Genomic DNA, 57,671 nt, shown 5'->3' with positions numbered 1-57,671 from the left:
AAAAACCAAATCACCACCGTTAAAACAGCGATATTCACCATTCTGCATGGTGAGAATATATTTATGCTTTGCGTACGCAATTAAACAAGTTCCATGTAGTGATTGCATCATTAATACACTATAACAGAAACATATTATTGTATTTAATGTAGCACGCCAACACCCTAAGTCAAATCGCGACTTAAACAAAGCTTAAACGAAAAAAAAAAGAGTAGCATCCTAAGTGGTTAGAAGCATTGTTCCGGGTCACTTATTTTTCAATCTGTTAGAGAAAAAAATAAGCAATAATAACGGATATGAATAATAACTGATGCATTCTATTTTAATTTGTACAAGATTTAATTTATATTGCAAATTATTCAATTATATGAATTTCCCAAAAAACAAAAAAATGATCAGAATTAGCATCCTGATCATTACGCCACTGCTCTTATTTATAGGATATATTTCTTTACCGTGAATGAATTACACCCGCATGCTCCTGGCATGCAGGTGACATTCGGTTATCAGGTATGTTTAAAGCTGTTCTGCTGGGCAATGCCCTGCAGTTTCGGGTGATCGCTGAGGTATTTCAGGGAGGCTTTGTAGTCTTCCAGTAACAGTTCAGCGAAGTCCATTTCGAAGCCACGGCGGCACATAATGCGCATTACCACGATGTCGGTGGCTTCACCGCCGAGAGTAAATGCCGGAACCTGCCAGCCGCGCAGACGCAGACGTTCAGAGAGGTCATACAGGGTATATCCTGGATTTTCCCCGTCTTTCAGTTTGAAGCACACCGCCGGGATACCTTCATCCGGGCGACCCGTACAGATGAACTCATACGGCCCCAGTTTGGCGATTTCATCCGCCAGATAAGCAGCAACCTGGTAAGAGGCGTTCTGTACTTTGGTATAACCTTCACGACCGAGGCGCAGGAATTCATAGTACTGGGCAATCACCTGACCTGCCGGACGGGAGAAGTTGATGGCGAAAGTACCAATCTGACCGCCGAGATAGTCAACGTTGAATATCAGTTCTTTCGGCAGCGCTTCTTCATCACGCCAGATAACCCAGCCGCAGCCCAGCGGAGCCAGACCGAATTTATGGCCTGAAGCACTGATCGATTTCACGCGCGGCAGGCGGAAGTCCCAGACAATATCCGGCGCCACGAACGGCGCAAGGAAACCACCGCTGGCGGCGTCGATGTGCATGTCGATGTCGATACCGGTGTCGGCCTGGAATTTATCCAGTGCATCGTGCAGCGGTTGCGGGAACTCATAGTTACCGGTATAGGTCACGCCGAAAGTCGGCACCACGCCGATGGTGTTTTCGTCGCAGGCCTCAATCATGCGTTTCGGATCCATGAATAGCTGACCGGGACGCATAGGGATCTCACGCAGCTCGACATCCCAGTAGCGGGCAAATTTATGCCAGCAGATTTGCACCGGGCCGCAGACCAGGTTTGGTTTATCAGTCGGCTTGCCTGCGGCTTCCATACGCTTGCGCCAACGCCATTTCATCGCCATCCCACCGAGCATACAGGCCTCGGAAGAACCAATGGTGTTGGTGCCAACGGCCTGGCCGTTTTTCGGTGCAGGCGCGTGCCACAGGTCAGCAACCATATTTACACAGCGCAGGTCGATGGCTGCGGATTGCGGATATTCTTCTTTGTCGATCCAGTTTTTGTTGATCGACAGATCCATCAATTTATGGACATTTTCGTCGTCCCAGGTCTGGCAAAATGTTGCCAGGTTCTGACGCGCATTACCGTCGAGAAATAATTCATCATTGATAATTTGAAATGCGACATCATCACGCATTTCATGCAGCGGAAAATGTTTAGATTCCGCGATAGTAGAAATTGCCTTCGCGCCAAAACGCGAGTCGAGTAGTTCTGAGCGGAAATCCGTTAACAGCTTCTGGTCCATTTCGAACTCCTTAAATTTATTTGAAGGCAATAAAAAAGTAGGATTTATCTGGAATGGACGCAAGGGATTACAGGTATAATTTAAATAACAAAATCCTAAGCATGAAATTGATTTATCTATATAATAAGAGAACGCTATTAATATTGACACCAGAAATCACCAAATTAATTTCAAATATATAATTGAGGAATGCCTGTTATTTCTTTAATTACCAAATAGATTTTACTTCCTTCGGCATTCTTACACAGATAACCGCTACTCTTATTTGTAACAACAACGATGTACTTGCTTTTATCATAGAGTGCGTGAATGTTCCGAAAATGAAATTTTGCAAAAAAAACGTTTATCACTCATTTTCTTTGTATATTAAGGAGTTATATTTTTTGACACATTAATAAACGTGATCTTCCGCACACTTCATCCCCCATCGACCGTAGCGAATGACTACTCTTAAAGGAAAGCCCGATAATTAGAGACGAATTTCGGAGGTCGGATCCTTATGCTCAATCAGAAAATTCAAAACCTTAATCCAGATGAACGGATGATCGAAGTCGATCTCTGCTATGAGCTGGATCCGTATGAATTAAAACTGGATGAGATGATTGAGGCAGAGCCAGAACCCGAGATGATTGAGGGGCTACCCGCCTCTGATGCGCTGACCCCTGCCGATCGTTATCTCGAACTGTTCGAGCATGTCCAGTCGGCGAAAATTTTCCCTGACAGCAAAACCTTCCCTGACTGCGCCCCCAAAATGGACCCGCTGGATATCTTAATCCGCTATCGTAAAGTGCGCCGTCATCGCGATTTCGACTTACGCCAGTTTGTTGAAAAGCACTTCTGGCTGCCGGAAGTCTACTCCAGCGAGTATGTATCAGACCCGCAAAATTCCCTGAAAGAGCATATCGACCAGCTGTGGCCGGTGCTAACCCGCGAACCCCAGGATCATATTCCCTGGTCTTCTCTGCTGGCGCTGCCGCAATCGTACATTGTCCCGGGGGGCCGTTTTAGCGAAACCTACTACTGGGATTCCTATTTCACCATGCTGGGGCTGGCAGAGAGCGGGCGTGAGGATTTACTGAAATGCATGGCCGATAACTTCGCCTGGATGATAGAAAACTATGGCCACATCCCCAACGGCAACCGCACCTATTATTTGAGCCGCTCGCAGCCACCGGTTTTTGCGTTAATGGTGGAGCTATTTGAAGAAGATGGTGTGCGCGGTGCACGCCGTTACCTTGATCATCTAAAAATGGAATATGCCTTCTGGATGGACGGCGCAGAATCACTGATTCCGAATCAGGCCTATCGCCATGTGGTGCGGATGCCGGACGGTGCCCTGCTCAACCGTTATTGGGATGACCGCGACACGCCGCGCGATGAATCCTGGCTGGAAGATGTGGAAACCGCGAAACACTCCGGTCGCCCGCCTAACGAGGTGTATCGCGATTTACGCGCAGGTGCCGCTTCTGGCTGGGATTACTCATCACGCTGGCTACGTGACGCGGGCCGTCTGGCAAGCATTCGCACTACCCAATTCATCCCCATCGACCTTAATGCTTTCCTGTTTAAACTGGAGAGCGCCATTGCCAACATCTCGGCGCTGAAAGGTGAGAAAGAGACAGAAACGCTGTTCCGCCAGAAAGCCAGCGCCCGCCGCGATGCAGTTAACCGTTATCTCTGGGATGATGAAAACGGCATCTACCGCGATTACGACTGGCGGCGCGAGCAGTTAGCCCTCTTTTCCGCTGCCGCTATTGTGCCGTTATACGTGGGCATGGCGAATCACGAACAGGCAGACCGCCTGGCAAACGCCGTACGTAGCCGTTTACTGACGCCGGGAGGGATTCTGGCGAGCGAGTATGAAACCGGAGAACAGTGGGATAAACCCAACGGCTGGGCGCCATTGCAGTGGATGGCGATTCAGGGATTTAAAATGTACGGCGATGACTATCTGGGTGATGAAATCGCGCGTAGCTGGCTGAAGACAGTGAACCAGTTTTACCTGGAACACCACAAACTGATCGAGAAATACCATATTGCCGATGGCATTCCCCGTGAGGGCGGCGGGGGCGAATATCCGTTGCAGGATGGATTTGGCTGGACCAACGGTGTGGTACGGCGCCTGATAGGTTTGTACGGCGAACCGTAATAGTTTTACAGCCAGCCACGAACAACCTGCTGGCTATAAAATTACCCTCTTCAGGAGGCGATATTTAACATCATCGCCGCCTGAGTGCGGTTTTTCACTTCCAGGCGGCGGTAAAGCGACTCCAGATGCGCTTTAACCGTTCCGGTACTGATATTTAGCGCCCTGCCGATCTCTTTATTTGATTCACCTGCCGCCAACATAGTTAAAATTTCCCGCTGGCGGGCACTTAGCGATTTGAGATCTTTTGTGTCTTTTTCCGGTGTAGTTCGCCAGTCTCCGGGCAGAAACATCATTCCCATTGCCGCGCTATTTACCGCCAATGCAAACGTCTCGACGGCTGAATCACGCGGTACAATTGCCATCACGTTAAAATGGATAACTTCCTGTAACCATCGTTTGCTGCAATCCGTCGCCGTTATCAACACTTTAACATCAGGAAATTGCACTACGGTTTTTTGCAGTAACCAGTAGCAAAACTCACCATCCTGATCGCCATCAAGCATGACTAAGGCTTCAGGGGAGCTTTCCAGTTTTTGCCACAGTTCATCTGCCTGATCGACGCCCTGAATACTCACTCCTGGAATACGCTGCTGTAAGCTGATTTTCATTCCGTGAATAAATATTGACTGCCTGTCAAACATGATTATATGCATTACTGAATCTCCACCTGGATACGTTAAAACTCTTAAGTAGGGGAAGGGTATTACCCGAGAGGCAAAATAAGAATTCGCCATTTGGCGGTAGCCATTCTACAGATATGCAATGTGGAAAATAGTTACCGATATAAATAGTTACAGCTGACGGCCTGAAATTACATGTCGAGGGCATTATTTAAAACATTTTTGAGGATATCCTTATATCTTCGTCTGACAAGCATTCAAATAAACCGTGATTTTCGCGAGAACTGACTAAATACCTGACCGCAAAACGATTAAATTGCGCACGAATAGCCAATACTACATTTACTATTTTGCAGGAAATTGCTGAAAAGACAGTCTTTCAAGCGTTAATTTTCCTTTTCCATGCAGCTAATCAGACATTTCCTTCTAAAAAATATCTGTATTAATCATTACTACGTTGTGAAACCTTGCATTAAATGCTAGAAAAAACAATAAATAATGCGATATACGCGTTACTGTTTCGCTGTGAACAACAATCGGTCAAAGAAATGGATAAAATTCACGCAATGCAGTTGTTCATTAAGGTCGCAGAGCTGGAAAGTTTTTCCCGCGCAGCGGATTTCTTTGCTCTGCCAAAGGGAAGTGTTTCACGCCAGATACAGGCGCTGGAACATCAGCTTGGCACCCAGTTGCTGCATCGCACTACGCGGCGAGTCAAACTTACCCCCGACGGCATGACCTATTACCAACGAGCGAAAGATGTGTTGAGTAATCTCAACGAACTGGACGGCCTGTTTCAGCAGGATACCACCAGCATCAGCGGCAAATTACGCGTCGATATCCCGCTCGGAATTGCGAAAAACCTGTTGCTACCGCGCCTGCCAGAATTTCTTCATCAGTACCCAGGGATTGAACTGGAATTAAGTAGCAGTGACCGGGCGATTGATATTCTTCGTGATGGCTATGATTGCGTGATGCGCACGGGCTCGTTGCCCGACGAGGGTATTATTACCCGCCCCCTCGGCAAACTGACGATGGTCAACTGTGCCAGCCCGCACTATCTGACGCGTTTTGGTTATCCGCAAAGTGTGGACGATCTGACTTCGCACGCGGTGGTGCATTACACGCCGCATTTGGGCGCGCATCCATTAGGTTTTGAGGTTGCCACCAGTAATGGCGTCCAGTGGTTTAAGTCCGGCGGCATGTTGACGGTAAACAGTAGCGAAACCTATCTCGCCGCCGGCCTGGCGGGTCTGGGTATCATTCAAATCCCCCGCGTCGCCGTACGCGAAGCCCTACGCACCGGGCGGCTTATTGAAGTGTTGCCCAACTACCGCGCCGAGCCGCTATCCATTTCTCTGGTTTATCCCCAGCGTCGGGAGCTTTCCCGCCGTGTAAATCTGTTTATGCAGTGGCTGGCTGGCGTAATAAAAGAGCACCTGGACTGACCGACTATACTTTTAAAGACAGACAACGACAGAAGGACTAAAGAGCGGATGACGCAGGAAAACGAGATCAAACGTCCCCCCCAGGAACTGGAACACGAGCCGATTAAACATCTGGATAATAGCGATAAAGGCAGCAAAGTCAGTCAGGCGTTGGAAACCGTCACCACCACTGCCGAGAAAATCCAACGTCAACCCATCATCGCGCACCTGATACGCGCGACGGAACGCTTTAACGATCGGCTGGGTAACCAGTTTGGTGCGGCTATCACCTATTTCTCGTTTTTATCGATGATCCCGATTTTAATGGTGTCGTTTGCCGCAGGGGGCTTTGTGCTGGCCTCCCATCCGATGCTGCTGCAGGATATCTTCGACAAAATTCTGCAAAACATCAGCGATCCGACGCTGGCGGCCACATTGAAAAATACCATCAACACCGCCGTTCAGCAGCGTACGACCGTAGGGCTTGTCGGCCTGGCGGTGGCGCTTTATTCCGGGATTAACTGGATGGGAAATTTGCGTGAAGCAATTCGCGCTCAATCGCGTGATGTTTGGGAACGTTCACCGCAAGATCAGGAGAAGTTTTGGGTTAAGTATCTGCGTGATTTTATTTCGCTAATTGGTTTATTGATTGCGCTGATTGTCACGCTTTCAATAACCTCGGTTGCCGGTTCGGCGCAGCAAATGATTATTAGCGCCCTGCACCTTAACAGTATTGAGTGGCTGAAACCGACGTGGCGGTTGATTGGCATGGCGATTTCTATCTTCGCCAACTATCTGCTTTTCTTCTGGATCTTCTGGCGTCTTCCGCGTCATCGCCCGCGCAAAAAGGCGCTGATTCGTGGAACATTCATCGCGGCTATTGGTTTTGAAGTCATTAAAATCGTGATGACGTATACCCTGCCGTCGTTGATGAAATCCCCCTCTGGCGCGGCATTTGGTTCCGTGCTGGGGCTGATGGCGTTTTTTTACTTCTTTGCCCGTCTGACGTTGTTTTGCGCGGCGTGGATTGCCACCGCCGAATACAAAGACGACCCGCGAATGCCGGGGAAAACGCAGCATTAAAATAGGTCGGATGCGGCGTAAACGCCTTATTCGGCCTACGAATTTATTCGACCTGGCTCCCCGTAGGCCGGATAAGATGCACCAGCATCGCATCCGGCTATAATGCTTACATAACTACCTGAAACTCTTCCCCTGGACCTCTTCAGCCATCTCTTCGGGAGCCAACAATTTCACACCAACTCATAAACCCAGCATATAAATCCAGTTGGTAACTTTTATTTAACCTGAAACCAGTTTTATCCACCATTTATGAAATTGTGTGAAGCATTTCATAGAAGAAAAATCACTCGTCTAAACATTATCCGCTTTTTGCCTGGTTTTTGACCTTTTCCGCGATTTGTTACACATTGAAATATCACTTTTGCTGTGCGTAATATGGCTATTCGTTCGCCAAAAAATAAGAAAAGATTATGCAAGCAACAGCTACAACACTCGACAACGAGCAAGAATACAAGCCGATAAACTCACGTAATAAAGTCCTTGTCGCCTCCCTCATTGGCACGGCCATTGAGTTCTTCGACTTCTACATTTACGCCACTGCGGCCGTTATTGTGTTCCCGCATATCTTCTTCCCGCAGGGCGATCCCGCCGCGGCGACGCTACAGTCGCTCGCCACCTTCGCCATCGCTTTCGTCGCACGCCCAATCGGTTCTGCCGTATTTGGCCATTTTGGCGATCGCGTTGGGCGTAAAGCGACGCTGGTCGCCTCGTTGCTAACGATGGGGATTTCAACAGTGGTGATTGGTCTGCTGCCGGGCTACGCCACGATTGGTATTTTCGCCCCGCTGCTGCTGGCACTGGCTCGATTTGGTCAGGGTCTGGGATTAGGCGGTGAATGGGGTGGCGCAGCGCTGCTGGCAACCGAGAACGCACCACCGCGTAAACGTGCGCTGTACGGCTCCTTCCCACAGCTGGGCGCACCGATTGGCTTCTTCTTTGCTAACGGCACTTTTCTGCTGCTTTCCTGGTTGCTGACTGATGAGCAGTTTATGAGCTGGGGCTGGCGCGTGCCGTTTATCTTCTCGGCGGTGCTGGTCATTATCGGCCTGTATGTTCGCGTGTCGCTGCATGAGTCACCGGTGTTTGAGAAAGTCGCTAAAGCGAAAAAGCAGGTGAAGATCCCGCTGGGTACTCTGCTGACCAAACACGTACGCGTCACGGTGCTCGGTACCTTCATCATGCTGGCAACCTATACGCTGTTTTACATCATGACCGTCTACTCAATGACCTTCAGTACCGCCGCCGCGCCAATTGGGCTTGGCCTGCCGCGTAATGAAGTGCTGTGGATGCTGATGATGGCAGTTATTGGTTTTGGCGTGATGGTACCAGTAGCCGGATTGCTGGCCGATGCCTTTGGGCGGCGTAAAAGCATGGTGATCATCACGACGCTTATCATCCTGTTCGCGCTGTTCGCCTTTAATCCACTGCTCGGTTCTGGCAATCCGATTCTGGTTTTTGCTTTCCTGCTGCTGGGGTTAAGCCTGATGGGGCTGACCTTCGGGCCGATGGGCGCGCTGTTACCAGAGCTGTTCCCGACAGAAGTGCGTTACACCGGAGCATCATTCTCTTACAACGTATCGTCGATTCTCGGGGCTTCCGTTGCGCCGTATATCGCGGCCTGGTTGCAAACTAACTACGGGTTAGGTGCGGTGGGGTTATATCTGGCGGCAATGGCTGGCTTGACGTTAATCGCCCTGCTGCTGACGCATGAGACGCGACATCAGTCGTTGTAATAAGACTGAAAAGCCTGATGCGCTACGCTGCTTATCGGGCCTGAATTTCCATACAATATATTGAATTTGCAAGGATTTGTAGGACGGATAAGGCGTTCACGCCGCATCCGGCATGAACAAAGCGCACTTTGCCAACAATCTAAATCTGTTTAATTGCCGGATGTCAGACATCCGGCAATTATCATCACTTCTTCATCTGCGACAAAATCGTCCGACACTGATTAGCCTCCCCTTCGGAAGGTGAGATCAGCGCCAGCAAGGCCGCAGCTGGCGTCACCAGCGTTGCCAGTGCCGCCGCAACGGCACCTCGGGCAATCAACGGCCCGGCTTTCACCCCAGCCTGCGGATTTTTAAACGTCCCACGCACATACAGTGGCGAACGCAGCGTGATAATCCGAATCCCTTTACTCTCCGGATCAATAGTCAAATCCAGCTGTTCCGAAGCAAAACTTGCCGTGCCGGTAACATTAATCAACGCGTTCTCAGTATCAAAAGCAAAAATCTGCGGACGCGCCACGCCGTTGGCAATATTCAGATTTGCTGCCGCGCAGTTCACCCGCACCTCATCATCACCGAAAATCGCACCGACAATGTAGTTACCGACATTCAGCCCGACAATCTCCATCAGGTTGCGGCTCACCAGCCCGTCATTCATCAACAGTTTCAGGTTACCGTTACTGTTCCCCAAAAGCGCCGCCACTGAGTTACCGCTACCGCGTAGTTCCGCATCACCGTTCATTTCCCCCAGCGTCTTCTGCATCAATTCCACATCCGGCATCAGTTCTTTCAGTTTCAGTCGACGAGCCTGAATATCTGCCCGCCCTTGCATCGGCTTTTTATCGCCTTCCAGATGAATATTCGCCGAAATGCTGCCGCCCGCCATGCCAAATTTCAGCGGTTGCAGGCGTAGGTCAGCGTTTTTGAGGATGATATGGGTAGAAAGATCGCTAATCGGCAGGCTGCTGCCATGCTCAATACGACGGCCTTTGAATCGAACATCGGCATCCATGACGTCCCATTTATCGGTTTCGAAGCGGTCATACGGCAGCACTTTGCCCGCAGGCTGAACGCTTTTTTCGCCCTTCTTCTGTTCAGACCGTTTCGACTTTTCCGCCCCTTTACCGGAATCAACGCCAATTAACGGCCCTAAATCTGCCAGCCGCAGTTGGCGCGACTCGACGTCACCTTCCAGTTTTGGCCGTGGCTTACCGGTGGTGTAGACCAGAGAACCGTGAATATCGCTATCGCCAATACGCCCGTTAAAGCCTCGATAATCAAAGACCGACGATTTTTCCGTGTCGATTTTCGCTACCAACCGACCATCGGTTTCAAACGGTGGGGTATCAGGCAGCAGAACGCCCGTCAGTTCATAGAGATCGCCCAGCGAATCGCCGGAAAATTTAAGCCGTAAATCGACGCCGCCCATTTTCATTGGGTCATTCACTACGCCATCAAAAGCAACACGGGTGTTACCAGAGCGAAAATCAGCCTGTACCGGAAACGGCGTCCCTTCGCCACGCAGCGCCAGCATGCCGCCGATTTTTCCCGTGCCCGTGAGCGGTTCGCCGTTATAACGTCCCTGCGCCTTCAGGCCAAAAACGTAATCGCCCACCTTTTCTTTCTCGTTCTTACCTTTCGATCCGCTGACTTCACTGAACGGCAACGGCTTGCCTAATGGATCGACAAAAATTTCCAGATCCGCTTTGCTTAGTTTGTCATCAATGGCGATCCGCCCTTGATCGAACAGAATATTATCCAGCCGAAACGACCACGCCGACGGCTTTGCATCCGCGTCTTTGTTGTCATCGCTGGCGAGATTAAACGTCCAGTTGTTGTTCTTTTCTGAGAGGCGAATCAGGCGTGCGTCGGGCTTTTCCAGTTTGATCCACGGTAGCCAGACCGTTTTGGTCAGCAGCGCCAGAGGGGCCAGCGTTGCTTCTACCCGTGGCAGATGCACCATTGTGACTTCGGGAATGTCTGGCGGGTTGCCGAGAATGATGTCTTCCGCGTGTACATGGGGCCACGGCACCCAGCTGCGCCAGCCGGTTTCCTGTTTTTGCCGCTCCCATACCACGCCCAGATCGCCACGAATAGCGAACGGGCGATTCAGCTCCGCAGAGACTTTCTGGTTGATGGTCGGTTTGAGTCGATTCCAGTCAAAAGTCGCAATCAAAATGATCGCCACGACGAGCAACAACAAGAAAGCACCTGAAATCGCGGCGGTTATTTTGCCTGCCTTGCTCATAGTTCGCTTCCTCATATTCTTCCTGGGCCAGTCCTAAAGATAGTCCAGCCAGGCGGAAAATGAGGCGGCTACACCACCAGAGCCACCGTATCCAGCGTTTCTATCGGTGCCGGACGCGAAAGAAACCAGCCTTGTGCGGCGAATGCGGGCGAGTTCTGTACATCGCGCCACTCTTCCGGCGTTTCCACGCCCTCGACAATCACCCCGCGACAATAGCGATTCATTAGATGTAAAAGCTGCGAAAAGAGCGTGCGGCCTTCCGGCGACTGGCGCAGCATCACAAACAGTTCGCGAGCGATTTTAATGTAGTCATAACGGACTTCACTGAGCGCGGAGAAATTTGCCATCCCAGTGCCAAAATCATCAAGCCATAGCGGACCAAATTCGCACATCGAGGCAAAGGTTGAATCTTTTGGCAGGCGGATATGTTCTACCAGTTCAAAACGCAGCCAGGGAAGGCGGTCAATCTGACGCAAAATTTCCGGCTGCTGACGTAGGGCGAGAAGTGTCGGACCATCGATATTAACCGATGCCAGCAGGCCATGCTCAACAAAGAACACGGCTTTTTGCGCCAGCAAATCAATCTGTTCTTTCACCACATCCATACGATGTCTGATGGTGATTTCAGCAAAATAACGATCCGGCGGCAGTCGTTGCGAAGGATCCTCGGGATGGGTAACGACCGTTAATAGCTCTACGGCCATCAACCGACCGGATGTCTGGTAAATCGGTTGCCAGGTGTAAGCACGTTCACACTGCAACCAAAAGCGTCGTTCCTGCAAGCTTTCGATACTTGCTTCAGGATGGCTTATTCGCTGAATAACCTGCCTTATCATCGAAGATGTCCTGTGTTTAAAAGTGATGCTGCCCGGACTCGACAAATGTTATCGGCGCGCAACGCCAGAACTTTACCGCCCGAAGCGGCTAAATTTGCCCGTCCTGCGGCGAAATCTTCCAGGAATACGTTCTGGCTCAAAAAAATAATGGAACAGTGTTTTAATATAGTTGACCAACAAACCACCACAGCGCAAACTAACGCTAATTTTTTTACAGATCAGGTTCACGACTATGTCCAAAAAGATTGCCGTGATTGGCGAATGCATGATTGAGCTTTCCGAGAAAGGCGCAGACGTTAAGCGCGGTTTCGGCGGCGATACCCTGAACACCTCCGTCTACATCGCCCGTCAGGTCGATTCTGCGGCATTAACCGTTCATTACGTGACGGCGCTGGGAACGGACAGTTTTAGTCAGCAGATGTTGGACGCCTGGCACGGCGAGAACGTTGATACTTCCCTGACCCAACGGATGGAAAACCGCCTGCCGGGCCTTTACTACATTGAAACCGATGACACTGGCGAACGTACGTTCTACTACTGGCGTAACGAAGCCGCGGCCAAATTCTGGCTGGAAAGCGAGCAGTCAGCGGCGATTTGCGCAGAGCTGGCGAAATTCGATTATCTCTACCTTAGCGGGATTAGCCTGGCGATTTTAAGCCCAACCAGCCGCGAAAAACTGCTTTCCCTGCTGCGCGAATGCCGCGCCAATGGCGGAAAAGTGATTTTCGACAATAACTACCGTCCGCGCCTGTGGGCCAGCAAAGAAGAGACGCAGCAGGTGTATCAGCAAATGCTGGAATGCACGGATATCGCCTTCCTGACGCTGGACGACGAAGACGCGCTGTGGGGTCAACAACCGGTGGAAGACGTCATTGCGCGCACCCATAACGCAGGCGTGAAAGAAGTGGTGGTGAAACGCGGGGCGGATTCTTGCCTGGTGTCCATTGCAGGTGAAGCGTTAGTTGATGTTCCGGCGGTGAAACTGCCGAAAGAGAAAGTGATCGACACCACTGCTGCGGGTGACTCTTTCAGCGCCGGTTATCTGGCAGTACGTTTGACGGGCGGCAGTGCGGAAGACGCGGCGAAACGCGGGCATTTAACTGCAAGTACCGTTATTCAGTATCGCGGCGCGATTATCCCGCGTGAGGCGATGCCAGCGTAAAAGCAGCATATGCAAGGCTGGATAAAGTGTTACTCCTCTATCCAGCTCTTCCATAAATACCTGATGGTTGTGCTAACTCATCACCATCAGGCATTACTGCGCGGGTGGAATGTCCGAAACTTCAGGATGGACGTCATCCGTGGCAACAGATGTGGCGGCAGCCGCAGTCGATGGGGCCATGATTTGATCCCAGGCCGCCTGCAACGCTTTCATGTTAAATTCCGGCTCGCCTTTCGGCTGCAGCAGTATTAACGCCATATCATTCGACAACTGCTGGCGCAGATCCTGATTTAACATCTCCACCGTCAGGCTGTTAAGGAAATCCTGGCGCAGTTTCTGATATTGCTCCGGTGCGATATCGACAACCTGATTTTGCAACGAACGCATCCGCTGGCCCATCAGAATATCGGTATCAGCTCGCGCATAGGCAGCAAACAATTTCTGCAGCTCCAGTTTCTTTTGCGCAACCAGAGCGTTGAACTCTTCTTCCGGCAGACCTTTGTCACGAACTTTCGCCAGCTCACGCGCCACCAGATTAAGGTTGCTGTTCAGCTTGTCGTTTGGTGACTCGATGTTGATGGCACACTGCGCACGCAGATACAGCACACGGCAGTCAAATCCAAGACCAATGTCTTTACTGTTACTGGCGCTTAATGCTTGCTGAACGTGCCAGAACAGCGCCTCACGGGCCAGGTCCGCACGCCAGTAGCGCAGCAGTGCGGCTGATTCACGAATCGGCTGCCACGGCGTATCCCACATGATGGATAACCGGTCCTGACGTACCGCATCGGTCATAATACTCACCGCTTCCGCACGCAGAGGAGAAAGCGTCGGCACCGGAGCCGGTGTTTCACGTTTGCCTTTCAGTTCGCCAAACGTTTTGTTGATTTGGTCTACAACCGAGCGCGCATCAACGTTCCCCACCACCAGCAGCGTCATTGCATCCGGGGTGTACCATTTCTGGTAGAAGTCTTTAATCTTTTCCGCTTCAACGGGTTGTTTCAGCGGATCAGCAGGATCGTGACCTAACAAGGTTGATCCTTTCAGACGATAGCGCCACCAGCCTTCTTTGGTGTCGGCAGGCCAGGTTGCCACCATGTCCTGACTTTGCAGCGCGTGGTTGATGGTTTCTGGTGTGATGGTCAGTTTGCCACTGGCATTTGCCAGATAAGAGAGCGCCTCTTTCAGCAAGTCGTTGCGGTTATTTGGCAGACTAAGATTAAACAGCGTGGTGTCGTAAGAGACGATCACCGGCGGCATCGGGCGCTTAGGGTCGATCCCCTGTTGCCACAGTGAACGTGCCTGTGCCGCTTCAAGGCCACCGCTTTGCGTCAGCGCGATGCGGGGAATGGCATGACTATAACCGCTCTGTTGGGTACTTTCGGCGAGCGAACCGGTATTAACCAGCAGGCGAATTTCAACACGATCGCTGGGACGCTGGGGCGTGGTCAGCACTTGCCACTGTAAACCGTTGGAGAGCGTCCCCTGTTGCCATGCTGGATCAGGCTGGAGCGCATCTGCCTGCACATAGCCAGCAGTGGCCATCATCAGCAAACCGCCCGCTAAAAGTCGAATTTTTGTGCCCTGCATGTGAACCCCTGATCAACTATCCTGGTAATAAAAAACTGCCCGTTGTCGGCCAGTCTAAATGACATTGAAAACACTTCGTGTTAGACCGCAAGAATATAAAAATGTCACGGAAGAAGTGAAATAAACCTGAACTCACCCAGGTGGTAAGTTCAGGCACAGGGGGCAATTATGCGCAAACACCCGCACTCGGGGAAGGGAGTGCGGGCATAAGTGGTGAGATTAAGAGGATAATTCGTGCGTTTTGCCTTCCGGCGCACGATTATTCAGCACATCGTCCAGTTTTTTGTGGTCCAGTTCTTTAACCCACTTAGCGACCACGATGGTTGCTACACCGTTACCGACCAGGTTAGTCAGCGCACGAGCTTCCGACATGAAGCGGTCAATACCGAGGATCAGCGCCAGACCCGCCACCGGCAAATGGCCTACGGCTGAAAGCGTCGCCGCCAGCACGATAAAGCCACTGCCCGTTACCCCTGCCGCCCCTTTAGAAGAAAGCAGCAACACGATTAACAGCGTGATTTGGTGGACGATATCCATCTGACTGTTAGTGGCCTGGGCAATAAATACCGCCGCCATCGTCAGGTATATCGATGTGCCATCAAGGTTAAACGAGTAGCCTGTCGGGATGACCAACCCCACCACCGATTTCCGGCAGCCGAGTTTTTCCATCTTGTCGAGCATACGTGGCAGCGCCGATTCGGAAGACGATGTTCCCAACACAATCAGCAGTTCTTCACGAATGTAGCGGATAAATTTGAAGATACTGAAACCGGTCGCTTTAGCGATTGAACCCAGTACCAGCACCACAAACAGGATACAGGTGATGTAGAAGCAGATAATCAGCTGCCCCAGCTGCACCAGTGTTCCGACGCCGTATTTACCGATGGTAAATGCCATCGCCCCGAACGCCCCAATCGGTGCCAGGCGCATGATCATATTGATGATGCCGAAGATGACCTGCGAGAAACTTTCGATCACGTTAAAAATCAGTTGGCCTTTGCTGCCCAGACGGTGCAGCGCAAAACCAAACAGTACGGCAAACAGCAGCACCTGCAGGATGTTACCGCTGGCAAACGCGCCAATGACGCTCGCCGGGATGACATCCATAATGAAGGCGACAATGCCCTGGTCTTTCGCCTGCGCGGCGTAAACGGCTACCGCTTTCGCATCCAGACTCGCCGGATCGACGTTCATTCCAGCACCTGGCTGGACAACGTTAACGATAATAAGACCAATAATCAGCGCGATGGTACTGACTATCTCAAAGTAAAGCAGTGCGACTGCGCCGGTACGACCGACCGCCTTCATGCTTTCCATGCCCGCAATGCCAGTGACGACAGTACAAAAGATGACGGGAGCGATGATCATCTTAATGAGCTTAACGAATCCGTCGCCAAGCGGTTTCATTTGCTCGCCTATTTCAGGGTAGAAATGGCCAAGGAGAATACCAATGGCTATCGCTGTCAGGACCTGAAAGTAAAGGCTTTTAAACAGAGAGGTTTTCATAGGGTGTCCTTTAGTAAAACCACAGGTCTTGTAAGGTTATGGGGTACCTGCGGCCTTAAAATAACACCCAGACAACATCACAGAAATGTACCTGGATCATAATTGAAACAAAAATGTTAAAAAGTTTGAGCTGGCTCGCACAAACCAGCACTTTTTAAAGTTTTGTAATCAGTTTGGGGTAGCTATTTTTCTTCCAGGTAACTTTCTTCGAAGATTTCAATGGGAAGTGGACGTGCAAAAAGGAAGCCCTGGGCAATTCCAACGCCCGCCTTTGCCAACCAGTCACGTTGTGCTTCTGTCTCTACGCCTTCAGCAATGATTTGCAGATTCAGGCTTTTCGCCAACATGATAATCGCGGCAATCATGCTGCTATCTTCCGGCAAACCATCAATGAACATTTTGTCGATTTTCAAAACGTCCACCGGGAGAGATTTCATATGCTGCAACTGACGCAACCCTGAATAGCCCATACCGAAATCATCCAGCGCCACCTGTACTCCGGCGTTGCGCAGCGGACGAAGGATTGCCACCGCCGCGTGAGGGTCATCAATGCGTCGGCTTTCTGTCACTTCCAGAATCAGCGTTCCTGGCTGAACACGATAGCGCGTTAGCAGTTCCAGCATATCCGCCACCATATTCGGGTGCATCAGTTGCAGAGCTGAGATGTTCACCGATAATGGCAGCATAATGCCGCGCTCCTGCCAGGCGGCAAGCAGTCGGCATGACTCTTCCAGCACCCAGTGACCGACGGTAACCATCAGTCCACAAGACTCAATACGATCAATTAACCCATCCGGTAGGTCCCAACTCCCATCCGGTTGCTGGATACGCAATAACACTTCCGCGCTGACTAATTTACCGCTGGTCATCTCAACTTGTGGTTGTAACCAAATCGCAAACTGATGATTTTCAAGAGCATTAAGGATATCGCTCTCTTCCGTCAGCCGCTGTTGAGCGGCTTCCATCTGCTGCGGATCATAGAACTGAATCTGATTCTTCCCTTTATGACGAGCAGTAAACGCCGCAGAAATAGCACGACCATAAAGTTGTTCGGCAGTGATATCGCCATAGAACATCGCCACGCCGATGTTACAGTGTGGGCGCAGTTGAATGCGATCAATCGGCAAAGGCTCGCGCATGATAGTGAGTACTTGCTGACCTAACGTAATAGCGTGCCACGGCTCCTGCACACCGTTGGCGATAACAGCGAAGTCATAGCCACTGACCTGCGCGAGAACCATGCGCGGCGACAGCACCGACTTGAGTTTTTCCACCAGCGTAAGTAGCAGGATTTCCCGCTGCGCCTCTTTCAGCACACCGGCGGTGTCGCGCAGGGTTTCGCAGGTGATAATCATCAGCGCAGTCGTCTGTTTACGCGTCACCACCTGTTCCAGCATCTCCATCAGCAGGGCTTTGTTTGGCAAGTCCGACACCGGGAAGCGCATCGCGTTTTCGATCTGCTCTTCATAATGGCGCTGCAACAGTTGCTGGTTAAGGTTATAACTGCGCACCAGCATGCCTATTTCATCGTCCTGATGCAGACGCGGCAGCGCCAGCTGATGGCCGATAATCTCTTGCGGTGGAATGGCGTTCAGCTCACGAGCAATATTGCGTAAAGGATGTAATATCAGTCGGTTAATACACCAGCTAATCGCTACTGTCAGGATGAGCGATAAAAGTAAGTAAATGGTCACTAACGTTGAGAGCGTACTCATCACGAACTTATACATGCGGAAGGAATCCGCCTGTAACACCAGATAGGCAATCGGTTGTGGGTTTGCCGGGCGCTCCAGCGAGTAGACGCCCAGCGAGATTTGCACCGGTAGTTCGAGCAGTCGGGTAACCATTACCGGCACCGGGCGTTCAGGAATAAAACTTTTACGCAGCGCCTGAAACTGGTTAGGCAGCACCACATCTGCGCGGCTGACCACGCCCGCAGGTTTGATGCTGGAGAGAATGGCCTCCGCCTGGGGAATATCCCCTTTGAGGATGGCTGAGGACAAGGGTTCGCGGACAGAACGAGCAATGCTTTCCAGTTGCGTAGCCGTGTTATAGCGATTCTGCTGTACCAGGTGGAACAGCAAAACGGTGCAAAAAACAAAGACAAACACCAGGACAACGGCCGCCACCATTGCCATCTGCTTGATTGTTAACGAACGACTAACGCGCAAATTATCTCTCCCCCGGAAATCCCAGACTGCCGCCCGAGTATACCCGATCGCAGCGGCATTAAGAGAGGCGCTATCTGAAAACTTACCAGTCGGCGTAAGGTATCAGCGGCTGTGGCGGTAAATCCATATCGCCCTGCCATCCGGCGGCAGAATACCGTACGTAGAGCAGGAAATGGCTTGGCGCATAATCTTTCGCCTGTTGGATATCAATCGCCGTGCCGACAAACCAGTTGGATGTGACGCGTCGTTCAAGTAACGCTCGCGCCGTATAGCCAAAGCCCTGGCTGCTACCGCCACCATTGGTCTGGTCAGCGGCGTCGTCTTTCCAGTCATTCGGAATCAGGTTCATCAGCGGATAACGCGGCATGGTTTTAGTGCGCGAGTGCGACCATGAGCCAGACGCGCCCAGCTCCCATGACCAGTTTTCCGTGCGCTCACGCCACATCACCGGTACGGCAAACGACAGATACTCCTGCGGGCTGTAGTAGCCGCCCTGCCCAAGTGAGTACCCACTCAGGTCTTTGTCGTAATGCCAGATCATGTTGTTCAGGCCGATAGTGACGCGACGATTATTCTGGTTGATGACTTTATAGTAATAGCCCGTCATCCAGCGCACGCGCCAGTTATCTTCGACATTTTTGCCGGTTAACTGGTCACCGCTAAGTGATGCCCAGACGCCGTTTGCCTCGCCTTTATCATAGCTCAGACTTAACCCCACACCATCGGCACGTACGCCGCCCCATTTTTTCCCGGTATTGCTCGGAGAGTCTTTCTGTCCGCCGAAGGCAAGTAATGAACTGGAAATAGGTCGGCGATGGGCGTTAACGGTGTAACCAAGCGGCCCGATATCATCGCTGTAACTGACGCCGCCGACTACGTCCACGACGTTGAAGCCCATCGGCGTAGTGCCAATATCCCAACTCCAGACGTCATTTCGCCAGCCGACTGCCACGCTTGCGCCAGAATCCGACTGGCTGCGATTACCACTACAGTCCTGCAACGTACAGGTACCCCAGTTGTTATCCCATTTGCCCTCAGCATCGGCGGAAAAACTGCCGACATTCATATTGACGAAATCGCTGCGGAAGAACATTCGCCCGTCCGCATATGGCGCATCTACCTGCAACATGGTGGTGTGCGCTTTCAGATCGGAGTATCCGCCAGTGCCGCTCGATCCCCAGTAGTCGTGCTCCAGGGTGACGTTAAGATCCTGCTGACGATAGAGGTCCGCCGCATCGCTACGTACGCCGCGTTTCAGCCAGTCATCTTTCTCGTCGTTGCGGGTCAGTCGGGTAAAGGTGTCGTTATCCTGCGGACGCGTCGTGGTCACACCGGATGCGACCATCGCGTCTTTGTAGGTTTCCAGCGCCTGCTTTGGATCGCCCGCCTGTGCTTCAAACTTCGCACCATCGCGCAGTACCATCGCGCTTTCCATCGACGGTGGCTGAGATTTTGCCTGTGGGATCAGCTTGTTAAATGTCTGCTGCGCCGCTGCGGTATCGCCAAGCTGCGCCTGCGCCAGCGCCACGCGCCGCTGAGTGTTCAGAGAGACGTTATCGGTGGCGGGCAGTTTCGCCAGTTGGCTACGTGCCGCCGCGTTGTCACCGGCTGCGATGTCCACTTCCGTCAGACCCAGGATGGCGTCGGCGTTAGTTGGCTCGCGCGTCAAAACGTTCTGATAAGCCGCGCGGGCGGCGGTGTAATCGCGCCGTTGCTGCGCCCAGTCGGCCAGGGTGAGATCAATGCGTGTGGAAGGTGGTTGCTGACGCAGCATCGCTTCCGCTTCGGCTTCTTTGCCGCTTTCACGCAGGCGATTGGCTGTTTCCAGCACCTGATCGCTTTGCAGTCGGTTCACCAGTTCATGAATATTGCTGTTCCACTGCGCGCGCGGCAGGCTGTTGATATGCGCCAGTGCCGCCCGGTCCTGATCATGACCGGAGAGATACAGCCCGTAGGCGTAAACCTGCTCCGGGTCGTTCGGCTTCTGCTGCGCCAGATTGCGCATCAGAGTATCAGCCTGGCTGCGTTGTCCGGCCTGCCAGAGATCCTGCGAAAGTCGGTAAGTAATCCACACACTGCCGGGGTCCAGTGCCAGTCGCTGGCGCTGAAGTGCTGCTGCTTGCGCCCATTTGCCCTGTTTTTCCAGCGCTTCGGCCTGCTGTGACAAACGGTCGTTTTGCAGACTACGTTCAATATCGTCAACGCTGCGCCGCTGGCTGGCAGAGAGCGAGGCAATAAATGCTTCAGCCTTTTCCGGCGATTGCTGGCGATAAAGATTCGCCAGACCGCGCACGGCGTTGGTGTTGCCGCTGTCCATCCGCAGCGTCTGCTGATAATAACGTTCGGCTGCAGGGTAATCTTTGCGCGCCATCGCCACATCACCCAGCCCCAGCACCGCATAGCTGTCAGTATTATCTACATTGCGCGCCTGCTGGAATAACCGTTCCGCTTGATCAGGATTGTTTGCTTTAAGCGCGGCATCGCCCTGTTGGATCGCCAGCCAATAACGGTTCACTTTCAGCAGGCTGTTCCATTTGTCGTTGTTGCTGCTGTGCGGGTCCAGCGCGAGGGCTTTCTCCAGATTCGCCACCGCATTGGCGCGATCGCCTTTCTGGGAATACGCCTGGCCCAGCGCCCCCAGCGCTTCACTGTCTTTCGGGTTAGCACGCACCGCCAGTTGCAACTCGGGGATGGCTTTACCCGCCATACCTGAATCCACCGCCGCTAAACCTTGCGCACGGGCACGGAAAGCAGGATCGGCCAGTTGTTTTTGTTGTTCTGCCAGTTGCGATTGTGCAGCAGCCACGTTGTCGCCATCGCTAAATATTGAGAGATATTTTTTCAGCGCCTGCACGCTGGCATCGCTGACAGGCATGTCTTTAATCTGCCCGTACCAGATTTTAGAGGCACCATCACGACCGGCGTTAGATTTCGCCATCTGCTCCAGCACCGCAAAACCTTCGTCACGGCGATCGCTGCTAAACAGCAATAGCGCCAGATTGTTTTGCAGGCCCGTGTTGCCCGGCGTATCCGCATTGATGCGTTTTAGCTGATTAATCGCTTCGCCACGGCGAGCCGGAATTTTCGCCACGGTACTCCAGTACTCGACGGCAATGTCACCTTCCGGCGGCGCCCCGTTGAACAGTTTGTTGTAACCTGCCACGGCTTCTTCCGCATGCCCGGTGGTGGCCTGCAATCGTGCCTGTTGCAGTGCCTGGCGACCATCCGGCGTGGAAAGTAACATCGTGGTCCGCGACGATTTGTAAGCGTTTGAACTCGGCGCTAATTGCGACAATCGGTCGAGTTGTTTTTGCGCCCCATCAACATCACCCTGCCGTAACAGAGAGCGAAAACGGGCAGCAACGACGTCCGGGTTATTCGGATCAATAAGTTCCAGACGATACAGCGACTGCTGCACCAGGTCTTCGCGGTGAGTCGCTTCGCCAACTCGTACCTGCTCCAGTAACTGTTGCTGGGCGGTTGGCGCCGCCTCGACCATCGGCATCACAGCCAGACCGAGGGAAAGTGTGAGGATGTTTAGTGTGAATTTGCGCATTCCTGGCCCCAGTCAGGCAATAACTCACCTTTTGTCGAGAAGCGGAAACGGTGTTGATCCCAGCCTTGTCCGAACAGGGTCAGCACATAATTGTAATAGGCATCGCTGCCAGGAAAGTTATCTGCCACACGCTGGCGCTGTACAGCCTGCGCGTCACGGTCCTGAAGAAACGGCAACATAGCCGCAGAAAAACCTACCGGCCCTTGCCCCTGCGCTTTACCCGTAGCGACATCAACTTTCTCCGGCGGATAGCCGTTCTTCTCAGTAAATGTCGCCATCGGTTTAAAACGCGCTAACAGCCGTGCTTTTTGCGGATCAGTATCTGGCATCATGCCGACCCACATATAAACGCGAATGGCGTCATAGCTGCTGATCAGCGTTTTTTCAGCTTTCAGCTGCCAGCCTTTATCTTTTTCATAACGCACCCAGTCAGGCGAAAAACCTTTCGGTGCAGTTTCCAGCAGCAAACGTTGATTCGTTTCGCGCAACGTAGTCCAGGGCGCGCCAAAGCGGGTGAAATACTGTGCCAGCGTCGGTGGTAGATAACTCGGGTTCAAACGCCAGGAGTTATTCTCGGCAAAGCCCACTTTGCCTGGTAACAGCATCGACCCCAGCCCCGGCACCGTCACCACTTCCTCTTGCGCAATGCGTTTTAACAATGCGCTGCCGATGTCGGTATAACGTTGTTCTTTCCACAAGCGGCCCGCCTCAAGCAACGACCAGGCCATCCAGATATCACCATCAGAGGCCGAATTGCTGTCCAGCACTTCCCACTTACTGTTCTCTTTTTTGCCCCACAGCCAGGCAGGCAAATGTTCGTTTAAGGCCCCCTGAGCAAGATTGTTCTGGGTCCAGTCAAGTAGGTTGTCAAATGTCGCACGATCATTAGCCGCCAGGGCAAAGAACATGCCGTAGCTTTGCCCTTCAGAGGTGGTAATTTTGCGTGCGTCACTGGGGTCAATGACGCGCCCTTCCTGACTGATGTAATCCTTTTTGAACTGCTCCCAGGCAGGCCAGTTGCAGGCTGCCGGAACACTGAAGGCAGCCAACAGCAGCATCGTCACGATCCCACTACGCAAAACTTTCATCATCGATTACTCATTATCCGGATTAAGACGACGACGGCTGATGATGCGCAGCAGACGCCACAGTACCCAGGCCAGCAGCACCACGCTGATTGCCGCCAGTATCGCCAGCAGAATCGGATGGTTCGCCAGTGCGTACCATAAACGTTCAAACCACGGCAGATGACCGACGTAATAGACGTCGCCAACGCGCAGGCTGTTAACACCGGACTCGCGAATCACCGCTACGGAACCAAACATAGTGGCGCGTTTACCGCTGTCGTTCACCGCATCGTTAAGCATTTCATAACCGCGTGGGCTATCTGCCAGCAGCGCAATCACGCTGCGCTGGTCGTTATACGGTGACTGGAAGCCAATCACCGCCGCCATCGCACCAGAAGAGGTCAGTGTGGACTGAGTTTCTGCTGCGCGGTCGTTTTCGTCTGGCACAATGCCGGGGAACGGAGTCTGGCGCATCGGCGTTTTCACCCAACTTTCGGTAGCCTGAACCAACAGATCGATCTGCTTGTCATCTTTTAATTTGTCCGGGATACCACCGATGATCATGATGTCGGCATCTTTGCCCTGAATGGCGCTGCCATCATCGGTCACCGTCAGGTTGATCGCCGGGAAGCCCGTCTGTGCACCAATAAAGCCCACGGTATTAAGCAGTGTTTCCATCTGTGCTTCGTTTGGTGTTTTTGGCATCACGGTAATGGTTTGCGACAAATCCGCCATCCGGCTGAACGGGAAGCCCGCATTAGCAAACGCGCGCAGATCCGGCATCGGGATGAAGTGGTAATACTTCGAGAAGTCGATGGTAGAGTCGTCACCAATCACGACGTGATTCTGCACCGGCTGGAAGGTAATACAGTTATCCACCGAACCACCCGGCATTGGGTTCATATACTCAAAATCGAAACGCAACTGGTTGGTCGCCCCCAGTTTCAGCGCCGGAATGGAGACATCGGTTTTACCATCCAGCAAACCTTGCAACACCGGGATCCGCAGCAGCAGGCGGTTCGCCTCCTGTTTACTGCTCAGGTTGAAAGATTGCAGGAACTGGTTGTTCAGGCTGATATCCATCCGCGAGCTGTCTTTCACCGGCGGCATGGTGTAGCGATAGTTGATATCCATATCGATACCGGTGCTGCGCATCAGGTAGAGATCTGGCGGCAAGTTCAGCGAGATGTTAATCGCTGCCGGCTCCAGCCCGCTGGACTGTAACTGTTCTTCATAGGTTTTCAGCTCACCAAAGGTGACCGGACGATCGGTTCGCACCCAGTTTGGCGCATCGTACGGTTTACGCGGCAATAGCGGTTTAACATCGTTCACTACTACGCTGTCGCCACGGAACAGAATGTTACCCTGAGCGATACCTTTCGCTGCCTGCAACAGGTCTTTGTCGTCACGACCAAACACCACCAGCAGTTTGACGTAAGGATTCTCCGGATGGTTGATCATCTCAATCACCGGGGCTTTTACTGCCGGATGATCGCGCAGGAAGTCCGGTCGCTTGTCATTGGTCGCAAAGACAATCGCATTGCGGTCAGGAAGCTGATTGTAGAGTACCGGGAAGTTCTGTCCGCGCCAGCCAGAACGGGAGCCAAACCACGACGCAACAATCGCCGAAGCCTGTTGCAGACCAACATCCGGCGCACCAGCAAAAACTATCGGCAACGTATTGGCACGGTTATCCCTCGGGTCGAAAAACGGAATCGGGAAGTGCGACAGATCATTTTTCACATTCAGTGATTGATACGTCAGATCCAGTCCGCTACTGCGTCCAACATCCAGCCAGAGCGTTGTGCTGGCCGGGTTTTCACAGACATCCTGATAATGACCAACAAACTCCAGCCGCACGCGGTTGAAGTCGGTGATAAACAGCGGATTAATCGGCATTTGCGCCAACGTCTTTTTACCCAACTGCTCTTTGGTCACTGGCAGCACGCCCATCAACTCATCGTTCAGATAGACTTTCAACTGCGACTGTATCGGCAGCAGTGATGGCGACGGCGTATATTCAAGGTTAAGCATCGCCTTCGTCACCACTTCATCACTGCGCATACCAAACTCTATGCTGCCGTTCGGGTTAATGCCACGCAGTACCATGCTACCCGGCGGCGGCGCGATTTGCGCAAAGGTCAGCTTCACATCGCGCGAAGGGCCATTCTGCGCCACGATGGGCGCGTCCGCGCCCTGCACGCCTGGCATCACCTGTCCGACCCGCGGATTTTGCTCCGCCTGGGCAGGCACAGTTGGCTCAGCATTGATCAGTGGTTGCGTCGTCGGTGTCGCCTGCGTCATGAAAGAGGGGAACGCACTCATCCCCATAGCCACTGCACAAATCCAGAATAGTTTTCTTTTCATCGCGTTATCATCATTGTTGAGCCAAAGCCTGATCCGATGGTTGTACCGTTTCGCTCCGCTCCGGGCGACGCGGAATGAACGAAACAACCCAGGAAACCAGAGAAGTCAGCACACGGAAAATGCCCTTCACCGAAGAAGGCGCAAACTCCGCCAGGTGGCGGTAGCCACGGAAGCCGAGCTTCAAAATATCCAGCAGACTTTCCAGCGGCTTATCTTCCGGGTAGCTGTCCTGCCAGAGCGCCCATGTATCCGCACGGGCAAACGTACACTGCACAAAATCGATATGTTGCTGGGTAGTGAGCGGCATCAATTGCAGCCCCACTTCGTTACCCATCACGCGCGCAACCTGAGTCGGGAAGGCATACTCTTGCTGACCGCGTTTGAGCAGCAGATTCACTTTCTGTCCTTCCAGAATCTGCGCCTGACCGTTGATCTTGATCCCCAGGCCGCCGTCAGAGAAGTCCTGAACGGTGCAGGAGAAAAGATGCCCATCTTCCCGGGCAATCGCCGCTGGCATGGTCATCTCAACACGGTGTGAACGACGTACCTGCTTGCTTTCTACCGATACCGCTACTGCGCCGCCGAGAATAATCAGGTTGTAGAACACCCAAACCATACTAACGACCACGGTGAGCATTTCGGTCGGCGGGCCATAGAAGTAACGCCAGATGCCGACAGCAACACCGACCAGGTTGAGTAATACGAGGAAGATGTACGGTCGCGAGATCACCCAGTCGACGTACTCTTCCTCCACCAGACCACCTTTGGCGGTGACGTTAAATTTGCCTTTGTGCGGGTTAATCAGCGCCACCAGCGTCGGCGGAGCGATATACCAGGCGAGCACCGTCTCGTAGATTTCGCTCCAGAAGGAGTGGCGATATTTACCCTGAATCTTCGAGTTGGTCAGGCTGGCGTGAATCATATGCGGCAGCACAAACAGGGCTATCATCAACGCAGGCGCATAAATGATGTAGGCGTGCAGCAGCAGAAACGCCAGCGGCGCGGTCAGGAAGATCAGCCGTGGAATCCCCGACAAGAAGTGGAACATAGCGTTGACGTAGCACAGCCGTTGGGCGAATTTCAGCCCTTTACCGGTAAGCGGGTTATCAAGACGGAAGATTTGCACCATCCCGCGCGCCCAACGGATACGCTGCCCAATGTGCGCCGAAAGGCTTTCAGTCGCCAGCCCCGCCGCCTGGGGAATACGCATATAAGCGGAAGTGTAGCCACGACGGTGTAAACGCAGAGAAGTATGCGCATCTTCAGTCACGGTTTCGACCGCGATGCCGCCAATCTCGTCCAACGGCTTACGACGAATCACCGCACAGGAACCGCAGAAGAAAGTGGCATCCCACATGTCATTACCGTCCTGCACCAGACCGTAGAACAGCGTGCCTTCGTTCGGCGTTTTACGAAAACGCCCCAGGTTGCGTTCGAACGGATCTGGTGAGAAGAAGTGGTGAGGCGTCTGCATCATCGCCAACTGCTTTTCTTTCAGGAACCAGCCCATGGTCATTTGCAGGAACGAGCGTGTGGGAACGTGGTCGCAGTCGAAAATCGACACGAACTCGCCTTTGGCATATTTCAGTGCATTATTGATGTTGCCTGCTTTCGCATGTTCATGCGTCGTTCGGGCGATATATTTCACCCCAACGTTTTGCGCAAACTGGCGAAACTCTTCCCTGCCGCCGTCATCAAGGATCCAGATGTTGAGTTTGTCTTTCGGCCAGTCGATACCCAGCGAAGCATAAATGGTGTTTTTCACCACGCTGAGATCTTCGTTGTAGGTCGGTACAAAGATATCCACCGACGGCCATTGCGACATGTCTTTCGGCAGCGGTACTGGCTGACGATTCAGTGGCCATACCACCTGGAAGTAGCCAAGCACCAGCACAATCCACGCATAAGTTTCCGCAAATAGCAGGATTAAGCCACATACCAGGCTGACCGGATCATCCCAGTTCAACGTCGAGGTATATCGCCACCAGATATAGCGACACGAGACAGTCAGCGACAGCACAATCAACATCAACGCCGAGAAGCGCCCTGGCATACGCCGCACCATTAGCGCCACGCCCCACAGCAACATCAGGAAGATAAATTGCGACAACGGGTTAAAAGGCTGAGTGACGCAAATTAGCGCCAGAATCAGCGAGAAAGTCACAATGACGCCAAGAATAAAACGCCGTGCTCCGGTGCTCAGATGGCCCAGTTCTTTTTTCTCATCAAGATGTTGCGTGTTCTGGCTGACACGCTCTGGCAGTTTGTCCATCCATTGATGGTAACGCCCACGGATATTCTGCAAGCCAGAAAATGCCCGCCAGCGTGGTTTTGGCGTCTCTCTGCGTGAAGCGCCGATCAACAACCAGCAAGTCTGAATGACATAGCGGACCGGATCCAACGGGCGCGGACGCGAAGCGTTGATATGTGGGTAAAGATTTTTATGTTCTGCGCGAATACGCTGCCAGCGCGGGTGTTCAAGCGGAATGAACACCCAGGCCAGGATCAGCCAAAAACAGCCAAGCGTCGCGCTGAAAGCCGATGCGCCGTGACGACGATAATCCCGATAACGCCCGATAAGACGCGCGTTGACCGGCGGGATAAGCAACCACCGGGTCAAGATACTCATGACGCGCTCCCGACTGGCTTTTTCAGACCGGAATAGTTCAACAGGCACCAGTTTGCCAGCGTCAGAACTTCCTCCGCCGCCAGCGCATCACTGCGGTATTCACCTAACGGCTGTTTCGCCGCCAGGCATTCAGCCATCGCTTCATCGCGATGAATCAACATTGGCAGTAACCGGCGCTGGCTTTGCAACCACAACTGGTAAATATCTTCCTGAACCTGGCTGCCAATGCGGAAATCATTAATCAATATATGCGCGCCAGCAGGCAGTGCTTGCTGATGCAGCCGAATATGGCAGTTAGCATCCACTTTAACGATTGCCAGCGAGTGATCGCACAGGCTCAGGATTTGATGCGTTATCTGCGAGGCGTCGCGCGGTAAGTCGATCAAAATCCATTGATAACGCCCACTGGCCTGCAGCTGCTGCAGGCCTTCGCAAATTGCACCCAACTGAGTTTGCCAGTGCTGGGGATTCTCTTGCTCTTCAATGGTTAACTGACCAAAAGGCAGCAGATCGAGCTGCGAGGTATAGCGCATCCCGGCATCTCGCCAGTCCTGACCATCCAGCATGGCTCTGGCCCAGCCCTGACGATGGGTAAAATCAACGTTGAACGACAAGCGCAACAAATTGTCCGGGCAGGCATCAACCACCAGGACATTTTCTCCCAACATTTGCAATGCCCAGGCCAACGCGGCGGTGATGGTTGTTGTACCCACACCTCCCCGCACCCCCTGTAATCCCAGTACGGCCATTCACTACTCCCCTACTTCTGTTGCGCAAACTCAGCCAACAATGGCCAGCGTTTTAACGCTGCAGCCAACTGCTCACGCTGAGAAATATCGGCATAATCGATATCAGGCAGTGAAAACGCCTGCTTTAACGCCAAAATATCATTCTGAAAGATATAGCCTATCGCGGGATCAGGCAGAGTATCCTGTTCGTTGTTATTCATTATGCTTAATCTCGATAAAATATACCCGCCACGCATCAGTCAATTCTAATCGACAGAATTTTGCCTGTATAATGCCAGACGGCAATACGTAATCCGTTCATTTTTTAACTTTCATGTACGCAACTAACGAAAGTAAAAAACGAAAAGACTGATATCATAAGGCTTCCAGCCTGCTAAATTGATTCACATGCTAAATCTGATAAGTTTTAATTTCAATGGTAGGTTTATTTCTTAGCTTTCGCTAGTAAACTGATAATCAGACAAAATGGTGACTTGAGGGACGTTGTGGACCCTGTATTCTCTATCGGTATCTCATCTTTGTGGGATGAGTTGCGGCATATGCCAGCAGGCGGCGTCTGGTGGTTTAACGTCGATCGTCAAGAAGATGCTATCAGCCTTGTGAATCAAACGATGGCTTCTCAAGCTGAAACCGCGAAAGTCGCGGTCATTAGCATGGATAACGATCCCGAAAAAACCTTTAAATTAGATGATTCTCACGGACCGGAAAAAATAAAATTATTTTCAATGCTAAATCATGAAAAAGGGCTATACTATTTGCCCCGTGATTTACAATGTTCTATTGATCCCGAAAATTATCTTTTCATTCTTGTTTGTGCCAATAACGCATGGCAAAACATTCCAACTGAGCGGCTTCGTTCATGGCTGGATAAAATGAACAAGTGGAGCAGATTATACCATTGTTCACTGCTGGTAATTAATCCAGGAAATAATAACGATAAACAATTTTCATTGTTGCTGGAAGAGTACCGTTCTCTTTTTGGCCTCGCCAGTTTGCGTTTTCAGGGCGATCAACATCTGCTGGATATCGCCTTCTGGTGCAACGAAAAAGGGGTTAGCGCCCGTCAGCAACTCATCGTTCAGCAGCAAGAGGGTATCTGGACGTTAGTTCAGCGTGAAGAAGCGGAGATCCAACCACGCAGCGATGAAAAACGCATTCTTAGCAATATTGCTGTGCTGGAAGGCGCCCCCCCTTTATCAGAACACTGGCAACTGTTCGACAACAACGAAACTCTGTTCAATGAAGCCCGGACTGCACAGGCTGCAACCGTCGTTTTCTCTTTACAGCAAAATGGGCAAATTGAACCACTGGCCCGCAGCATTCATACCCTGCGTCGCCAGCGTGGTAGTGCGATGAAGATCCTCGTGCGGGAAAATACTGCCAGCCTGCGTGCCACCGATGAACGCCTGTTACTGGCCTGTGGCGCTAACATGGTTATTCCCTGGAACGCCCCGCTCTCCCGCTGTCTGACGATGATTGAAAGCGTGCAAGGGCAGAAGTTCAGCCGCTATGTTCCGGAAGATATCACTACCCTGCTATCCATGACCCAGCCGCTGAAACTACGCGGTTTCCAAAAATGGGATGTGTTCTGTGAGGCGGTCAATAACATGATGAATAACACGTTGTTGCCTGCTCATGGTAAAGGCGTGCTGGTCGCTTTACGCCCAGTACCGGGCATCCGCGTTGAGCAAGCCCTGACGCTGTGCCGTCCAAATCGCACTGGCGACATTATGACCGTTGGTGGAAATCGACTGGTCCTGTTCCTCTCATTCTGCAGGATCAACGATCTGGATACTGCGTTGAATCACATTTTCCCGTTACCTACTGGCGACATTTTCTCTAACCGCATGGTCTGGTTTGAAGATGACCAAATCAGCGCTGAACTGGTGCAAATGCGTTTACTTGCCCCGGAACAATGGGGGGTGCCACTGCCTTTAACTCAGGCCTCCATGCCGGTAATCAATGCCGAGCATGATGGGCGTAACTGGCGACGAATACCGGAACCGCTGCGACTGTTGAGTGATCCTGTGGAGCATTCATCATGATGACCATCAGCGATATCATTGAAATCATTGTCGTTTGTGCGCTTGTTTTTTTCCCGCTGGGCTATCTGGCGCGCCATTCCCTACGGCGCATTCGTGACACCCTGCGTTTGTTATTTGCGAAACCTCGTTATGTAAAACCGGCCGGTACGTTACGCCGTGCAGAAAAAGCCAGGGCTACCAAAAAATGACTCAATTTACCCAAAATACCGCTATGCCTTCTTCACTCTGGCAATACTGGCGCGGCCTTTCTGGCTGGAACTTTTATTTTCTGGTTAAGTTCGGCCTGTTGTGGGCGGGCTACCTTAACTTCCATCCGCTACTCAATCTGGTATTTGCCGCGTTCCTGCTGATGCCGATTCCGCGCTACAGCCTGCATCGCCTGCGCCACTGGATCGCCCTGCCAATCGGCTTTGCCCTCTTCTGGCATGATACCTGGCTACCTGGCCCGGAAAGTATTATGAGCCAGGGGTCACAAGTGGCAGGCTTTAGTCCCGATTATTTAATCGATCTGGTCACGCGCTTTATTAACTGGCAGATGATTGGTGCTGTCTTTGTTTTGTTAGTGGCCTGGTTATTCTTGTCGCAATGGATTCGCATCACCGTTTTTGTGGTCGCCATTCTGGTATGGCTGAACGTACTTACGCTGGCTGGTCCAAGTTTCTCCCTGTGGCCAGCCGGTCAACCGACCACCACGGTAACAACGACGGGCGGTAACGCTGCGGCAACAGTCGCGGCAACCGGCGGCACGCCAGTAGTTGGAGATATGCCAGCGCAAACTGCACCACCGACAACCGCAAACCTCAATGCCTGGCTGAATAATTTCTATAACGCCGAGGCGAAACGTAAATCGACCTTCCCATCCGCGCTGCCAGCGGATGCGCAGCCATTTGAGCTTCTGGTGATTAATATCTGTTCGCTTTCATGGTCGGATATTGAAGCTGCCGGATTAATGTCACATCCGTTGTGGTCGCATTTTGATATTGAGTTCAAGAATTTCAACTCTGCAACCTCATACAGCGGTCCGGCGGCGATTCGTCTGCTGCGCGCCAGTTGCGGTCAGCCATCGCACACCAATCTGTATCAACCAGCAAATAATGACTGCTATCTGTTCGATAACTTGTCAAAACTGGGCTTTACCCAGCACCTGATGATGGGACATAACGGCCAGTTTGGCGGCTTCCTGAAAGAAGTTCGCGAAAACGGCGGTATGCAGACCGAATTGATGGATCAAACAAATCTTCCCGTCATTTTGCTGGGCTTTGATGGTTCGCCGGTTTATGACGATACTGCCGTGCTTAACCGCTGGCTGGACGTTACCGAAAAAGATAAAAACAGCCGTAGCGCCACGTTCTACAACACGCTTCCACTGCATGACGGCAACCATTATCCGGGCGTCAGCAAAACAGCGGATTACAAAGCGCGAGCGCAGAAGTTCTTTGATGAACTGGACGCCTTCTTTACTGAACTGGAGAAATCGGGTCGTAAAGTGATGGTCGTCGTAGTACCGGAACACGGTGGCGCGTTGAAAGGTGACAGAATGCAAGTTTCTGGTTTGCGTGATATCCCCAGCCCGGCAATCACTGATGTACCGGTTGGCGTGAAATTCTTCGGTATGAAAACACCACATCAGGCGCGCCAATTGTCATCGACCAACCAAGCAGCTTCCTGGCAATCTCTGATCTGGTGGTTCGCGTTCTCGATGGCAAGATTTTCACCGAAGACAATGTTGACTGGAAAAAACTCACTAGTGGATTACCACAGACTGCGCCTGTTTCCGAGAACTCGAATGCGGTGGTCATTCAATATCAAAATAAACCGTATGTTCGCCTGAACGGTGGCGACTGGGTGCCTTATCCGCAGTAATTACGAAAAAGGCCGCAGAGTTTCCCCCTGCGGCCTGGACCGGGCGCAAATTGCCATTACGGCAGCCTGACGCCCGCATGACACGTTACTTCCGCTTATTCAGCCAGCTCACGATCAGACTGGCGAGAATGCCAGCAATGACCGGAGCCGCTAAATCATGCCAGAAGGCCATGCTCAACTCTGCGAGCGTCATATAGCCGCCTCTGTTGTAATGACAACATTTCGCGGCTATCCTTGAGTTGTTGATGTTCAAGAATGGCCCCCGTCATATTGTCAGGTGTACACCTGCAACGTGCGGGGGTTTTCTCTTTCCAGCAACCAATGCCGCCGGGGATAAAGCCCCCGCAACATTGCGCCTCACCGGAATCCTTCCGGCTTGCCGCTGATTCTACGATTGTTTTTCTGTTCCGGAATCCGTCACTTCTTCACTCTGTGCTGCGCATTCCGCAGAATATTATCCGCTTGCAACCGTTACATTTTTCTTACGAAAAAGGCCGCAGAGTTCCCCCCTGCGGCCTGGTCCGGGCGCAAATTGCCATTACGGCAGCCTGACGCCCGCATGACATATTACTTCCGCTTATTCAGCCAGCTCACGATCAGGCTGGCGAGAATGCCAGCAATGACCGGAGCCGCTAAATCGTGCCAGAAGGCCATGCCCAACTCTGCGAGCGTCATATAGCCGCCTCTGTTGTAATGACAACGTTTCGCGGCTATCCTTGAGTGGTCTAGGTTCAAGATTAGCCCCCGTGATGTTGTCAGGTGCACACCTGCAACGTGCGGGGGTTTTCTCTCTCCAGCAACCAATGCCACCGGGGATAAAGCCCCCGCAACATTGCGCCTCACCGGAATCCTTCCGGCTTGCCGCTGATTCTACGATTGTTTTTCTGTTCCGGAATCCGTCACTTCTTCACTCTGAGCTACGCATTCCGCAGAATATTATTCGCTTGCAACCGTTACATTTTTCTTACGAAAAAGGCCGCAGGGTTTCACCCCTGCGGCCTGGTCCGGGCGCAAATTGCCATTACGGCAGCCTGACGCCCGCATGACATATTACTTCCGCTTATTCAGCCAGCTCACAATCAGGCTGGCGAGAATGCCAGCAATGACCGGAGCCGCTAAATCGTGCCAGAAGGCCATGCCCAACTCTGCGAGCGTCATATAGCCGCCTCTGTTGTAATGACAACGTTTCGCGGCTATTCTTGAATGGTCTAGATGCAAGAATGGCCCCCGTGATGCTGTCAGGTGCATACCTGCAACGTGCGGGGGTTTTCTCTCTCCAGCAACCAATGCCACCAGGGATAAAGCCCCCGCAACATTGCGCCTCACCGGAATCCTTCCGGCTTGTCGCTGATTCTACGACCGTTTTTGTGCTTCCAAATCCATCAATCTTTCATATTGTGTAGCGCATTCCGCAGAATATTATCCGCTTGCAACCGTTGCATTTTTCTTACGAAAAAGGCCGCAGAGTTTCACCCCTGCGGCCTGGTCCGGGCGCAAATTGCCATTACGGCAGCCTGACGCCCGCGTCGCATATTACTTCCGCTTATTCAGCCAGCTCACGATCAGGCTGGCGAGAATGCCAGCAATGACCGGAGCCGCTAAATCGTGCCAGAAGGCCATGCCCAACTCTGCGAGCGTCATATAGCCGCCTCTGTTGTAATGACAACGTTTCGCGGCTATCCTTGAGTTGTCTACTATCAAGAATGGCCCCCGTGATGTTGCCAGGTGCAGACCTGCAACGTGCGGGGGTTTTCTCTTTCCAGCAACCAATGCCGCCGGGGATAAAGCCCCCGCAACATTGCGCCTCACCGGAATCCTTCCGGCTTGCCGCTGATTCTACGATTGCGTTTTACCGTCAGCATCTGGCAATTTTCCTCATTGCGTGATGCCTTCCAGCTTAATTTCTTTGTTTACAATAGTTGCAGTTCATATCCGAGCTGACTCCAGACTGGTAGTGAAATGCGCAATTTTGTAGAATTGCGCCTCCTCGCAATCTCCCCAGTGAATCTGTTGTCTCATTCGTTACACACTGCGTATTCAACTTCTCTACCAGTTGCGCAAGAGAAGCTGGGGTTATTCATTTTTACGAGGCTGACTTCTTTCTGGACAGGACTTTATGCAGCACAACACACAACCATTACACGATCACAAATTGCCGTTTACGCGCTACGACTTCGGCTGGGTTTTATTATGTATAGGAATGGCGATTGGTGCCGGAACCGTGCTGATGCCGGTACAAATTGGCCTGAAGGGGATTTGGGTATTTATTACCGCTGCAATCATTGCTTATCCGGCAACCTGGATAGTGCAGGACATTTATTTAAAGACACTTTCAGAAAGTGATTCCTGTAATGACTATACAGATATTATCAGTCATTACCTGGGCAAAAACTGGGGAATTTTCCTCGGGGTTATCTACTTTTTGATGATTATCCACGGGATTTTTATCTACTCTCTCTCCGTGGTTTTCGACAGCGCCTCATACCTGAAAACCTTCGGTTTAACCGATGCCGATCTTTCACAATCTCTACTTTATAAAGTCGCTATTTTCGCCGTACTGGTGGCGATTGCGTCTGGTGGTGAAAGGTTGCTGTTTAAGATCTCCGGGCCAATGGTGGTGGTCAAAGTCGGCATTATTGTCGTGTTCGGTTTTGCGATGATCCCGCACTGGAATTTCGCCAATATAACCGCCTTCCCACAAGCCTCCATATTTTTCCGCGACGTCCTGCTCACCATTCCATTTTGTTTCTTCTCTGCGGTATTTATTCAGGTGCTTAACCCGATGAATATTGCCTATCGTAAACGGGAAACAGATAAAGTACTGGCAACTCGGCTCGCGCTGCGTACCCACCGGATTAGCTATATCACGCTCATCGCGGTGATCCTGTTTTTTGCCTTTTCGTTTACCTTCTCAATAAGCCACGAAGAAGCCGTTTCTGCCTTTGAACAAAATATCTCGGCACTGGCACTAGCCGCGCAGGTGATCCCCGGGCATATCATTCATATCACCTCTACGGTGCTGAATATCTTTGCCGTACTGACCGCATTCTTTGGCATTTACCTCGGTTTCCACGAGGCCATTAAAGGCATTATTCTCAATCTGTTAAGCCGAATTATTGATACCCAGAAAATTAACTCGCATATGCTGACTCTGGCAATTTGCGCTTTTATCGTCATTACGTTGACGATTTGGGTTTCGTTTCGTGTATCGGTGCTGGTGTTCTTTCAGTTAGGAAGCCCGTTATATGGCATTGTGTCGTGCCTGATTCCGTTTTTCCTGATCTCTAAAGTTTCACAACTGAAAAAACTACGCGGGCTAAAAACATGGCTTATCCTGTTTTATGGCATTTTGCTGTGCTTTTCGCCGCTGTTGAAGCTGATTGAGTAAAAGTAACGGGGGCTGCTCACAGCAGCCCCAGACGATGTCGATAGCATTTCAGTACAGCCTGGATATGCTCCTGAGTCATAAAGGACTGTTCATACGTTTCCATAACAATGGTATTTTCTTTACGTATATCCTGAAAGAGTTTTTCCAGCAATCTGGGCGCTAACCCCATTGATTCACCCAACAGCAAAAAGTCCTGCCCGATATACTCGCCATAATCACTGTGAAATCCAGGAGCCAGCTCCCGACCGCCTTCTTCTCGCGTCAATAACGGCAGCGCCAGATAGTTTGAGTGAAAATATTCCGGATAGGGAGCGACAGAAACAAAGTCATACACCGGCGCTAACGCTGGCATCAAACCATCGGAGTACACTAAGCCAAAGTTTCGTAAATGCATGTCGTTATTACCCAGCAACCAGGCGTAAACAATGCGACGAAAGAGATCGATTTTAAATGCGATGTTGTCGTTAACATGGGCAATTAAAAATCGGGCCAGCGTTTCATAGCTGACGTATTGCTCGTTATCATTTCCCGTTTTGCCATATTTATCTGTAATCTGCATCGCGCCATCAAGTTGCTCCTGATGCACTGGCTGCCCCTTGTCATCCCGGTCATAGCGCCGGATAACAAACGCGTATTCAAGCTTCTCCTCTGATTGTGGTGCAAAACTCAGCAGGCCATGCACAGGTACGTCAAATCCCAAACGAGACATCAATGTCATTGTTGCGTGTTCATTTTCGGCCAAACCGGGAAAGTCGGCTGGAGAGGGCTTAAGGATAAAATTTCCCTGATGATCTACGACGCGGAACTCTCCTTCATCCAGCACTAATTGCAATTTGGGCTGGTAACCGGAAATACTCATCCCTTTTTGTTGACGCGGAAGTTCCTGCACAAACTGAGTTCGCGTAAACCCCAGCCGAGGATTCAATTTTGCAGTGCCGCTCAGGCGCTTCAACCCCTGTGTCGAATATCCGCGCTGTTCGTCACGTTCATTCAGCGGCGTTAACAGAATGCGACAATTCGCCATTATTCCTCCCAAGGTAAAATCTGGATTGCCCCCAGCAGATTCTTGCCGTTATCAATAAGCATTCCCAGCGGATCGTTTTCGTCACGGTGCTGTATCTGGCTGTAGCGTTGACGCAGCCATCCTTCTGGCGCCAGTGAGGCAAAATAAGGATGCAACGTCTCACTGGGAAACTGACGCTGTGCGACGGGCAGACTGATTGAGATTGCCGGTCCGTGGTAATCCGGGGCGTACTGGAACAAAAAACCACTGTCGTTCTGAGAGAGTTCACCCACTACCTGACCATAGAGCAACACTTTCACTCGTCGATGCATAGTTTCACTCCAAGAACGTTCGCCACCGCAAACACACTGCCGAATTTAACCTGTTCAGGATCCTTAAAAAGTCGCTTTAACGTGGACGTTGAGATCCCTGTTTGTAGTTCAAGGGTGTATAAATCAATGCCCAATTCTTTGCGACGTGCGTTCAGTTGTTCCCCCAAATGACGGGGAGTCTCAATGGTCCGGAGGGGGCGTGGTTGACTAATATTCGGCCCCTGGATAAGTTTCTTCTGTAACTCCTGGAGCTGGTCGCCGATCGCTTTCAACTCTTGAGCCAGATTCTGTGACCCCGTGTAGATCATTAAAGAACCTTTCAATTGATAAAAGACAAAAAAGATCATTTATGGTTAAATGAATTCGTTAAGCATCATAAATGAACCATTTTTTATTAATGGTTATAATTTAGCTCATATATAACACATTGACAACAAAAAATGGTCACAAAAGATCTATAAGTGATAGTTAAAGCACAAGAGGGTCATATTTGACATGAGACCAGCATGAAAACCGGTCTCATCGGGTGGGTTATACAGCTGGCTTCTGCGGATTTTCATCCTGATCAACAGCAAAGCAGGCAACCAGTTGACCGCCGTAGTCTTTTAGCTGCGGCTGCAACTGGGTGCAGGGGCCGAAGCGTCGACGACAGCGGGCGTTGAAGGCGCAGCCCGGCGGTGGATTCAGCGGGCTTGGCAGTTCACCGGTGAGTTTGATGCGCTCGCGGCGATCGTCCGGGTTCAGGCGTGGTGTAGCGGAGAGCAGCGCCTGAGTGTACGGATGGCGCGGGTTATTAAAGATTTGGTCCTTCGTTCCCTTCTCCACGCAGCGGCCCAGGTACATCACCATCACTTCATCAGCAATGTGCTCCACCACCGACAGGTCGTGCGAGATGAAGACATAAGACAGCCCCAACTCCTGCTGCAAATCCATCATCAGGTTGAGCACCTGCGCACGCACCGAGACGTCCAGCGCAGAAACCGGTTCATCGGCAATCACCACATCCGGGTCGAGCATCAGACCACGGGCAATGGCGATACGCTGACGCTGACCGCCGGAAAACATATGCGGATAGCGGTCGTAATGCTCGGTTTTCAGGCCAACTTTTGCCATCATCGACAGGGCTTTTTCCCGACGCTGTTCTTTGCTTAAGCTGGTATTAATCAGCAGCGGCTCTTCAAGAATTTGCCCGACTTTTTTACGCGGATTCAGTGAACCGTAGGGATTCTGGAAGACGATCTGGATTTTCTGCCGACGCAGCTTCTGCGCCTGTGGATCGTGCTTGAGCAGATCCTGCCCCTGGTAATACAGTTCACCGCCGGTAGGTGTTTCAATCATCGTCAGCAACCGACCGAGGGTCGATTTACCGCAGCCAGATTCACCTACTACCGCCAGCGTTTTACCACGTTCAAGGTTAAACGAAACGCCATCCAGCGCCTTCACCAGACGTTCCGGCGCGAACATGCCTTTCTTCACCGGGTAATGTTTTTTCAGGTCGATAGCCTGCAACAGCGGTTGTTGCGAGGTGGCCTCTTGCGTACTCATAGTGTCGGCCTCCCGGCATCATCAAGTGGGTAATGGCATTTGGACTGACGCCCGTCAGCGAGCATATTCAGCGCCGGTTCTTCAGCGCGACATCTGTCAGTGGCATAGGGGCAGCGCGGGTTAAGCAGGCAGCCGTTCGGGCGGTCGTACTTGCCGGGAACGACGCCAGGCAACGATGCCAGACGTTCTTTGTCCTGAGCAAATTCCGGCAGCGCACGCAGCAATGCCTGAGTATACGGATGACGCGGCGCACGGAAGATGGCGTGAGCATCGCCCGTTTCCACCACCTGGCCTGCATACATCACGATGATTTTATGCGCCGCTTCCGCCACCAGCGCCAGATCATGGGTAATTAACACCAGCGCCATGTTCTCTTTTTGCTGCAACTCCAGCAACAGTTCGATGATTTGCGCCTGAATGGTCACGTCCAGTGCGGTGGTCGGTTCATCGGCAATCAGCAGTTTTGGCCGACAGGCAATCGCCATCGCGATCATCACTCGCTGGCTCATGCCGCCGGAAAGCTGATGCGGGTAAACATCCAGACGCGAAGCCGGATCGGGAATACCGACCTGATTAAGCAGATCAATCGCCCGCTGACGGCGGGTACTTTTGTTACCGCCCTGATGCACCTTAATCGCTTCCATAATCTGGAAGCCCACGGTGTAGCACGGGTTAAGACTGGTCATCGGGTCCTGGAAGATCATCGCCACTTCGGCACCCACCAGGTTGCGGCGCTCTTTTTCTGAGATACGCTGCAAATCCTGGCCATTAAACTCCAGCTTTTCCGCCATCACGCGGCCCGGATAATCAATCAACCCCATAATCGCCAGCGAACTGACTGATTTACCGGAACCGGATTCGCCGACAATCCCGACCACTTCGCCCTGTTTTACGCTGTAGCTGATGCGGTCTACGGCGCGGAACGGTGCGCTTTCGTCGCCGAAATGCACCGATAATTTATCTATATTTAATAACGCCATCTCGAACCTCTTACTGCTTCAGTTTGGGATCGAGCGCGTCACGCAGACCGTCACCCATCAGGTTAAATGCCAGCACCGTCAGTAGGATCGCCAGACCGGGGAAGGTCACGACCCACCAGGCGCTTTGCGCGAACTGCAACACATCGGAGAGCATGGTGCCCCACTCCGGTGTTGGCGGCTGCGCGCCCATGCCGAGGAAACCAAGAGCAGCCATATCGAGAATGGCGTTAGAGAAGCCGAGCGACGCCTGAACAATCAGCGGTGCAAGGCAGTTGGGAAGAATATTGATAAACATCTGGCGCAGCGCCCCGGCACCTGCCACGCGAGACGCGGTGACGTAATCGCGATTCACCTCCACCAGCACGGCGGCGCGAGTTAAGCGCACATAGTGTGGCAAGGCAACGAAGGTTAGCGCCAGCGCGGCGTTACCAATCGACGGGCCGAAAATCGCCACCAGCACCAACGCCAGCAGCAGACTTGGCAGCGCCAGCATGATATCGACCACGCGCATGATGATGTTATCGACCAGGCCGCCGAAGTAACCGGCGATCAGGCCGAGAATAACGCCCATAATCAGCGATAACACAACCACCAGACAGCCAACCAGCAGCGACAAGCGCGCGCCGTACATCAGGCGCGACATAACGTCACGACCGACGTCATCTGTACCGAGCAAGTGCGCCATGCTGCCGCCTTCCTGCCAGGCTGGCGGGGCGAGTAGCGCATCGCGGAACTGTTCTGCCGGGTTATACGGCGCAATCCAGTTGGCAAAGATCGCGATAAACAGCACGATGACGACGTAAACCAGCCCGACGACCGCGCCTTTGTTGCGTTTAAAATAGTGCCAGAACTCCTGTAACGGGGTCATCGGCACCGGTGCGCTAATCACTTTATTTTCAGTAATCTGTGACATGATGTCCCCTTACTTCTTATGACGAATACGCGGGTTCACCACGCCGTACAGCAGATCGACCAGCAGGTTGACGAGGATAATCATCGTTGCCACCAGCAATACGCCGCCCTGCACTACCGGATAATCGCGGCGTTGCAGCGCGTCAATCAACCAGCGCCCCAGACCGGGCCACGAGAAGATGGTTTCGGTCAGAATCGCGCCTGCGAGCAATGTTCCCACCTGCAGGCCAATAACAGTTACCACCGGCAGCATGGCGTTACGCAGCGCGTGGACGATAATCACCCTAAGGCGGGTCAGCCCTTTGGCGCGCGCGGTGCGGATATAATCTTCACCCAGCACTTCCAGCATCGAGGAGCGCGTCATACGCACAATCACCGCCAGCGGTATCGTACCCAGCACAATCGCGGGCAGGATCATATGGGCGACGGCATCGATAAAGTTACCGTCTTCACCCCAGATGGCGGTGTCGATCAGCATAAAACCAGTTAACGGATTGGAATCATCGAGGAACACCATGTCGCTCACGCGACCGGAGACGGGCGTCAGGTTCCAGTGCACTGAAACCAGCATGATCAGCATCATGCCCCACCAGAAGATAGGCATTGAATAACCTGTCAGCGCCAGGCCAACCGCTGTGTGATCGAAAATGGAACCGCGTTTAACCGCCGCCAGCACGCCAACCGGAATGCCGACCGCGGTCGCAAAAATCATCGCGCAGACGCCAAGTTCCAGCGTAGCCTGGAAGCGTGGCACGAACTCTTCCCAAACCGGGATACGGCTTTTCATCGAAATGCCTAAATCGCCGTGCATTACGCCCCAAATGTAATGGAGATACTGCTGCCACATCGGTTTATCCAAGCCGAGTTCTGCCAGCAATTGCGCGTGACGCTCTGGGGAGATCCCACGTTCACCCGCCATGATCATCACCGGATCGCCCGGGATCATGTGGACAAAGGCAAATGTGAGAAGGGTAATACCGATAAACGTGGGGATGACGAGTCCCAAACGTCGGAGAATAAACTGCAACATAACCCGGATTCTCTGTAGTGACCCGCAGCCTGGAACTGCGTGTCTGTATTGCTCACAAATCAATTCCCGCCCGTGCCGGACAGAGAATGAAGTATTGCTGCCGGATGGCGCTGCGCGCAGAGGCACAGCACCACCGGGTATGCAGATTGTTGACAAAGTGCGCTTTGTTTATGCCGGATGCGGCGTTAACGCCTTATCCGGCCTACAAAATCTTGCAAACTCAATACATTGCAGAATTTTCGTAGGCCTGATAAGCGGAGCGCATCAGGCAGTTTTGCCTTTGCCATCAGTCTTGTATGGCTTTTAATTATTCGATAGAGACGTTTTCGAAGTGATGTTTGCCTAATGGATCAACCACATAGCCTTTAACTTCTTTGCGTACCGGTTCAAACACGGTGGAGTGAGCGATGATCAGTGCCGGAGCCTGATCGTGCATCACCACCTGTGCTTGTTTGTACAGTTCAACGCGCTTGTTGTGGTCGTCGGTGGCACGCGCCGGTTGAATCAGATCTTCAAACGGTTTGTAGCACCATTTTGAGTAGTTGGAGCCTTGTTCAGAGGCGGCGCAGCTGAACAGGGTAGCGAAGAAGTTATCCGGATCCCCGTTATCGCCAGTCCAGCCCATCATTACCGTCTGGTGCTCGCCATCTTTCGCACGCTTGAGATACTCACCCCATTCGTAGGTGACGATTTTGGCCTGCACGCCGACTTTCGCCCAGTCAGCCTGAATCATCTCTGCCATGCGGCGAGCGTTCGGGTTATACGGACGTTGTACGGGCATCGCCCACAGGTCGATGGAGAAACCTTTTTCCAGACCCGCTTCTTTCAGCAAGGCTTTCGCTTTTTCAGGATCGTAGGTGTAGTCCTGAACGTCATCGTTATAGCCCCACATGGTTGGCGGGATCAGGTTTTTCGCTGCTACGCCCGCGCCCTGATAAACCGCTTTGATGATCGCATCTTTGTTCACTGCGTAGGTCAGAGCCTGGCGAACTTTCACGTCATCCAGTGGTTTTTTCTGCACGTTATACGAGAGATAACCGACGTTCAGCCCCGGCATTTCCATCAGGTTGATGGATTTATCCTGCTTCATGCGAGCGATATCTGCCGGGTTCGGGTACGGCATTACCTGGCATTCATTTTTCTGCAATTTCGCGTAACGCACGGAAGCGTCAGGGGTAATTGAGAAGACCAGCGTATCGATCTGCGGTTTGGTACCCCAGTAGCCATCAAACGCTTTGTAGCGAATACGGGAATCTTTTTGATACTGCTGTAACTGGAACGGGCCGGTGCCGATTGGGTTGAGGTCCAGTTTTTCCGGCGTACCGGCTTTCATCATCGCGTCTGCATATTCTTTTGACAGAATAGAGGCGAAGTCCATTGCCAGGTCAGCGAGGAACGGCGCTTCCGGGCGAGTCAGCACGAACTGAACGGTGTTGTCGTCCACCTTTTTCACTTCGCTGATCAGCTCCGGTAAGCCCATGCCTTCGAAGTATTCGTAGCTGCCGCCAGAAACTTTATGGTACGGGTTTTGCGCGTTTTTCTGACGATCGAACGAGAACACCACGTCATCAGCGTTCATTTCGCGCGTCGGTTTGAATTCTTTATTGTCGTGCCACTTCACACCTTTACGCAGATGGAAGGTATAGGTTTTACCGTCTTCGCTGACTTCCCACTTTTCAGCGAGGCCAGGAATCACTTCGGTGGTGCCGATTTTAAATTCAACCAGACGGTTATAAAGTGGTACGGAAGAGGCGTCATAGGTGGTGCCGGAGGTAAACAGCTGCGGGTTAAACCCTTCCGGAGATCCTTCTGAGCAATAAACCAGAGTTTTAGCCTGAACACTTGCTGCGACGGTCATAGCCACCAGGCTGAGACCAAGCTTCAGCATCCCTGACTTTTTCAAGGAAATACGCATTATTCTGCTCCAATTGTGATGTTTGTTGTTTTAACCCTTTGCAGTGGGTTGTCGCTGCCTGACCTTTTTTGTTTTTTGCCCGGTCGGGTCAACGTTATGAGGTGGGGATGCCGTACTAATTAACATCAGTGTTACAGTGCGGATCCTCCATAAAATGCCCCTCGTGACCTACAATCTGTCAACAGAATGTGAAAACGTCAATACAGCCCACCGGGATTTACACCAACGGTGAGAATCCACAAACAAAGATTAAAAAAAACTTCAAACAACTATTTGCAGCAGAGAAATTTGTGCTACGCCAACATAACCAGAACAATCAGCTTAATATTTGGCAACAATTGGTGATTAAGTTTTATGCATTTAGTGAAAAAAATCTGATGGAAAGGTGGATATCTGAGCGATTAATACCATGAACGCTAAACCGCACAGCGGAAAATGCCAGCGCCAGCCATAAGTAACGCAAAAAAAGATTTAAGCAAATATAGAAAAAGACAATGGATTCTGTCACAAATCCGTTAATGGATAGTGAGATATGGGGCGCAAATTTGGCAGGGAAATGTGTGGTGTGTAGGTCGATAAGGCGGTCGCGCCGCATCCGACAATAAGTGCGGTGCCGTTGCCTGATGCGACGCTACCGCGTCTTATCAGACCTACTTTAAAGCGGGTCACAGAAAGCAAAAAACCAGCCCATAGGCTGGTTTTTCTAAATTGGTCGGTGATAGAGGATTACTCGCCACTTCGTGGCTCGCCCTGCGGGCCGTTGCTGACGCAACGTTCTCTCGCTTCGCTCGAGTCGAACCTCCCTGCCCTCGGAGGTTCTCATCCTCACGGGCTACAAATGCAAAAAAGCCTGCTCGCTGAGCAGGCTTTTCGAATTTGGTCGGTGATAGAGGATTCGAACCTCCGACCCCTTCGTCCCGAACGAAGTGCGCTACCAGGCTGCGCCAATCACCGAATGCGGGGCGCATCTTACTGCGCAGATACGCCCTCGTCAATCCCTTAATAGCAAAATGCCTTTTGATCGGCGAGAAACTCAGCAGTGCATTTAGTTAGCTTCTGCCTTCTTCGCCTGAGGGATTCGACACCAGTTGTTGTTTTCGTTGATACCACCGTCCGGTGAAGTATAACCAAGGCAACCTAAAATGGTGTCGTACAGTTCTACATGACGGCGTGGCACTTTGATATCCGCCTCTTTTTTCAGCTGCGCGAATGCCTGCGCGTTGGCCGGATTCTCCAGATATTTATCCGACATCCAGACCATCATCGGTACGCGGAACTGCTCCGGTGGCGCATATTCGCGTGGTGTGCCATGCAAGTGCTCACGCTCGTTAATTGACTCACCGTGGTCCGCTGCATAGAAAATAATGGCCTTCTTATCGCGGAATTTGTCGATAACCGTGTCGATAAAATGATCAACATAGGTGATGGAGTTATCATATGAGTTAATCATCGGCGCTCGTGGGCATTTACGGTCAATGGCATAGCACTCTGGCTTCCACTGGGCAAACTCACGAGGGTAACGTTGAGTATAGTTGTAGTGTGACCCTTTGGTATGCAGCACAATCAGATGCTTACCTTCTGGTTTTTTCTCCAGAGAACGCTCGATCTCATTGACCAGCAACATATCGTCCACCGCTTTCCCACGGTTACGCGGCTCTGCTGCAATTTGCTCGCGATAGGCAATGTTGTCAGCCATGGTGTTGCTGTAGAACCACATCTCACTCTGCATGGCGTATAAATCAGAGCTAAAGCCCAGCTGTTTGAGAACCGCAAATACGTTCTGCTCTTTAAGCGTACGTTGTGGGTTATCTTCCGTTCCACCTTCACGCACAAACATACAGCGTAGTGATAATTTAGTCGCGGTATCACAAGAATAACCACGGTACATCACCAGGTTTTTCTCTTTGGCCAGCTTCGGCGTGGTATCCCGCTCGTAGCCCAGCATCCCCATATGATCCCAACGCGTAGTTTCGCCAATAATGAAAACCACATAGGTATCGTCGAGATTTTGCGTCGGGGTATAGGTGAATTTTTTTGCCGGATTCATCAGCGACCGATTGTCTGACGATTCATCCACTTGCGCCCAGGCATACAGCCCCAACGCAGAAAGCCAGTTAGAAGGCAGATAAGAGTTCGCCAGCACGCCGCCGTAGCTCGGCATATCCACTCCGGCCAAACGATCTGCACGCTTTTGCACTACATCCATCAGACGAATTGGGCCCCATACCAACAAGCCCGCCAAAAGCACGGTAAGCGCACTACGCCAGCGAGTTTTCGGGGTACAAAGTTGGCGCCAGAAAGTGTCTTGTGAGCGGTTCATCCAGATAAATAGCAACGGGATAATACTCACCAGTACAACCCATGCAATAAGCGTCCAGCCAACCACTTCTTTCGACAGATCAATGTCGGTGGTCATCACCGAAGCAACAATCCCGTAGCCAATCATGACATTCATAAATGTCATGTAGTAGCTGGCCCCGGCAGAAATCAGCACCAGCAATGAAGCCAGCACTTTCCAGGCCGTTCTGCCAAAGAGTGAAATTAAACGTAAAAAGAAGAAGGTTGCCAGAACCGTCCCTGCCAGTTCGATAACCGCCGAGACGCCATTAAGAAAAGTGAAGTTATGCGCGTAACCGTCAAACCGACGGAAATAGACTGCGCAATTCATAAACAGACCGATATAGACAGCGAGCAAAAAGCTTAGCTTTTGCTGCGTTATCGTTTTGATATATCTCATGCAAACAAACCCTGGAAAAACAGGTGATAACACCCTGCATTATGGCCTTTCAAGCCAGGCAAGGGAAAAGTGCGAAGGTCGTCAGATAAGGAAAATCTGCACACGCTGATAAGTAGACCACAGCAAAGGGAAAAAGTGTGGGGAAAGAGTGTACTTGAAGCACAAATTTACAAAAATACAAGTATGAAAGGAGACTTATGTGGTAATTGAACGCTTTAAAGGGCCAGCTTTATGGCCCTTTTAATCTCAGGACAAGTCTAAAACCTGTCGCTAAACTCAACCATGTACTTCGCGCAACACTCTGATCTCTGGCTGGCGAATGGTCGTTGAAAGCGCCAATGACAGAATCAGCAGGGCAAAAATGACGTAGAAAGTCACATAGAAGCCGCCAAACAGTGAGGCGATAATCGAACCGCAGATACTACCGATACCGAAGCCGAGATAAATCACGCCGTAGTTTTTCGCCAGGTTATTGAGGCCGAAGAACTCACTGACCAGTGACGGGAAAACGGTAATTGTGCCACCGAAGTTAAACGCCACACAGGCAATCGCCGCGAAGAACGTCACTGCATTCAATGGTGCAAACAGCAGGGCCGCCATACCCACCAGCGAAATCACCTGTCCAATAGTGATGACGCGGATACGGGCGATTTTGTCAGACAGAATGCCCAATACCAGACGACCAGAAAGGTTAGCAATAGAAATAACCGTTACTGCGTTGGCCGCGGAAATTGCATCAAGATGCGCCAGGCTCTGAGCAATATCTTTCGCCACACCAATCACATACAGACCGCTCATGCAGGCCGTGAGGAACATGACCGCCAGCATCCAGTATTGCGGTTTACGCATAGACTCTGCCAGGGTGTAGTCCTTCTCTACTACGCCATTACTGGTTTTCACTTCCTGTTTCGGCGCATCTTTCATTAACGTCGCGCCAAAGACAATCATCACCAACGCAATCGCGCCCCAAATTACAAAGGTTTTTTCCAGACCGACCGTTTCCAGCAGTTGTGTGTCGATGAATTTGAAACCCAGGCTTCCCAGGCCATAAGAACCAATGGCGAATGCGGAGATCAGACCTTTACGCTCCGGGAACCACTTCACGCAGTTAGAAAGGGTCAGCAGATAACCCGCACCATCTGCCAGACCAACCAGCACACCGGCGCTTAACCACAGCATCATTAGGCTGTTGGAATGCGCGGTAAGGAAGAAACCTACCCCCAGCAGAATACCGGAAGCCATTGTGACGCGCTTGACACCAAAACGTTCCTGTAACTTGCCAGCAACAGAAGAAGAAATTGCCAGTCCCAGACTCAACAGGCCGAAGGAGAAAGCAACCTGACTGACCGGCGCATCCAGTTTGGCAGAGAGCGCGCCATTAAACAGGCTCCAGGTATAAACTGACCCCAGCGCAAACTGGGTGATAATGGTACCGATAAGGGTAAGCCAGCGCGTACGCTGATAGTTTGAAGGTGTCATGGCAGTATTCCTGCGGTAGTAAAAAGGAAAATTCTCTGCCGACAAACATAACGAAGTGCATTTTATGCAGGGGAAAAAACGGCATGAAATGCCATCAAAACGGAATGAAATGCCTTAGTTCAGGAATGAATGACGTGACAAATATTCACCGCAATAATTATTTGGTCAGTTAGCACACACTATCATTGCAATGGTTGTTATTAGCAGCCCATAGTTGTAACAAATACGTTAAAATCTGGCACTCACGCCCATGGTATATAAATAATCACTATCATTGGCGCTATTCTCCGCCTGGGATAACGCGGCATAGGCGGCAATATGTTGGTTAAGCAACATATCGGCTCCTACGGTCACATCAAGCCAATTACCATTCTGATTTGTCGCCGTCATGCGACTTAGGCCTGATTGAGCCTTCCAGATATTTTCACCAAATTGCTGGTTGTAGCTGATTTGCGCCCAGGGACGGAAATCGCCAAGTCGGGAATCAACACGCCATCCTAACGTACTGACGCTGGCATGCCATAACGGATCAGTCAGCGTTGCAGTACTGTCGCCAAACTCGTTATACATGGAGGTGGTTGTGCCATCGTAATGTAATGCGGCGACTGGACCCGTTGTAACCTGCTCATATAAAGGAAAGTTCCAGCCCATACTCATACTGCTGGTCACATCCGCAGGGGTTTCTTCCGCCAGATTAACTTCCAGTCCCAGCGCTCTTTGGCTACTTTGAATACGTTGCGACAAAATATCGTTGTAGTCCGGTTGGTGATCGCTATCCCAGGTATAACGCTCAGTGGTATGTCCTGGTTGCGTATCAACGATATATTCTTGTTGCCAGGCGTAAGCTGTGTTGAGAAAAAAAGAACTGATTACCACGCTCGCCAGCAGACTTAAGTGCCAGCGGCCACCGCATTTTTTTATGATCATTAACACGACTCCATGGAAGAGCCGAATTCGGCAATATTATTGTCATTGTATGTAGGATATCGGGCATCTTAGCCCTGTATTAAATATTGACTTTTTCACCGATGCGTCAAGACAAGAGGGTGAAATATTTACGATCTGGTACATAGCGAGGGAAAGTATGGAACGTTGCGGCTGGGTGAGTCAGGACCCGCTTTATATTGCCTACCACGATAATGAGTGGGGCGTGCCTGAAACCAATAGTAATAAACTATTCGAAATGATCTGCCTTGAAGGACAACAGGCAGGGTTATCCTGGATTACCGTTCTCAAAAAACGTGAAAACTATCGCGCCTGTTTTCATCAGTTCGATCCGGTAAAAGTCGCGGCTATGCAGGAAGAGGACGTTGAAAGACTGGTGCTTGATGCCGGGATTATCCGCCATCGTGGGAAAATTCAGGCGATAATTGGTAACGCACGGGCATACCTGCAAATGGAGCAGAACGGCGAACCGTTTGCCGACTTTGTCTGGTCGTTCGTAAACCATCAACCACAGGTGACACAAGCCAAAACGTTGAGCGAAATCCCCACCTCAACACCCGCCTCTGATGCGCTTTCCAAAGCACTGAAAAAACGCGGCTTCAAATTTGTTGGTACGACGATTTGTTACTCCTTTATGCAGGCATGCGGACTGGTGAACGATCATGTCGTTGGCTGCTGTTGCCATCCGGGGAGGAAATAATGATTCGAGAAGCGCAACGTTTGGAATTACCTGCGATCCTTGAATTATGGCTGGAAAGTACAACCTGGGGACATCCTTTCATAGAAGAAAGCTACTGGCGTGACTGCATTCCGCTGGTGCGTGATGCTTATCTTGCCAACGCGCAAAACTGGGTGTGGGAAGAAGACGGCAAGCTTCTCGGTTTTGTCAGCGTGATGGAAGGACGATTTTTGGCTGCGATGTTTGTCACACCAAAGGCCGTCAGGCGCGGTATTGGTAAGGCGCTGATGCAACATGTGCAACAACGCCATCCCCATTTATTGTTGGAGGTTTACCAGAAAAACCAGCCCGCGATAAATTTCTACCATGCGCAAGGATTCCATATTGTCGACTGCGCCTGGCAGGAAGAAACCCAACTTCCCACCTGGATTATGGATTGGCAGGCGGATCAAACGCCGTAAGTGGCAGTTCCGGGCCAGTGTATTTCTCCAGCCACGCTAACGCCGTGTTACCCGCGCATCCATTCCCCAGCCGCGAGCTGGGGAGATCTTTCGTCAACACGTTCACAGCGCCGTTTTTACAAATGCCGCCAGCGGTTAAATCCAGATCGGGCCATGCCCCTTCGTGAATGCAAATCACGCCAGGTTTAATACCTTCGCTAATGACTGCGCCGGCAAGAATTTGCCCGCGCGAGTTCCACACTCGTACCGTGTCGCCCTCTTTTATGCCTCGCGCTCGTGCATCATCAGGGTGAATGGTGACAGGTTCACGGTTTGCCACCGCATATAATTCACGCAGAGAACTGTAATTTAGCTGGCTGTGCAAACGATGTGCGGGATGGGCAGAAAGTACCTGCAACTGTTCCGGTTCGGCATTGCCCTGCCACTCATCCGGCTCCATCCACATGGGATGCCCCGGACAATCCGGGTAACCGTAATCCGCGATACGCAGCGAGAAGATTTCAATCTTACCACTGGCCGTTTTTAACGGATGCGTCTGTGGGTCGCGGCGAAAATCAGCAAACCGGATAAACTGTTCGCTGATTGGGTTTTCCGGCATCTCAATGAATTGGTTTGCTTCCCAAAACGCGTCAAACGATGGTAATTCAACCTGCTGACTTGCCCCTCGTTGTCGGGCGACGTTATAAAAAGTTTCCAGCCATTGCAGCTCAGTTTTCCCTTCCGTAAACCGCGCGTAGCCACCCTTCTCCCAACGTTCGCTTAATTCAGCAAAGACGTCGAAATCATTACGCGCTTCGTCACGCGGCGGCACGACTTGTTTCATCGGAACAAGATGCTGATTGCTGTAATCTCCGGTCATGGTGAGATCGTTACGCTCAAAAGACGTGGTTGCAGGCAGGACGATATCGGCATGTTTCGCCGCCGCCGTCCAGAAGCATTCTGCAATGACCACCAGTTCCGGTTTTTGCCAGGCTCGAATCAGACGATTAGTGTCCTGATGATGTGTAAAATTGGCGCCGCCCGCCCACCAGATAAAGCGTATATCCGGAAAGTGACGATTCATGCCGTTGTGTTGGTATGCGCCACCAGGATTTTCAAGAGCCTCGACAATACGGGCAACGGGGATTTTATCTACCGCATCCGTACCACCCGGCAAACTGCCCTGCATGGATGAAAGCACCGCAGCACGGCGCGTGGGATTACCACCGTTGGCAAAATGATAAGAAAGCCCAAAACCGCCACCTGGTGTACCGATTTGCCCCAACATTGCCGCCAGCGTGACGAGCATCCAGTGCTTTTGCTCGCCAAACTGCTGACGCTGCATTCCCCATCCTGCCATCAGCATGGTGGTATTTTGATGGAAAATAGCCGCCAGTTCGCGGATTTTATCTGCCGGAACACCACAAATCTCCGCCGCCCATTCGGCAGTTTTCGCTATGCCATCACTCTCGCCCTGTAAATAAGAAGCGAAGGCGTCATAGCCGATAGTACAACGTGCCAGAAACTCTTCGTCGTGCCAGCAGTTTTCCACCAGCGTATGGGCGATCCCTAGCATCAGCGCCACATCTGTTCCCATATGCGGTGCTACCCATTCCATTTTATCGCCGAAGAAATCAACGGTTTCCGATCGCATGGGATCAATGCAGATCAGCTTTTTCCCGCTATCACGCAGTGCGGAAAAGTAAGAAAGCCCCTGCTCATCGGATGCATTCCACGCAATTTTCAGTGTATTTAGAGGGTTAGCACTCCACAGCACCACCACATCGCTATGTTCAAGCACCAGCGGCCAACTGGTCTGCTGCTGATAAACTTCGCTACCACCCACAACATACGGCATGATCGCCTGTGCTGCGCCAGTCGAATAATCCCCCAGATGGCCGGTATAGCCGCCTGCCAGCGCCATATAGCGTTGTAACAAGGTTGACGCTTTATGCAGCACGCCATTTGAACGCCAGCCGTAGGAACCGGCAAAAATCGACGCTGAACCATAAGCTCCGCGAATGCGTTTGTGTTGTTGGTGAATAAGATCCAGTGCCTCATCCCAACTCACGCGAACAAATTCATCCTGCCCGCGAATCCCTTGTGGATTTTCTGGTGACGCAAGAAAGCCTTTACGCACCATCGGAAATCGCACCCGCGCATTGCTATGAACCTGGTCGCGAACCGCACTCTGCAAGGAGTTTTCCATTCCTGTGGTTAACGCACCACGCGAGCTGAAAACTGTTTCACCGTCGGTTTCAACCAGCATTGGTCCCCAGTGGGCGGCAGTAAGAACAGAATAACGTGAGGATGAGTTGGCCAAACCGAAGGCTCCTGAAAAGTTAGATGTATTGAGCAGTTAAATATTACTTACAAATTTCCGAGTATTCCCAGGAATAATCTTCATGTTCACACGGCATAATCTTCCGCCACGAAACCCGTGGCAAAGAATAAAAAGGTTATTAAGGATTAACAATGAAGAAACGTGTTTATCTTATTGCCGCCGTTGTGAGTGGCGCTCTGGCGGTATCTGGCTGTACAACTAACCCTTACACCGGCGAACGCGAAGCGGGTAAATCTGCTATTGGCGCGGGTCTGGGCTCTCTCGTTGGCGCGGGCATTGGCGCACTCTCTTCTTCGAAGAAAGATCGTGGTAAAGGCGCACTGATTGGCGCAGCAGCAGGCGCGGCACTGGGCGGCGGCGTTGGCTATTACATGGATGTGCAGGAAGCGAAACTGCGCGACAAAATGCGCGGCACAGGCGTTAGCGTAACGCGCAGCGGGGACAACATTATCCTCAACATGCCGAACAATGTGACCTTCGACAGCAGCAGCGCCACTCTGAAACCAGCAGGTGCTAACACTCTGACCGGTGTTGCAATGGTACTGAAAGAGTACCCGAAAACGGCGGTTAACGTGATTGGCTACACCGACAGCACTGGTGGTCATGACCTGAACATGCGTCTGTCGCAGCAGCGTGCAGATTCCGTTGCCAGTGCGTTGATTACCCAGGGCGTTGACGCCAGCCGTATTCGTACCCAGGGTCTTGGCCCGGCTAACCCGATCGCCAGCAATAGCACCGCAGAAGGCAAAGCACAAAACCGTCGCGTAGAAATTACCTTAAGCCCGCTGTAATCACTTTCATGCCAGGTGGTGATTCAATCACCTGGTATTCTTAGGTTTTCCTGCTTCTTTTTTCAGGCTAAGGTGATCGCCTTATCAGTGAATGGAGAGAAGCATGAAGCCGTCCGTTATCCTCTACAAAGCCTTACCTGATGATTTACTGCAACGCCTGCAAGCGCATTTCACCGTTCACCAGGTGACAGATCTCACTCCACAGACCGTTGCGCAAAACGCGGATATTTTTGCCGAAGCCGAGGGCTTGTTGGGTTCAAATGAAAATGTTGATGCCGTGTTGCTGGACAAAATGCCGAAACTGCGTGCCACATCAACTATCTCTGTAGGCTACGACAATTTCGATGTCGATGCGCTTACCGCCCGAAAAATCCTGCTAATGCATACGCCAACCGTATTAACGGAAACGGTGGCCGATACGCTGATGGCGTTGGTGCTGTGTACCGCGCGTCGGGTTGTCGAGGTAGCAGAACGCGTAAAAGCAGGCGAATGGACCGCGAGCATTGGCCCGGACTGGTACGGCAGCGACGTGCATCATAAAACACTTGGCATTGTCGGGATGGGACGGATCGGCATGGCACTGGCACAACGGGCACACTTTGGCTTCAACATGCCTATCCTCTATAACGCTCGCCGCCACCATAAAGAAGCCGAAGAACGCTTTAACGCCCGTTATTGCGATCTGGATACGCTGTTACAAGAATCGGATTTCGTTTGCCTGATCCTGCCGCTAACTGAAGAAACGCATCACCTGTTTGGCGCTGAACAATTCGCCAAAATGAAATCCTCCGCCATCTTCATTAATGCAGGACGTGGACCGGTGGTTGACGAAAATGCACTGATTGCGGCATTGCAGAAAGGGGAAATTCACGCCGCCGGACTGGATGTCTTCGAACAAGAGCCACTGTCAGTAGATTCACCGCTGCTCTCAATGGCAAATGTCGTCGCAGTCCCACATATTGGTTCTGCTACTCATGAGACGCGTTATGGCATGGCCGCCTGTGCGGTGGATAATTTGATTAATGCGTTACAAGGGAATGTCGAGAAGAACTGTGTGAATCCGCAAGTCGCGGAATAACCGCGACTGCGTGAAGAAAAGCCCGAAAATCTCTCGGGCTTTTACTCTTTATTGGGTTGCAGTTACTGCTGCGGTCCAGGCCTGATTAAACGCCTGATGCTGTGCCGGTAATGGCGCAATCAGTTTGTTATATTCACTCGCCTGCTGCGAAGTCGGGAACTGAATGCCATTCGCCACAAAGCTTACCTGAGTACCCTGCTGGGAAATATAGTCACCAACCATTACCAGTTGTTGTGTAAAGGTTTGTGCCGCCGGAATCAACGGTTGTAACGCATCAGCCGGTGTCGTCACCACTTTGGTGAATGCCTGATCAAAGACCGGTTTCAGGTCATCAGTCTGTTTCAGCGCAGAGTGCGCAGCATCGGCCTGCAACTTCGCATTTTGTAGCTGTTGCGCCAATACACCCAGCGAACCATTCATTTCACGCAGTGGACCACTTTGCGTGACATAATCCTGTGGTACACGAATTGCGTTAACGCTGTCTACAACCGGACGCAGACCGGAATCCATCGCCTGATTCACCTGTTGGGAATAGCCATACAGAATCGCGTAATCAGAGACAAAAGGACCAAATTGTTTTTTCTGATCGGCAGTCAGGGTTGGTAGACGTTCACCGCTACGCATCACTGTATTCTGCAGGAAGTCGATAAACGCTTTACGCTGATCGCCTTCTTTATCAAAACACCCACTCAGGCTAACTACCATTAATAACGCCGCAAGAGGCGCAAACCAGCGAGAGCAGGACTTTCCTGTCGCCATTTTCTTACTCCTTTCACCCAAAAAAAGCGCACAACGACACACGCGTGTCTGACGTGACAAGGATAGTCCAGGACAAGCTTGCAAGATACCCTTTATGCATAATCTTCCTGGGAAAATGATGTAGAAAATGAAGGAAGGTTAATTTGTTGTTTCATTGTTAAAAACAGGCATTGCTATTGCGTTTTTTAGCCAGGACCTTACTTCTCTTCGCTAAGTGAAATTTTCGGAATCTTTACAATTCGGGATTCTGCGAAATATATCGGCATTAATCATATCGTTAGGCAACTATAAGTCACAGTTATTGATAAGCTGAATCGAATCGCACTCCGGCTGCTTCCCGCTGAGTCAGTTTTTCCCGACTATTCTTAATGAGCTTCAATGCAATTCACGATCCCGCAGTGTGATTTGAGGAGTTTTCAATGGAATATAAAGATCCAATGCTTGAGCTGTTGAGCAGCCTGGAACAAATTGTTTTTAAAGATGAAACACAGAAGATTACCCTGACGCACAGACCTACGCCCTGTACCGAGATTGAGCAATTACGCAAAGGAACGGGGTTAAAAATTGATGATTTCGCCCGTGTTTTGGGCGTATCCGTTGCGATGGTAAAGGAATGGGAATCCAGACGAGTGAAGCCTTCCAGTGCTGAACTAAAATTAATGCGTCTGATTCAGGCCAATCCGGCATTAAGTAAGCAGTTGATGGAATAGAGTTTTATTAACTTTTTTGATGTTTACGGTCCTGATGACAGGGCCGTTTTCCGACCGATTAATCATAAATTTGAAAAATAATTGTTGCATCCACCTCCAATGCGTGGCTTAATGCACATCAACGGTTTGACGTACAGACCATTAAAGCAGTGTAGTAAGGCAAGTCCCTTCAAGAGTTATCGTTGATACCCCTCGTAGTGCACATTTCCTTTAACGCTTCAAAATCTGTAAAGCACGCCATATCGCCGAAAGGCACACTTAATTATTAAAGGTAATACACTATGTCCGGTAAAATGACTGGTATCGTAAAATGGTTCAACGCTGACAAAGGCTTCGGCTTCATCACTCCTGACGATGGCTCTAAAGACGTGTTCGTACACTTCTCTGCTATCCAGAACGATGGTTACAAATCTCTGGACGAAGGTCAGAAAGTGTCCTTCACCATCGAAAGCGGCGCTAAAGGCCCAGCAGCTGGTAACGTAACCAGCCTGTAATCTCTGCTTAAAAGCACAGAATCTAAGATCCCTGCCATTTGGCGGGGATTTTTTTATTGGAAAAACCGCTTTATATGTAGAGAAGAACAGTCCCAGGAACAATCCAGATCCGGCATCGGGATGTGGCAATCACGACAGACCGTACCATCACACCCGGAACAATCACAATCATTACACTCATTATTCTTCTTTTTACGTATAACCTCGTTCAGGTGTTGCTTCTGCCTGATTGTCTGTGCCGCAAGTCGGCAATCTGCAAAACGCTGACGTATCTCGCCCCAGCCTGCAATAACACCTTTCTGTTGAATAATCTCTTTGACTGCCCCCGAACATCCCTGCGTTTGGTACAACACACTGTAAGCACAGCGATATCCTTTGCGAGGAGAAAGATGTCGTTGATAAAGCATTATCAACAGTAAAAGCAGTTTATTCATGAAGGCTCCGAACCATTCCTGTTCTCAATTAAAAACCTATTTAATAGCCAAATCCGTTCGTATTTTTTAAATAATATTCATCAAAGAAATAAATTAGGGTGCATTGAGAATACCCAACACCGTAAGAAAGGCGGGAATAACTTCCCGCCGAAGACTCTTACTCTTTCAAATTGCAGGCTAAAAATGCCACCAGCTCATAACTCTCCTGTTTAATATGCAATTCACACAGTGAATCTCTTATCATCCAGGTGAAAAATAAAAGCGTAAAACAAATCACTATTAAAGAAAGCAATTTATATTTCTGCGGCATTCCCAGCCTCCTGTGTTGATTTCCAACGAGTAAGAGGCTAACCTTATGGTGTTCAGGCATAGGGTAGCCTCACTTTGATTTATAGTCAGGTGGGGCTTTTCTCTGTCTGCCTTTCGGTGATACCTGAGACAAACAGTCTCAAGCACCCGCAGCTATTCTAGCGTAATAAATTCCTTTCCTCTCTTTAATAAAATCCTAAAAAAATCTCATGAAATTAATATATGAGATAATTTTTATTCAGCAGAAAATTATTAAAGGTAGCTGTATTATTAGCGATAAAAAAAGCCTGCCAAGTGGCAGGCTATTTAATAACGCTGTTATTACTGCAACAGCGAAATATCCGCAACGCGCAGGAACAATTCGCGCAGTTTTTCCAGCATGGTCAGGCGGTTGATACGCAGATCTTTATCATCAACCATGACCATCACTTTATCGAAGAAAGCATCGACAGGTTCACGCAACTCGGCCAGTTCGACCAGCGCATCCTGGTAACGACCTTCAGCAAAGTACGGCTCCAGTTTGTCGCGCAGAACAACCACCTGCATCGCCAGTTTAATTTCTTCCGGCTCTTTCAGGGTAGAGGCATTCACGCGATCGCTCAGCACTTCGTCAGATTTCGCCAGAATGTTGGATACACGTTTGTTCGCCGCCGCCAGTGCAG

50 protein-coding genes, 1 tRNA gene, 1 other RNA gene and 1 pseudogene (2 of these 53 cut by a window edge) are annotated in these 57,671 nt (G+C 51.2%); 17 read left to right on the top strand and 36 right to left on the bottom strand.

Annotated features, from left to right (window positions below):
• Together gadX and AACU94_RS21955 are read right to left on the bottom strand one after the other, a co-directional pair.
• Positions 1-108 carry the beginning of a DNA-binding transcriptional regulator GadX gene (gene gadX, locus AACU94_RS21960; protein WP_130221411.1) on the bottom strand. Its footprint begins 708 nt before the window's first position, so 108 of the gene's 816 nt are visible here — the first part of the coding sequence; the start codon lies at positions 106-108; the stop codon falls past the left edge of the window.
• Positions 109-506: 398 nt separating this feature from the next.
• The gene (locus tag AACU94_RS21955; RefSeq protein ID WP_135488613.1) at positions 507-1,907 is read right to left on the bottom strand and encodes a glutamate decarboxylase; all 1,401 of its coding nucleotides are present in this window, start codon (positions 1,905-1,907) and stop codon (positions 507-509) included.
• Positions 1,908-2,406: 499 nt separating this feature from the next.
• Here AACU94_RS21955 and AACU94_RS21950 point away from each other — a divergent pair, with 499 nt between their 5' ends.
• On the top strand, positions 2,407-4,056 hold the full coding sequence (locus AACU94_RS21950; protein ID WP_135487082.1) for an alpha,alpha-trehalase: 1,650 nt from the start codon (positions 2,407-2,409) through the stop codon (positions 4,054-4,056).
• A 50-nt stretch (positions 4,057-4,106) separates the two neighbouring features.
• Here AACU94_RS21950 and AACU94_RS21945 read toward each other — a convergent pair whose 3' ends face one another.
• Positions 4,107-4,709, bottom strand: a complete 603-nt coding sequence (locus tag AACU94_RS21945; RefSeq protein WP_064527789.1) for a helix-turn-helix transcriptional regulator — start codon at positions 4,707-4,709, stop codon at positions 4,107-4,109.
• 515 nt (positions 4,710-5,224) lie between these two features.
• Here AACU94_RS21945 and AACU94_RS21940 point away from each other — a divergent pair.
• From AACU94_RS21940 to AACU94_RS21930, 3 genes are all read left to right on the top strand, one after another.
• Complete coding sequence (locus tag AACU94_RS21940; protein WP_205713086.1) at positions 5,225-6,124, top strand: LysR family transcriptional regulator; 900 nt, start codon at positions 5,225-5,227, stop codon at positions 6,122-6,124.
• Positions 6,125-6,172: 48 nt separating this feature from the next.
• Positions 6,173-7,186 (top strand): inner membrane protein YhjD, encoded by a 1,014-nt coding sequence (gene yhjD, locus AACU94_RS21935; RefSeq protein WP_135488611.1) that lies wholly within the window; start codon positions 6,173-6,175, stop codon positions 7,184-7,186.
• A 410-nt stretch (positions 7,187-7,596) separates the two neighbouring features.
• On the top strand, positions 7,597-8,919 hold the full coding sequence (locus AACU94_RS21930; RefSeq protein ID WP_130216306.1) for an MFS transporter: 1,323 nt from the start codon (positions 7,597-7,599) through the stop codon (positions 8,917-8,919).
• Positions 8,920-9,103: 184 nt separating this feature from the next.
• On the opposite strand, the gene AACU94_RS21925 is transcribed toward AACU94_RS21930, so the two are convergent.
• Both AACU94_RS21925 and pdeH read right to left on the bottom strand, forming a co-directional pair.
• Entirely contained in the window at positions 9,104-11,164 is a 2,061-nt protein-coding gene (locus AACU94_RS21925) for an AsmA family protein (protein WP_135488610.1), read from the bottom strand.
• Positions 11,165-11,232: 68 nt separating this feature from the next.
• Positions 11,233-12,000 (bottom strand): cyclic-guanylate-specific phosphodiesterase, encoded by a 768-nt coding sequence (gene pdeH / locus AACU94_RS21920; protein ID WP_130210126.1) that lies wholly within the window; start codon positions 11,998-12,000, stop codon positions 11,233-11,235.
• 232 nt (positions 12,001-12,232) lie between these two features.
• Between pdeH and kdgK the strand changes: the two genes are divergently transcribed.
• Complete coding sequence (kdgK, locus tag AACU94_RS21915; RefSeq protein ID WP_130216300.1) at positions 12,233-13,162, top strand: 2-dehydro-3-deoxygluconokinase; 930 nt, start codon at positions 12,233-12,235, stop codon at positions 13,160-13,162.
• A gap of 93 nt (positions 13,163-13,255) precedes the next feature.
• Here the strand turns inward: kdgK and AACU94_RS21910 are convergent, their stop codons facing one another.
• From AACU94_RS21910 to bcsR, 9 genes are all read right to left on the bottom strand, one after another.
• Entirely contained in the window at positions 13,256-14,752 is a 1,497-nt protein-coding gene (locus tag AACU94_RS21910; RefSeq protein ID WP_130216298.1) for a M16 family metallopeptidase, read from the bottom strand.
• A gap of 219 nt (positions 14,753-14,971) precedes the next feature.
• Positions 14,972-16,258: a C4-dicarboxylate transporter DctC gene (gene dctA, locus AACU94_RS21905; RefSeq protein ID WP_130216296.1), complete on the bottom strand. Its 1,287-nt coding sequence runs from the start codon at positions 16,256-16,258 to the stop codon at positions 14,972-14,974.
• Between the two features lie 182 nt (positions 16,259-16,440).
• Positions 16,441-18,429 (bottom strand): biofilm formation regulator HmsP, encoded by a 1,989-nt coding sequence (gene hmsP, locus AACU94_RS21900; protein ID WP_135405375.1) that lies wholly within the window; start codon positions 18,427-18,429, stop codon positions 16,441-16,443.
• Between the two features lie 82 nt (positions 18,430-18,511).
• Complete coding sequence (gene bcsC / locus AACU94_RS21895; RefSeq protein ID WP_135488609.1) at positions 18,512-21,985, bottom strand: cellulose synthase complex outer membrane protein BcsC; 3,474 nt, start codon at positions 21,983-21,985, stop codon at positions 18,512-18,514.
• Positions 21,967-23,073, bottom strand: a complete 1,107-nt coding sequence (gene bcsZ, locus AACU94_RS21890; protein ID WP_135488689.1) for a cellulose synthase complex periplasmic endoglucanase BcsZ — start codon at positions 23,071-23,073, stop codon at positions 21,967-21,969. Before bcsZ ends, bcsC begins: the two co-directional genes overlap by 19 nt.
• Before the next feature lie 6 nt (positions 23,074-23,079).
• A complete protein-coding gene (bcsB, locus tag AACU94_RS21885; protein WP_135488608.1) occupies positions 23,080-25,419 on the bottom strand; it encodes a cellulose biosynthesis cyclic di-GMP-binding regulatory protein BcsB in 2,340 nt (779 codons plus the stop codon).
• Between the two features lie 10 nt (positions 25,420-25,429).
• Positions 25,430-28,048: a UDP-forming cellulose synthase catalytic subunit gene (bcsA, locus tag AACU94_RS21880; protein ID WP_135488607.1), complete on the bottom strand. Its 2,619-nt coding sequence runs from the start codon at positions 28,046-28,048 to the stop codon at positions 25,430-25,432.
• Positions 28,045-28,797: a cellulose biosynthesis protein BcsQ gene (bcsQ, locus tag AACU94_RS21875; protein WP_135488606.1), complete on the bottom strand. Its 753-nt coding sequence runs from the start codon at positions 28,795-28,797 to the stop codon at positions 28,045-28,047. The genes bcsA and bcsQ overlap by 4 nt, the downstream gene beginning before the upstream one ends.
• A gap of 11 nt (positions 28,798-28,808) precedes the next feature.
• Positions 28,809-28,997 carry a cellulose biosynthesis protein BcsR gene (gene bcsR / locus AACU94_RS21870; RefSeq protein ID WP_064527810.1) on the bottom strand — a complete coding sequence of 63 codons (189 nt, stop codon included), beginning with the start codon at positions 28,995-28,997 and terminating at the stop codon, positions 28,809-28,811.
• Positions 28,998-29,270: 273 nt separating this feature from the next.
• Between bcsR and bcsE the strand changes: the two genes are divergently transcribed.
• The 3 genes and pseudogenes from bcsE (at position 29,271) to bcsG (ending at position 32,705) form a co-directional block, all read left to right on the top strand.
• A complete protein-coding gene (bcsE, locus tag AACU94_RS21865) occupies positions 29,271-30,842 on the top strand; it encodes a cellulose biosynthesis c-di-GMP-binding protein BcsE (protein WP_130210104.1) in 1,572 nt (523 codons plus the stop codon).
• Positions 30,839-31,030, top strand: coding sequence for a cellulose biosynthesis protein BcsF (gene bcsF, locus AACU94_RS21860; protein WP_130216286.1), 192 nt, complete (start codon positions 30,839-30,841; stop codon positions 31,028-31,030). The genes bcsE and bcsF overlap by 4 nt, the downstream gene beginning before the upstream one ends.
• Positions 31,031-31,128: 98 nt before the next feature.
• Positions 31,129-32,705: pseudogene (gene bcsG / locus AACU94_RS21855) on the top strand (cellulose biosynthesis protein BcsG).
• An 85-nt stretch (positions 32,706-32,790) separates the two neighbouring features.
• On the opposite strand, the gene AACU94_RS21850 reads toward bcsG, so the two are convergent.
• The 4 genes from AACU94_RS21850 to AACU94_RS21835 all read right to left on the bottom strand — a co-directional run bounded on the left by AACU94_RS21850 (position 32,791) and on the right by AACU94_RS21835 (position 34,346).
• Entirely contained in the window at positions 32,791-32,898 is a 108-nt protein-coding gene (locus AACU94_RS21850) for a type I toxin-antitoxin system toxin Ldr family protein (RefSeq protein WP_074399497.1), read from the bottom strand.
• A 374-nt stretch (positions 32,899-33,272) separates the two neighbouring features.
• Positions 33,273-33,380 (bottom strand): type I toxin-antitoxin system toxin Ldr family protein, encoded by a 108-nt coding sequence (locus AACU94_RS21845; protein WP_002431793.1) that lies wholly within the window; start codon positions 33,378-33,380, stop codon positions 33,273-33,275.
• Between the two features lie 375 nt (positions 33,381-33,755).
• A complete protein-coding gene (locus AACU94_RS21840; RefSeq protein WP_002431793.1) occupies positions 33,756-33,863 on the bottom strand; it encodes a type I toxin-antitoxin system toxin Ldr family protein in 108 nt (35 codons plus the stop codon).
• Positions 33,864-34,238: 375 nt separating this feature from the next.
• Entirely contained in the window at positions 34,239-34,346 is a 108-nt protein-coding gene (locus tag AACU94_RS21835; protein ID WP_002431793.1) for a type I toxin-antitoxin system toxin Ldr family protein, read from the bottom strand.
• A gap of 74 nt (positions 34,347-34,420) precedes the next feature.
• Here AACU94_RS21835 and AACU94_RS21830 point away from each other — a divergent pair, with 74 nt between their 5' ends.
• Both AACU94_RS21830 and AACU94_RS21825 read left to right on the top strand, forming a co-directional pair.
• Positions 34,421-34,591 carry a hypothetical protein gene (locus AACU94_RS21830; RefSeq protein ID WP_339379185.1) on the top strand — a complete coding sequence of 57 codons (171 nt, stop codon included), beginning with the start codon at positions 34,421-34,423 and terminating at the stop codon, positions 34,589-34,591.
• A gap of 230 nt (positions 34,592-34,821) precedes the next feature.
• On the top strand, positions 34,822-36,093 hold the full coding sequence (locus tag AACU94_RS21825; protein ID WP_135488604.1) for an aromatic amino acid transport family protein: 1,272 nt from the start codon (positions 34,822-34,824) through the stop codon (positions 36,091-36,093).
• Positions 36,094-36,109: 16 nt separating this feature from the next.
• Here the strand turns inward: AACU94_RS21825 and AACU94_RS21820 are convergent, their stop codons facing one another.
• From AACU94_RS21820 to AACU94_RS21760, 13 genes are all read right to left on the bottom strand, one after another.
• The gene (locus tag AACU94_RS21820) at positions 36,110-37,117 is read right to left on the bottom strand and encodes a type II toxin-antitoxin system HipA family toxin (RefSeq protein ID WP_135488603.1); all 1,008 of its coding nucleotides are present in this window, start codon (positions 37,115-37,117) and stop codon (positions 36,110-36,112) included.
• Complete coding sequence (locus AACU94_RS21815) at positions 37,117-37,428, bottom strand: HipA N-terminal domain-containing protein (protein ID WP_130210092.1); 312 nt, start codon at positions 37,426-37,428, stop codon at positions 37,117-37,119. Before AACU94_RS21815 ends, AACU94_RS21820 begins: the two co-directional genes overlap by 1 nt.
• Positions 37,413-37,736, bottom strand: a complete 324-nt coding sequence (locus AACU94_RS21810; protein ID WP_130260126.1) for a helix-turn-helix domain-containing protein — start codon at positions 37,734-37,736, stop codon at positions 37,413-37,415. The genes AACU94_RS21815 and AACU94_RS21810 overlap by 16 nt, the downstream gene beginning before the upstream one ends.
• A 223-nt stretch (positions 37,737-37,959) precedes the next feature.
• Positions 37,960-38,973 carry a dipeptide ABC transporter ATP-binding subunit DppF gene (gene dppF / locus AACU94_RS21805; protein WP_130260125.1) on the bottom strand — a complete coding sequence of 338 codons (1,014 nt, stop codon included), beginning with the start codon at positions 38,971-38,973 and terminating at the stop codon, positions 37,960-37,962.
• Complete coding sequence (dppD, locus tag AACU94_RS21800; protein ID WP_135385354.1) at positions 38,970-39,953, bottom strand: dipeptide ABC transporter ATP-binding protein; 984 nt, start codon at positions 39,951-39,953, stop codon at positions 38,970-38,972. Before dppD ends, dppF begins: the two co-directional genes overlap by 4 nt.
• A 10-nt stretch (positions 39,954-39,963) precedes the next feature.
• Complete coding sequence (dppC, locus tag AACU94_RS21795) at positions 39,964-40,866, bottom strand: dipeptide ABC transporter permease DppC (protein WP_135488602.1); 903 nt, start codon at positions 40,864-40,866, stop codon at positions 39,964-39,966.
• Between the two features lie 9 nt (positions 40,867-40,875).
• Positions 40,876-41,895: a dipeptide ABC transporter permease DppB gene (dppB, locus tag AACU94_RS21790; RefSeq protein WP_000938853.1), complete on the bottom strand. Its 1,020-nt coding sequence runs from the start codon at positions 41,893-41,895 to the stop codon at positions 40,876-40,878.
• Between the two features lie 307 nt (positions 41,896-42,202).
• Entirely contained in the window at positions 42,203-43,810 is a 1,608-nt protein-coding gene (gene dppA / locus AACU94_RS21785) for a dipeptide ABC transporter substrate-binding protein DppA (RefSeq protein ID WP_023308450.1), read from the bottom strand.
• Positions 43,811-44,519: 709 nt separating this feature from the next.
• Positions 44,520-44,653: non-coding RNA, RtT sRNA (locus AACU94_RS21780), on the bottom strand.
• A 34-nt stretch (positions 44,654-44,687) separates the two neighbouring features.
• Positions 44,688-44,764, bottom strand: a tRNA-Pro gene (locus AACU94_RS21775).
• 91 nt (positions 44,765-44,855) lie between these two features.
• Positions 44,856-46,547: a kdo(2)-lipid A phosphoethanolamine 7''-transferase gene (gene eptB, locus AACU94_RS21770; protein ID WP_130260123.1), complete on the bottom strand. Its 1,692-nt coding sequence runs from the start codon at positions 46,545-46,547 to the stop codon at positions 44,856-44,858.
• Positions 46,548-46,823: 276 nt separating this feature from the next.
• Complete coding sequence (locus AACU94_RS21765) at positions 46,824-48,026, bottom strand: L-lactate MFS transporter (protein ID WP_130216272.1); 1,203 nt, start codon at positions 48,024-48,026, stop codon at positions 46,824-46,826.
• A 228-nt stretch (positions 48,027-48,254) separates the two neighbouring features.
• Positions 48,255-48,953 (bottom strand): autotransporter outer membrane beta-barrel domain-containing protein, encoded by a 699-nt coding sequence (locus tag AACU94_RS21760; protein WP_130216270.1) that lies wholly within the window; start codon positions 48,951-48,953, stop codon positions 48,255-48,257.
• A 157-nt stretch (positions 48,954-49,110) separates the two neighbouring features.
• Between AACU94_RS21760 and tag the strand changes: the two genes are divergently transcribed.
• Positions 49,111-49,671 carry a DNA-3-methyladenine glycosylase I gene (gene tag, locus AACU94_RS21755; RefSeq protein WP_130216268.1) on the top strand — a complete coding sequence of 187 codons (561 nt, stop codon included), beginning with the start codon at positions 49,111-49,113 and terminating at the stop codon, positions 49,669-49,671.
• A complete protein-coding gene (locus AACU94_RS21750) occupies positions 49,671-50,111 on the top strand; it encodes an N-acetyltransferase (RefSeq protein WP_135488601.1) in 441 nt (146 codons plus the stop codon). The genes tag and AACU94_RS21750 overlap by 1 nt, the downstream gene beginning before the upstream one ends.
• Here AACU94_RS21750 and bisC read toward each other — a convergent pair.
• Entirely contained in the window at positions 50,080-52,413 is a 2,334-nt protein-coding gene (gene bisC / locus AACU94_RS21745) for a biotin sulfoxide reductase (protein WP_135488600.1), read from the bottom strand. The two genes, AACU94_RS21750 and bisC, sit on opposite strands and share 32 nt — an antisense overlap.
• Positions 52,414-52,565: 152 nt before the next feature.
• Between bisC and AACU94_RS21740 the strand changes: the two genes are divergently transcribed.
• Complete coding sequence (locus tag AACU94_RS21740) at positions 52,566-53,225, top strand: OmpA family lipoprotein (RefSeq protein WP_000747625.1); 660 nt, start codon at positions 52,566-52,568, stop codon at positions 53,223-53,225.
• Positions 53,226-53,328: 103 nt separating this feature from the next.
• Positions 53,329-54,303: a glyoxylate/hydroxypyruvate reductase GhrB gene (ghrB, locus tag AACU94_RS21735; protein WP_135488599.1), complete on the top strand. Its 975-nt coding sequence runs from the start codon at positions 53,329-53,331 to the stop codon at positions 54,301-54,303.
• A 48-nt stretch (positions 54,304-54,351) separates the two neighbouring features.
• On the opposite strand, the gene AACU94_RS21730 is transcribed toward ghrB, so the two are convergent.
• Positions 54,352-55,062, bottom strand: coding sequence for a DUF3053 domain-containing protein (locus AACU94_RS21730; RefSeq protein ID WP_130216260.1), 711 nt, complete (start codon positions 55,060-55,062; stop codon positions 54,352-54,354).
• 419 nt (positions 55,063-55,481) lie between these two features.
• On the opposite strand from AACU94_RS21730, the gene AACU94_RS21725 reads away from it, so the two are divergent.
• Complete coding sequence (locus AACU94_RS21725) at positions 55,482-55,772, top strand: HTH-type transcriptional regulator (RefSeq protein WP_130216258.1); 291 nt, start codon at positions 55,482-55,484, stop codon at positions 55,770-55,772.
• A gap of 281 nt (positions 55,773-56,053) precedes the next feature.
• Positions 56,054-56,266: a transcription antiterminator/RNA stability regulator CspE gene (gene cspE, locus AACU94_RS21720; RefSeq protein ID WP_000014594.1), complete on the top strand. Its 213-nt coding sequence runs from the start codon at positions 56,054-56,056 to the stop codon at positions 56,264-56,266.
• Positions 56,267-56,319: 53 nt separating this feature from the next.
• Here the strand turns inward: cspE and yidD are convergent, their stop codons facing one another.
• The gene (gene yidD / locus AACU94_RS21715; RefSeq protein WP_130216256.1) at positions 56,320-56,700 is read right to left on the bottom strand and encodes a membrane protein insertion efficiency factor YidD; all 381 of its coding nucleotides are present in this window, start codon (positions 56,698-56,700) and stop codon (positions 56,320-56,322) included.
• Positions 56,701-56,809: 109 nt separating this feature from the next.
• Between yidD and AACU94_RS24810 the strand changes: the two genes are divergently transcribed.
• A complete protein-coding gene (locus AACU94_RS24810; RefSeq protein ID WP_395762618.1) occupies positions 56,810-56,881 on the top strand; it encodes a hypothetical protein in 72 nt (23 codons plus the stop codon).
• Here the strand turns inward: AACU94_RS24810 and hokA are convergent.
• Together hokA and glyS are read right to left on the bottom strand one after the other, a co-directional pair.
• Entirely contained in the window at positions 56,858-57,010 is a 153-nt protein-coding gene (hokA, locus tag AACU94_RS21710) for a type I toxin-antitoxin system toxin HokA (RefSeq protein ID WP_130216254.1), read from the bottom strand. The two genes, AACU94_RS24810 and hokA, sit on opposite strands and share 24 nt — an antisense overlap.
• Before the next feature lie 320 nt (positions 57,011-57,330).
• Positions 57,331-57,671: the 3' end of a glycine--tRNA ligase subunit beta gene (glyS, locus tag AACU94_RS21705; RefSeq protein ID WP_130216252.1), read on the bottom strand. 1,729 nt of this gene lie beyond the right edge of the window; 341 of the gene's 2,070 nt are visible here — the last part of the coding sequence; its start codon lies beyond the right edge, outside the window; it ends in the stop codon at positions 57,331-57,333.

The sequence above is a fragment of the Escherichia sp. E4702 genome (assembly GCF_963883545.1).
Taxonomy (GTDB): domain Bacteria; phylum Pseudomonadota; class Gammaproteobacteria; order Enterobacterales; family Enterobacteriaceae; genus Escherichia.
The sequence above is the reverse complement of the archived record's forward strand: the minus strand, read 5'-3'. Positions and strand labels throughout refer to the sequence as shown.

What these genes read in the sequence shown, in the direction of transcription:
- AACU94_RS21815 (WP_130210092.1), bottom strand. Translation starts at nt 37,428, where the DNA reads ATGCATCGACGAGTGAAAGTGTTGCTCTATGGTCAGGTAGTGGGTGAA.
- eptB (WP_130260123.1), bottom strand. Translation starts at nt 46,547, where the DNA reads ATGAGATATATCAAAACGATAACGCAGCAAAAGCTAAGCTTTTTGCTC.
- dppC (WP_135488602.1), bottom strand. Translation starts at nt 40,866, where the DNA reads ATGTCACAGATTACTGAAAATAAAGTGATTAGCGCACCGGTGCCGATG.
- AACU94_RS21765 (WP_130216272.1), bottom strand. Translation starts at nt 48,026, where the DNA reads ATGACACCTTCAAACTATCAGCGTACGCGCTGGCTTACCCTTATCGGT.
- AACU94_RS21830 (WP_339379185.1), top strand. Translation starts at nt 34,421, where the DNA reads ATGTTGCCAGGTGCAGACCTGCAACGTGCGGGGGTTTTCTCTTTCCAG.
- AACU94_RS21925 (WP_135488610.1), bottom strand. Translation starts at nt 11,164, where the DNA reads ATGAGCAAGGCAGGCAAAATAACCGCCGCGATTTCAGGTGCTTTCTTG.
- dppD (WP_135385354.1), bottom strand. Translation starts at nt 39,953, where the DNA reads ATGGCGTTATTAAATATAGATAAATTATCGGTGCATTTCGGCGACGAA.
- bcsZ (WP_135488689.1), bottom strand. Translation starts at nt 23,073, where the DNA reads ATGAAAGTTTTGCGTAGTGGGATCGTGACGATGCTGCTGTTGGCTGCC.
- dppA (WP_023308450.1), bottom strand. Translation starts at nt 43,810, where the DNA reads ATGCGTATTTCCTTGAAAAAGTCAGGGATGCTGAAGCTTGGTCTCAGC.
- bcsF (WP_130216286.1), top strand. Translation starts at nt 30,839, where the DNA reads ATGATGACCATCAGCGATATCATTGAAATCATTGTCGTTTGTGCGCTT.
- AACU94_RS21725 (WP_130216258.1), top strand. Translation starts at nt 55,482, where the DNA reads ATGGAATATAAAGATCCAATGCTTGAGCTGTTGAGCAGCCTGGAACAA.
- AACU94_RS21820 (WP_135488603.1), bottom strand. Translation starts at nt 37,117, where the DNA reads ATGGCGAATTGTCGCATTCTGTTAACGCCGCTGAATGAACGTGACGAA.
- dctA (WP_130216296.1), bottom strand. Translation starts at nt 16,258, where the DNA reads ATGAAAACCTCTCTGTTTAAAAGCCTTTACTTTCAGGTCCTGACAGCG.
- AACU94_RS21840 (WP_002431793.1), bottom strand. Translation starts at nt 33,863, where the DNA reads ATGACGCTCGCAGAGTTGGGCATGGCCTTCTGGCACGATTTAGCGGCT.
- yhjD (WP_135488611.1), top strand. Translation starts at nt 6,173, where the DNA reads ATGACGCAGGAAAACGAGATCAAACGTCCCCCCCAGGAACTGGAACAC.
- kdgK (WP_130216300.1), top strand. Translation starts at nt 12,233, where the DNA reads ATGTCCAAAAAGATTGCCGTGATTGGCGAATGCATGATTGAGCTTTCC.
- dppB (WP_000938853.1), bottom strand. Translation starts at nt 41,895, where the DNA reads ATGTTGCAGTTTATTCTCCGACGTTTGGGACTCGTCATCCCCACGTTT.
- ghrB (WP_135488599.1), top strand. Translation starts at nt 53,329, where the DNA reads ATGAAGCCGTCCGTTATCCTCTACAAAGCCTTACCTGATGATTTACTG.
- AACU94_RS21945 (WP_064527789.1), bottom strand. Translation starts at nt 4,709, where the DNA reads ATGCATATAATCATGTTTGACAGGCAGTCAATATTTATTCACGGAATG.
- bcsB (WP_135488608.1), bottom strand. Translation starts at nt 25,419, where the DNA reads ATGAAAAGAAAACTATTCTGGATTTGTGCAGTGGCTATGGGGATGAGT.
- AACU94_RS21740 (WP_000747625.1), top strand. Translation starts at nt 52,566, where the DNA reads ATGAAGAAACGTGTTTATCTTATTGCCGCCGTTGTGAGTGGCGCTCTG.
- AACU94_RS21810 (WP_130260126.1), bottom strand. Translation starts at nt 37,736, where the DNA reads ATGATCTACACGGGGTCACAGAATCTGGCTCAAGAGTTGAAAGCGATC.
- bcsA (WP_135488607.1), bottom strand. Translation starts at nt 28,048, where the DNA reads ATGAGTATCTTGACCCGGTGGTTGCTTATCCCGCCGGTCAACGCGCGT.
- bcsQ (WP_135488606.1), bottom strand. Translation starts at nt 28,797, where the DNA reads ATGGCCGTACTGGGATTACAGGGGGTGCGGGGAGGTGTGGGTACAACA.
- AACU94_RS21930 (WP_130216306.1), top strand. Translation starts at nt 7,597, where the DNA reads ATGCAAGCAACAGCTACAACACTCGACAACGAGCAAGAATACAAGCCG.
- AACU94_RS21750 (WP_135488601.1), top strand. Translation starts at nt 49,671, where the DNA reads ATGATTCGAGAAGCGCAACGTTTGGAATTACCTGCGATCCTTGAATTA.
- AACU94_RS21825 (WP_135488604.1), top strand. Translation starts at nt 34,822, where the DNA reads ATGCAGCACAACACACAACCATTACACGATCACAAATTGCCGTTTACG.
- AACU94_RS21955 (WP_135488613.1), bottom strand. Translation starts at nt 1,907, where the DNA reads ATGGACCAGAAGCTGTTAACGGATTTCCGCTCAGAACTACTCGACTCG.
- AACU94_RS21950 (WP_135487082.1), top strand. Translation starts at nt 2,407, where the DNA reads ATGCTCAATCAGAAAATTCAAAACCTTAATCCAGATGAACGGATGATC.
- AACU94_RS21910 (WP_130216298.1), bottom strand. Translation starts at nt 14,752, where the DNA reads ATGCAGGGCACAAAAATTCGACTTTTAGCGGGCGGTTTGCTGATGATG.
- AACU94_RS21940 (WP_205713086.1), top strand. Translation starts at nt 5,225, where the DNA reads ATGGATAAAATTCACGCAATGCAGTTGTTCATTAAGGTCGCAGAGCTG.
- AACU94_RS21760 (WP_130216270.1), bottom strand. Translation starts at nt 48,953, where the DNA reads ATGATCATAAAAAAATGCGGTGGCCGCTGGCACTTAAGTCTGCTGGCG.
- bcsR (WP_064527810.1), bottom strand. Translation starts at nt 28,997, where the DNA reads ATGAATAACAACGAACAGGATACTCTGCCTGATCCCGCGATAGGCTAT.
- hokA (WP_130216254.1), bottom strand. Translation starts at nt 57,010, where the DNA reads ATGCCGCAGAAATATAAATTGCTTTCTTTAATAGTGATTTGTTTTACG.
- AACU94_RS21845 (WP_002431793.1), bottom strand. Translation starts at nt 33,380, where the DNA reads ATGACGCTCGCAGAGTTGGGCATGGCCTTCTGGCACGATTTAGCGGCT.
- cspE (WP_000014594.1), top strand. Translation starts at nt 56,054, where the DNA reads ATGTCCGGTAAAATGACTGGTATCGTAAAATGGTTCAACGCTGACAAA.
- pdeH (WP_130210126.1), bottom strand. Translation starts at nt 12,000, where the DNA reads ATGATAAGGCAGGTTATTCAGCGAATAAGCCATCCTGAAGCAAGTATC.
- AACU94_RS21835 (WP_002431793.1), bottom strand. Translation starts at nt 34,346, where the DNA reads ATGACGCTCGCAGAGTTGGGCATGGCCTTCTGGCACGATTTAGCGGCT.
- yidD (WP_130216256.1), bottom strand. Translation starts at nt 56,700, where the DNA reads ATGAATAAACTGCTTTTACTGTTGATAATGCTTTATCAACGACATCTT.
- tag (WP_130216268.1), top strand. Translation starts at nt 49,111, where the DNA reads ATGGAACGTTGCGGCTGGGTGAGTCAGGACCCGCTTTATATTGCCTAC.
- AACU94_RS21730 (WP_130216260.1), bottom strand. Translation starts at nt 55,062, where the DNA reads ATGGCGACAGGAAAGTCCTGCTCTCGCTGGTTTGCGCCTCTTGCGGCG.
- bcsC (WP_135488609.1), bottom strand. Translation starts at nt 21,985, where the DNA reads ATGCGCAAATTCACACTAAACATCCTCACACTTTCCCTCGGTCTGGCT.
- AACU94_RS21850 (WP_074399497.1), bottom strand. Translation starts at nt 32,898, where the DNA reads ATGACGCTCGCAGAGTTGAGCATGGCCTTCTGGCATGATTTAGCGGCT.
- dppF (WP_130260125.1), bottom strand. Translation starts at nt 38,973, where the DNA reads ATGAGTACGCAAGAGGCCACCTCGCAACAACCGCTGTTGCAGGCTATC.